Here is a 57,248-nt window from a genome sequence, read left to right as displayed (position 1 = left end):
GCCGATGATCACCATGGCCTCGCCGCGTACGGTCGAACTGGCCGACGGGTGGACGGTCGTCACCCGGGACGGGTCGGTCGCGGCGCACGTCGAGCATTCGATGGCGCTGCTGCCGGACGGCGTGTGGGTGCTCACCGCGTTCGACGGCGGCCGGGCCCGCCTGGGCGACCTGGTGACCGCCCGCCAGCCCGCAGCCACCAAGACCCCCTGACCCCCTCCCGGCCTCACCTCGCCCCGCTGATCATGAAGTTGATGCGCTGACACGCCGATGAGGCTGGCAACAACTTCATGATCGACGGATGTTCGGGGTAGGGCGGGACTGGCACGACGGTGGCATGCTTGCCGGCATGGACGGGCGCGACGGGATGCGAGCCGCGGACTCGGACCGTGCGGCGGTGGCCGACCGGTTGCGGGTCGCCCTCGACGAGGGCCGACTGGATCTGCGCGAGTACGACGAGCGGTTGCAGCGGGCCTACGCGGCACGCACGTACGCCGACCTGGAGGTCCTGCTCACCGACCTGCCGCCGGTGACGCCGGCGCAGCGGTCGGGCCTGGCGCCGGCCTCCGGGCCGACGGTGAGCCTGCTGGGTGACCAACTCGGCCCGGCGTCCACCAGGGGTGTCACGGCCCGCTGGTTGGCCGAGGTGTGGTTCCCGTACCTGCGGGTGATCGCCATCGTGGTGACCATCTGGGTGGTGACGTCGCTGCTCAGCCAGGAGTTGCTCTACTTCTGGCCGGCCTGGGTGGCGGGGCCGTGGGGCGCGGTGCTGGTGGTGCGTACGGTCTCCGGCGTGGCCGCGAAAGAGCCTCAGCGCCAGGCCATCAAGCGCCAACGCCGCAGAGAGCGCAAGCAGGCCAAACGCGCCATCAAACCAGACGAAGCCCCACCAACCCCCTAACCCCACCCCACTCCAACCCAGTTGATCATGAAGTTATTGCCACGAATGCCGGCGTGTCGTGACAGCAACTTCATGATCAACTGGGTTGGGGGCGGGGCCCTCTGGGTTGCCGCGCCGGGGGTGGGTGGTCGGTTTGGCGGGGGAGTGCAGGCCGGCGTACACTTTCAGATCGGCGCACAGCGTCCACTCCGGCATGCCCACCCTGCGCTTCGGTGGGAGCTGGAGCCGCGGCTGGCGCGGTCTTCTGATTCTGGTCAGATTTCCGTGTAAGACGTTGTGGGTCGCCCGGAGCAATCGACGTCAGGACAGCGGAGGACATGCCGAAAAAAGACGGAGCCATCGAGATCGAGGGTCGGGTCATCGAGCCCCTGCCGAACGCCATGTTCCGGGTGGAGCTCGCGAACGGCCACAAGGTGTTGGCTCACATCAGTGGCAAGATGCGGCAGCACTACATCCGTATCCTGCCGGAGGACCGAGTCGTCGTCGAACTCTCGCCGTACGACCTGACCCGCGGGCGCATCGTCTACCGCTACAAGTAGTCCTGACGGCGACCGGGAAGTCCCGTGTCCGTCTTCGACGTCCGGTCTCGCGCATGGCGCGTTGCCGGGCCAGATGGGAAGTAAGGCAACCGTGAAGGTCAAGCCGAGCGTCAAGAGGATCTGCAACAAGTGCCGGGTAATCCGCCGGCACGGCCGAGTCATGGTCATCTGCACCGACCCGCGCCACAAGCAGCGCCAGGGCTGACTCAGCCCGTCCGGCCGGAACACGGCCGGGTGGCGTTGGTCCGGGTAGATCCTCAGCGACACACACATCACACATGCTCGTCCCAGCCGCGAGCGGTACGCGAGACGTACTTCTGCGCGGCTGACCCCCGGTCGGAGGCCGGGGCCCGCTTGGGCAGCGACCGATCCCGGTCGCCGGCGCTGACAGCGTCGGAAAGACGGGACGGCCGGTAGCGGGGTGGGACGGGTCCACACCTCCGCCACACATCACGAGGAGTACGCCCGCACATGGCACGTCTAGTCGGCGTGGATCTCCCCCGCGAGAAGCGGATGGAGATCGCGCTCACCTACATCTTCGGGGTCGGTCGTACCCGTGCCCTGGAGACGCTCGCCGCCACCGGCATCTCGCCGGACAAGCGCGCTCGGGACCTCACGGACGAGGAGCTCGTACAGCTCCGCGACCACATCGAGGGCAACTACAAGGTTGAAGGCGACCTGCGCCGCGAGGTCGCCGCTGACATCCGCCGCAAGGTCGAGATCGGCTGCTACGCCGGCATCCGGCACCGCCGGGGCCTGCCCGTGCGTGGCCAGCGGACCAAGACCAATGCACGGACCCGCAAGGGCCCGAAGCGGACCGTCGCCGGCAAGAAGAAGCCCGGCAAGAAGTAGATTTTGACCGGAATTCGGGTCGATGTCGGGTCTAGGAAGACCGGACCTCGCGGCCCAGTCCGGACAGTCAACTAGGAGCGCACAGACTTATGCCACCGAAGGCTCGTGCCGGAGCCGCTGTCAAGAAGGTCCGGCGCAAGGAACGCAAGAACGTCGCCCACGGGCAGGCGCACATCAAGAGCACGTTCAACAACACCATCGTGTCCATCACGGACCCGACCGGTGCGGTCATCTCCTGGGCCTCCGCTGGCCAGGTGGGCTTCAAGGGCTCCCGCAAGTCGACTCCGTTCGCCGCGCAGCTGGCCGCCGAGGCCGCCGCGCGTCGCGCCATGGAGCACGGCATGCGCAAGGTCGACGTGTTCGTCAAGGGCCCCGGCTCCGGCCGGGAGACCGCCATCCGTTCGCTGCAGGCCGTGGGCCTCGAGGTCGGGCAGATCGCCGACGTCACCCCGCAGCCGCACAACGGGTGCCGTCCGCCGAAGCGTCGCCGGGTCTGAGAGGTAGAGAGAGATGGCTCGTTACACCGGTGCTGACTGCCGCCGTTGCCGGCGGGAGAAGATGAAGCTGTTCCTCAAGGGCAGCAAGTGCGATGGCCCGAAGTGCCCGTTCGAGTCCCGGCCGTTCCCGCCCGGGCAGCACGGCCGCGGCCGTACCAAGGAGACGGAGTACCTGCTCCAGCTCCGCGAGAAGCAGAAGGCCCGCCGCGTCTACGGCGTGCTGGAGAAGCAGTTCCGTGGCTACTACGAGGAAGCCGTCGGCAAGCAGGCCAAGACCGGTGAGGTCCTCCTGCAGATCCTCGAGTCGCGGCTGGACAACGTCGTTTACCGGGCCGGCTACGCCCACTCGCGGGACATGGCCCGCCAGCTGGTCAAGCACGGTCACTTCACGGTGAACGGCAAGAAGGTCGACATCCCGTCGTACCGCGTCAAGGAGCACGACATCATCGAGGTTCGGGGCAAGAGCAAGGAGCTCACCCCGTTCATCGTCGCGCAGGCTCAGGCCGGCTCGAAGACGGTTCCGGCGTGGCTTGAGGCCATCCCGAGCCAGATGAAGGTGCTCGTGCACTCCCTCCCGGCCCGGCAGGTCATTGACACGCAGGTCCAGGAGCAGCTGATCGTCGAGCTCTACTCCAAGTAGTCCGAGCTCGTTCGGTGGTCCGCCCTTCGGGGCGGGCCACCGGAACAGTTTGTGTCGTGGGCGTCAAATAGCGGGCGTCCCGGAAGAGAAGAGAAAAGATGCTCATCAGCCAGCGACCCTCCCTCTCCGAGGAGTCGATCAACGAGACCCGGTCGCGGTTCGCCATCGAGCCGCTCGAGCCGGGCTTCGGCTACACCCTGGGCAACTCGCTGCGGCGCACGCTGCTGTCGTCGATCCCGGGTGCGGCGGTCACCTCGATCAAGATCGACGGCGTGCTGCACGAGTTCACCACGATCCCCGGTGTCAAGGAGGACGTGGTCGAGCTCGTCATGAACATCAAGGAGCTGTGCGTCAGCTCCGAGCACGACGAGCCGGTCAGCATGTACCTGCGCAAGCAGGGCCCGGGCGACGTGACGGCGGGCGACATCCAGCCCCCGGCCGGCGTCTCGGTGCACAACCCGGACCTCAAGCTCGCGACCCTGAACGGCAAGGGCCGGCTCGACATGGAGCTGACCGTCGAGCGGGGCCGGGGCTACGTGACGGCTGCCCAGAACAAGCAGTCCGGCGCCGAGATCGGCCGCATCCCGGTGGACTCGATCTACTCGCCGGTGCTGAAGGTGACCTACCGCGTCGAGGCGACCCGCGTCGAGCAGCGCACCGACTTCGACCGGCTCATCATCGACGTCGAGACCAAGCCGTCGATGGGTCCGCGTACCGCGCTGGCCTCCGCCGGTTCGACGCTGGTGGAGCTGTTCGGGCTGGCCCGTGAGCTGGACGAGACGGCCGAGGGCATCGACATCGGGCCGTCCCCGCAGGACGCCCAGCTGGCGGCGGACCTCGCTCTGCCGATCGAGGAGCTGGACCTGACCGTCCGCTCCTACAACTGCCTCAAGCGCGAGGGCATCAACTCCGTTGGTGAGCTCATCGGGCGTACCGAGGCCGACCTCCTCGACATCCGCAACTTCGGTCAGAAGTCGATCGACGAGGTCAAGATGAAGCTCGCCGGGATGGGTCTCGGGCTGAAGGACTCGGCTCCGAACTTCGACCCGGCGCATGTCGTGGACACCTTCGGCGAGGCCGACTACGACACCGACGACTACCGCGAGACCGAGCAGCTCTAGTCCGCGCTGCCGCCACAACTGAGGAGCACCAAAAATGCCCACGCCCACCAAGGGCCCCCGCCTCGGCGGCAGCCCCTCGCACGAGCGGCTGATGCTCGCCAACCTGGCCACCGCGCTGTTCCAGCACGGCAAGATCCAGACCACCGAGACGAAGGCCCGGCGGCTGCGTCCGCTGGCCGAGCAGCTCATCACCAAGGCCAAGCGCGGCGACCTCGCCTCGCGGCGTCGGGTGCTGGGTGTCGTCAAGGACAAGGACGTGGTCTACGCCCTGTTCGACCAGATCGCGCCCCGGTACTCCAACCGCCCCGGCGGTTACACCCGGATCGTGAAGACCGGTCCGCGCAAGGGTGACAACGCGTCGATGGCCATCATCGAGCTGGTGGAGGAGCTTCAGGTCGCCGAGCCGAAGGCGAACAAGAAGACCGCCGCCCGCAAGGCCGCGCAGCAGGACAAGGTCGAGGCGCTCGCCCCGGCCGAGGAGGCTCCGAAGTCGACCGACGTCGACCAGGACTCCGAGGCGCCGGTGTCGGTCTCCGGTGACACCGCCGAGGCGCGCGCTGACAGCGACCTCGCCACCGAGGAGAAGAAGGCCTGACCTCGGGCATCAGTGCGGGCCCGGCACCCCTTTCGGGGTGTCGGGCCCGACCCGTAACAGGAGGTACGAGGTGGACGAGCGGATTCGGCTGCGGCTGGACGTCTCGTACGACGGCGCGGGTTTCTCCGGCTGGGCGCCCCAGCCGACGCGGCGGACCGTCGCCGGGGTGCTCGTCGAGACCCTGGATCTGGTCCTGGGAGCGGGCACCGCGACCGGTCTGACCGTCGCGGGTCGGACCGATGCCGGGGTGCACGCCTCCGGTCAGGTCTGCCACCTGGACCTGCCCGTCGAGGTGTGGCGGGAGCACGAGGGGCGGCTGCTGCGCCGGCTGGCGCGGCTGCTCCCCACCGACGTGCGGGTACGGGCGATGACCGAGGTGCCCGCCGACTTCGACGCCCGCTTCTCGGCCACCTTCCGACGCTACGAGTACCGGGTGACCGACGCCCCGTACGGCGCGGAGCCGCTGCGCCGGCACGAGGTGTTGGCCTGGCCGCGCGCGCTGGACCTGGCCGCCCTGAACACCGCGGCCGAGGGTCTGGTGGGCGAGCACGACTTCGCCGCGTACTGCCGGCGCAAGGAGAACGCGACGACGCTGCGCGAGGTGACCCGACTGGACTGGCGGCGTGACCCGGACGGCGTCCTGGTCGCCACCGTGCAGGCCGACGCGTTCTGCCAGGCGATGGTGCGCAGCCTCGTGGGGGCGATGCTCGCGGCCGGCGACGGTCGCCGGCCGGTGCGGTGGCCGGGCAGTCTGCTCCACCGGCAGGAGCGTTCCAGCGAGGTGACGGTGGCTCCGGCGCACGGGTTGACGCTGGTGGCGGTCGGCTATCCGGACGACCCGGCCGAGTACGCCCGCCGCGCCGACCTGACGCGCCGCCTGCGCGTGCCAGTCGAGGGCTGACGCCTGTCGCGTCCGACGGATGCCGCCGCCGACCGAATCGGCCGACGACCCGCTGCGGGCCGCCATCACCCCGGCGCCGCCCACGCCGCGTCGTTCGATCGGAGACCGACGGCGGCGGGGACGCATCACGGTCCGGGCCGCAGAGCGGGTACGACGACGGGTGTGCCACCTTCTCGGCGGCACACCCGTCGGACGCGTCGGGGGCCGGGTCAGTCGCCGGGCGACTCGCCGTCCTCGCTGCCGCTCTGGCTGCCGCTGCCCCCAGTGGGTGCTGCCGTCGGCTGCTCGGCCGTGCCGGTGTCGGCTCGCCGTTGCAGGACGCCCCGGCTGAGGTGCACCTCGATCATGTCGAACAGGACGTCCCGGATCTTGGTGTCGCCGGACTTGACCGCGGTGCCGTCGGCGCGGACCACCAGCGCGTACGCCAGGTAGTGGCCCCGCACCTGCCAGCCGACCCGTGCTGGGGCGCTGGTCAGCACGTCGGTGTCGTCGCCGGCGGTGAGACCACGGAACCGACCCTGCCGGTCATCGAGGAGCTGCCGGATACGGTCCCGGGCCCGCTCGGCGCTGACCTTGTCGGTGAGGTTGAACAGCCCGGTGGTGACCAGGTGGTCGCCGCCGGGGGCCCGCAACGTCGCCCGGACGACCTGGTTGCAGCCGAGCAGGACCAGCAGATCCGCTACCTCGTCGGTGGCCGCGACGGCACAACTGCCGCTGGACTGGGTCTTGAGCACCTGGTAGGCGGCTTGACCGTCGGCTAGCTTCAGTTCCTTGCCGGGAAAGAGTTCCTTCGCGGTGAGCGGCGCCTGGTCGGTGAGCCGCGAGTTCAGATCCTGCCGCTGGGCGGGAGCGGAGGCGGCGGCGTTCGGCTGGTACGTCGGGGTGGGCTGAGGGTCCGGGGTGCGATCCACCAGGAGAGCGGCGGCGCCCAGACCGCAGAGCGCGAGCAGGACGAGGACGGCCGCGCCGCCGACCAGCACCTGCCAGAGCCGCCCACCGCCGCGCTGCGCGGGCGGCTCCACCGGCTGGGCCGAGGTGTAGACCTGGCTGCGGGGGGCCGCGACCGGTGCGCTGATGCGGGCGACCGGCGGTGGTTGGGTCGACGGCAGCACCAACTGGTTGGGTCGGGGCAGCGACGGCGCGGGGAACCGCGACGGTGAGGGGCCGGCCGGCGGAGGCGTACCTGCGCCGAGCACGTCCAGGTCGGACCCGGGCTCGGGGTCCTCGAATGCGTCCTCTTCGGACTCGTACCGATACACCATGTCGCCCAGAGTAGGAGCGATTGTCCCTTTAGGGGGTAATTTTGGGCAAATGTAGATGTGGGCGGTGTCGTGACCCGGCTGAGCCGGTGCGAGAATTGCCGGCGTGACCGGCGACCACTACTTCACCGCGCAGCCCGCCAGCGACGCACCGGCGCGCGAGGTCGAATTCTCCATCACCAACCGCGACTACCGGCTCGTCTCGGCCGGCGGTGTCTTCTCCGCCAGCCGTCTCGACCCCGGCACCGCCGTACTCCTGCGCAAGGCCGACCTGCCCGCCGCCGACACCACCGGTGACCTGCTCGACCTCGGCTGCGGGTTCGGCCCCATCGCGTGCGTCCTGGCCGACGTGGCCCCGGCGAGCACCGTCTGGGCGGTCGACGTCAACGCCCGCGCCCGCGACCTCACCACCGCCAACGCGGCGAGAATCGGTGCCGGCGACCGGGTCCGGGCGAGCGCGCCGGACGACGTACCGGCGGACCTGACGTTCGCCGAGCTTTGGTCCAACCCGCCCATCCGCATCGGAAAGGACGAGCTGCACGAGCTGCTGCTGCGCTGGCTGCCCCGACTCGCCCCGGACGGCGTGGCGTGGCTGGTCGTCGCCCGGCACCTCGGCGGCGACTCTCTCCAGCGCTGGCTTACCGACCAGGGCTGGCAGGTCGAGCGGCACGCCAGCCAGAAGGGCTTCCGGGTGCTGCGGGTCACCCGGTAATCGGATACCTGCCGGTCATCGCCCGGTGCTCCATAGCCTCATACCGCCAACCAGGCATATAAACCTTCTGTGCCGCACCACCTTGCATCCGAAACCAGGTTGATACCGTCCGCATGTCCCGAGCTCATCAGGACCTGGGTGCCTTCCGGCGAGTACCTTGGGCGCACAGCCCTGCTGGCTGCCGAGGTCTGCGTCGCTGAGCGGGTGCCCGGACTGCACATGGTCCATTTAGCCGCAGACATGTTCGGCTCCGCGGCGGTAGCGGCCACGCTGCTGGCGCAGCCGCCCGCTGTGGTTGCACGGATGGTGGAGTGTCCGTCGTCCTCGGTCGCCACCGGTCTCAATCTGGCCGCGGCGATCGCCCGTGCTGACACCCTGCGTCTGCCGGTGCGCATGCCCGCCAATACTTTCGTGGGGAACAACAGAACCCTGCCGATCGACCGTCGGGGACAAATTGTCGTCCGGGGCGCCGCCGACTTCGTCCTGGTGCTGCCGGCCCGTCATCTCGTCGTCGAGCGCGCGACAGCCCACGGTGCGGAAGTGACCATCGCCAGCCCTGCGACGGCTCGCCCGACCTGGTCGGCGGGTGATCTGTTCGAGGCGGGCCTTTCTCTGCTGACCTTCGAGGCCGGCACCGACAGGATGGACGTTCGGACGGCACCGGGCATCAAGGCCCCAGTCGATAGACCCGGCCACGCCAACAGTGGAGTAGCCGGGCTACTGCGCGAACTCGACGAAGTGCCCGCCGGGGCGTCCGTTCTGTTGCGGGTCGCCACGAGCGGCGATGCGGCCGGCTCCGTGTCTCTGGAAATCCGGCCGGCTGGCGGGAACACTCCCGCGCTGGACAAGCGACGCACACCGGCCCTGGCCGGCGGCCGTCGGTCGGCCGGTGCCGTCGAGGCATCAGGCGTTCCGGGTGGGCGGCATTCACTGCGCGAGGTGTACCGCCGTGTCGAGGATGCCCGTTCCGCAGCGGCCAGTGCGGCCGGATGGCTGAGACAGTGGGCCGTTCAGGCCGGCCACCCACAACTCGAGATCTCCGCTGCGCGATTCCAGGAGACCCACAGGATTTTTCCGGTAGAGCCCTCGCGAGAGCGACCTGCCTACTTCGCCGGGCTCACGATGCATGACCTCGAGGCGGCTCGGGACGCTGTCCTCAGCGCAGCGCGGAGTGTTCAGAAGCACCTGCGCGAAGAGGCTGGCGCCCTTGCGGGTTCGCTCGAGGACCTCCAGCAGTACACGTCCGGAAGGATTGCGCGCAGTGCGTCCGCCAGGAGCGAGCTGAAGGCGCTGGCATACCGCTATCTGAAAGCGAAGCGGAACCAGACGATCGAAGCGGTCCTGGGGTATTACGAGGCCACCGATCGATCGCGGCGCGGTTCGCAGACCCGAGCTGAGGTCAGTGCGCTGAACACGAGCCTCGGGCCGCAGAGCGCGGCCAGCGCGCTGAAGCAGGCTGTGGGGGCCGTCCGATCAGCCCTGGACGCGCGGCGCGGCCGGCTGGCAGCAATCGCTGGCAGCTTGGAGCCGCACATCACGCAGATTGCGGACGGTAGGGGGGCCGAGCGTGAATGGCTGCGAGTCGCGCTCCCGCTTGCCAGCGAAGTGATCGGCCAGGTGAACCGAATGTTGCCCTACGGCCCGGCCAACAACAGCGTAATCATCGATCGATACCAGAATCGCCTCTGCCAGTTGGTTGTCGAGGGAATTAGGAACCCGGTATATCGAAAAGATCCAAATTCGATTGGTGTGTTCGGAGTGCGACCATGGCGAGGCATTCGGGGGTCGGTCGCGGCGATGGCTTGGCTGGCCGCCTTTTTTCGCACCGGATTCTGTGACGAATACGCAGCATTAACATGCGCCACTTTATGGGACAGGCCGGATTGTCTGGGTGTGCCGATCACTTGTGTCATGGCCAACGACGACACCGGGCGAATACACGTGTTTACTTTGCTCGGACCGCTGGGTCATCCGAGCAGTGTGGTGGTCGATCCCTGGCCGCTCGTGCCCGCCGCGGTGACGTTGGACCGCTACATGATCCGCCTAGACGCGGTGGTTGCGGCCCACACCCTGGTACCTGATGGGTCCAACATGCGCGCGCTCGGCCGGGCGCAGATCCGGCTCGACCGGCTGCCGGCGTCCCCTCCCGTGGTGCAAGAGGTCCCCCTGTGGAGGCGCGCATCCAGCGTCGTGGGCGTCGACCATCCGGGTATCTGGCATACGCTCCATCCTTACCGTACAGATGGCGATCGGATTGGCTCCACAACGACGCTTCTGCCCTCGTCGGTCGACTCGGGCGAGCACTCGAAGGGCGCCGACTCGGCGTTGGCCCCGCGACACCCAGAGCGGATCGGCCGGCTGGCTGTCCCCATCGCCGGGCCGGAGCTCGCCGGTGCGGAGGTCGACGCCGGCGAGCTGATTGCACCCCCGACATGGTCGCTGCGGTTGACGCAGGAGGTCACCGAGCACGTCAACGTGTACGAAATCTCGCGGGGCGGGAGGGGTGCACCGCAGAGGTTCTTGGATCAACTGGTTGCAGCCGCCGATGGGGGGCATCCAGTGGTCCTGCTCGGCACTCCAGCGCGCCACGAAGGGGTGGATGCCGACGGTGTCAATTTGTTGAACGACCTGCTCGAACAATTCGCGCAACGCGGCCAACTGCCGGTTGTGGTGAGCCGCGAAATCATGGTCGCCGCCTTGCTTCCGGTCGCAAGGAGGTACGGTGCCGCCATTCTTTACCCGGACTCGGAGAGGCCCGGCCACAGTGTCGCACGACTTGACAACCGTTGGAAGGTTGCTGCCCCCCGGCAGGACCGGACGGTCGTCACCTCCAGCGACAGTTGGGATCGGATCACCGCCGCTGTGCTGAGTGCCGCGCGCCAACTGGCCCGACCCACCGACGCGGTTTCCCGTATCGACGATGCTCTCGGTGAAATGATCTGGGCGAGCAGCCTGCAGACCAGCCGCGAGGCCCTTTACCGGCTACAGCGACGCTGGTCACCGCAGAAGATCAAGCGAAACTTGCCCCGAGTTGAGCAGATGATCCAACGGGTGCCGCACTCGCAATCATTGAAGATTATTGCGCCAGTGGTGGAATTTGCTGAGGCGGGCCATTCGGACCTCGTGTTCGACTACGCTGCCGTCGAGGAGGCGGACCGCCCCGCGATCCTGCTGGCAACAGTAGCCCGGTTGGAACAGTTTGCCCGGGAGTCCCCAGTGCTGCTGAACGGCGGCCTCACCACCGCCAACTTGGCATCAATGGTCGGTGCGGTCGGGGGTAGCTCGGACACCGTGGCCGTGACACGGTCCCTCCTTGAGGTGATGGACGACATCAAGAATGGCGGGTTGGGGAAGGCCCGAAGCTTTGTCGATGAGAACGCCGGCAGGCTTGACGGTGGGCAGAAGGTGCAGTTGGTCAATGCTATTGGCGAACTGGAGGCCGCGATGCCCGAGCGCGTTTCGCAACTTCAGATCCTGGCCGCAAGCGTTTTCGACTGCGCGCCGAAGCGGCCGGCCCGGTGAGGTTGTGGTGGAAACGAAGGGTTCCGTTGCGGGCCAAGGGTCTGCGGTTCTGCCGGGGACGACCATTTAGTCACGAGCGTCACCCCACCGGTAGGTGGTAATTGGATACCCCCGGGCACGGGTTTCGGGCAGTATCCCGGCGTGGGATACGTGGACGTGGCAGCGGTCGGGCACAGCCTGCCGGACGGTCGGGAACTCTTCGCCGACGTGTCGTTCCGGGTCGGTGAGGGCGCCAAGGTCGCCCTGGTCGGGCCGAACGGCGCGGGCAAGACGACGCTGCTGAGGATGGTCGCCGGTGACCTGCCGATACGCACGGGCGGCGTCGCGCGCGCCGGCGGGCTGGGCGTGATGCGGCAGTTCATCGGCATGATCGGCGACGAGACGACGCTGCACGACCTCGCCCTGTCGCTGGCCCCGCCGGCGCTGCGCGACGCCGGCCGCCGGCTCGGCGAGACCGAGGCGGCCATGCGGGCGGCCGAGGCCCACGGCAAGGTCAGCAACGCCGCGGGCAAGGCGCAGTTGGCGTACGCCGAAGCGCTGGGCGCCTGGGGCGAGGCCGGCGGGTACGACGCCGAGGTGCTGTTCGACACCGTCGCGACCATCGTGCTCGACCAGCCCTGGGACGCCGTACGGGATCGGCCGGTGCGGACGCTCTCGGGCGGGCAGCAGAAACGGTTCGCCCTGGAGTTGCTGCTGCGCGGCCCGGACGAGGTGCTGCTGCTCGACGAGCCGGACAACTTCCTCGACGTGCCCGGCAAACGGTGGCTGGAGGCGCGGCTGCGCGAGTCGACGAAATCGGTGCTCTACGTCTCACACGACCGCGAGTTGCTGGCCCAGACCGCCGACCGGGTGGTGGCCGTCGAGGGCGGCAGCGCCTGGGTGCACCCCGGTGGCTTCGCCAGTTGGTACGAGGCGCGGGTCGCCCGGCACGCCCGCCTCGACGAGCTGCGCCGACGTTGGGACGAGGAGCACCAGAAGCTGCGCGAGCTGATGCTGATGTACAAGCAGAAAGCCGCGTACAACGACGGGTTGGCCTCGCGTTACCAGGCCGCGCAGACCCGGCTGCGTAAGTTCGAGGAGGCCGGGCCGCCGCCCGTACCCCCGAAGGACCAGGACATCCGGATGCGGCTGACCGGCGGGCGGACCGGCAAGCGCGCGGTCGTCTGCGACCAGCTGGAGCTGGACGGCCTGACGTTCCCCTTCGACCTGGAGATCTGGTACGGCGACCGGGTGGCAGTCCTCGGCGCCAACGGCACCGGCAAGTCGCACTTCCTGCGGCTGCTGGCGCGCGGCGGCACCGACCCCGACCCGGCGAACGGGCCGGTCGACGGCGCGGGTGCGCTGGCGCCGGTGGCGCACGACGGTGTGGCCCGGCTCGGCGCCCGGGTCCGCCCCGGGCACTTCTCCCAGACCCACGACCGACCGGAGCTGATGGGCAAGACGCTCGTCGAGATCCTGTGGCGGGGTGACGAGCACCGCCAGGGCATGGACCGGCACGCGGCGATGGGGGTGCTCAGCCGGTACGAGTTGGCCGGGCAGGGCGACCAGCGCTTCGGCACCCTCTCCGGTGGGCAGCAGGCCCGGTTCCTGGTGCTCCTGCTGGAGCTGTCCGGGGCGACCCTGCTGCTGCTCGACGAGCCCACCGACAACCTCGACCTGGCCAGCGCGGAAGCCCTCGAAGCGGGCCTGAACGCCTTCGAGGGGACGGTGATCGCGGTCACCCACGACCGGTGGTTCACCCGCTCCTTCGACCGGTTCGTGCTGTTCCGGGGCGACAGCGAGGTGGTGGAGACCCCGGAACCGGTCTGGGACGTCGGCTGATCGGTCGTCGGGCGGGAGCGCGTTCGGCCGGCATAGGGTGGATCTCGTGACTGAGATGACCTATCGCCGGCTGGGCGACTCCGGGCTCGTGGTGTCCGTCGTCGGCATCGGCTGCAACAACTTCGGCCGCAAGCTCGACCTCGACGGCACCCGCGCGGTGGTGGACGCGGCCCTGGACGCCGGGATCAACCTGTTCGACACCGCCGACATCTACGGTGAGCCGCAGGGCGGCTCGGAGGAGCTGCTCGGGCAGGCGCTCAAGGGACGTCGGGACGACGTCGTGGTGGCCACCAAGTTCGGTATGGACATGAACGGCCTCAACGGGCCGGACTACGGCGCGCGGGGTGCGCGGCGCTACATCGCCCGCGCGGTCGAGGCGTCGCTGCGCCGGCTCGGCACCGATCACATCGACCTGTACCAGATGCACGAGCCGGACCCGGGTACGCCGATCGACGAGACCCTCGCCGCCCTGGACGACATGGTCCGTGACGGCAAGGTGCGCTACCTCGGCAACTCCAACTTCGCCGGCTGGCAGATCGCCGACGCGGACTGGGTCGCCTCGTCCAACGGCCGGGCCCGCTTCATCAGCGCCCAGAACCACTACAGCCTGCTGGAACGCTCGGTGGAGGCCGAGGTGATCCCGGCCTGCGAGCGGTTCGGCCTCGGCATGTTGCCGTTCTTCCCGCTCGCCAACGGTCTGCTCACCGGCAAGTACAAGCGCAGCGAGCAGCCGCCTGCGGGCAGTCGCCTCTCCGGCGGTGGTCGGTACGCCGACCGACTCGCCGCCGCGGACTGGGACACCATCGAGGCCATCGAGGCGTACGCGAACGAGCGGGGCCTGACCATGCTCCAGGTGGCGATCGGTGGGCTGGCCGCCCAGCCGGCGGTGACCTCGGTGATCGCCGGTGCCACCACCGCCGAGCAGGTGCTCGCCAACGCCACCGCCGGCACCTGGGAACCGACCGACGAGGACCTGACGGCCCTGCGCGACATCCTCTGAGCTTGTCGTGGGGCTATCTCGCCAACGGTGTCAGAGGGCAGCCCGCAGCTACTTGATCTGATCTATGCGCTACATCCGATTGGAGGCCTTCCACAGGCTCGCCATGGATAGGGGCCGGTCATTTTACGGCATGTGAGTCCTGGTCGAGCCGGCGGCCGTCCGAGTAGGTCGCCTGGATGGCGACGCCGACGGCTCCGTCGCCCGCCACGACCAGCTTGATCTTGTCGGCCCGTGCGGTGGCAGGGGCCGCGGCTAGCCGTGCCACGGCCAGTCCGACCAGGACGGCGGCGACCGCCGTGCGGATACGCGTCGTGGACGTCACCTCCCTCATGAGCGATGCCCCTCCCCGACACCGGAGCGTCGGGGAGGGGCATCGATCGGATCAGAGCTGGCGACCGGGTGCCAGCCGGGTGGCGTCGCCACCGAGCCGCCCGGTGCCCTTGACCGGCTCGCCGTCATTGGCCTTGACGCCGGCCTTGCTGGCCGTACCGCCGAGCCGCACGATCATGGCGTCGGCGTCCCGGGTGAGGGTGTCCCGGATCTCGGCCTCGGCCACCAGGGTGGCGTCGGTGGCGAGGTCCCGGAACTGGGTCAGCTGCTTGATCGTTTTGTTGTCGTTGCCGGTCGCCTCGGCCTGGCGGGCCGCGTCGAGCTTGGCCGTCAACTGCTTGTGCGCCTTGGCCGACAACCGTCCCGTCGCCTTGAACCGGTCCAGCAGGAACTGCATGTCCCGGAACGAGGTGGTGACGAAGAACCGGACGTTCGAGGTCGTCTTGTTGCCGGCCTTGTCGGTCGCGGTGACGGTCAGCTCGTGCAGGCCGAGCGGCAGCTCGTACATGGCCTGCAGGGTGCCGCTGGCGTACGCCTTGCCGTCGAGCTGGCCGGCCACGGACGCGATGCCCGAGGTCGGGTCGACGGCCTGCCAGGACACCCGGACGTCCTGGCTGTCGCCGTAGAGCTGGCCGTCGGCGATACCGGCGACCAGCAGCGTCGGCTTGGTGCCGTCGATCTTCAGGATCGCCGACTTGAGCGTCTCGACGTTGCCCGCCTTGTCGGTCGAGCGGTACAGCAGCTCGTGCTGCCCGTCACCGGTCACCGCGACCGGCTCCGAGTACGGCGTCCACGCGCCACCGTCCAGCGACCACTCGACCGTCTTCACACCGGAACCGGCGTCGGTCGAGGTCAGCACCACCGGGATCGTCCCGTTGTGCCAGCCCGCGTCGTTCGCCGGAGCGAACGTCGCCGTGGTGACCGGTGCGGTGGCGTCGATCTTGACCGAGACGGTCTTCGTCGACTCCACGTTGCCGGCCTTGTCGGTCGAGCGGAACCGTAGCTCGTGCTCGCCGTCACCGCTGATCGCCACCGGAGCGGTGTAGTCGGTCCACGTGGTGGCCCCGTCCAGCTGGTACTGCGTACCGGCCGGTCCGCTACCGCCGGCCTCGTCGGCGGCGGTCAGGGTGACCGTCACCGGCCCGGTGTACCACCCGTCGGTGGGGGTACCGGACACCGCGCCGTCGTCACCGGAGCGGTCTCGTCGACCGCCCTGGTGCTCAGCTGGAAGTAGTCGAACGCGGCCGTCTTCGACGCCGTCTGGCTGGCGCCGAGGGTGAACAGACCGACCTTCGGGGTGGCACCCACCGCGCTGTTGGTCAGCGCCGCCAACGCGGTCCAGGTCGTCCCGTCGGCCGAGTACGACGCGGTGAAGGTGTCACCGGTGCGGGCCAGACGCAGGTACCACACCGCCGAGGTGAGGCTGGTCGCCTCCGGCTGGGGGCTCTGCACCGTCCCGCCGATCTCGCTGCGGAACTCGATCCGCCGCGTCACCGCCTGGCCGGCCTGGTTGTCCGCGATGAAGTCGAACTTCAGGTAGTTGTCGTCGTCCGTCTGCACGAGCAGACCGGCCTGCTGGTACTGCTCGTTCAGCAGGCTGCCGTCGACCTTCGTCTCCAGGGTCCAGTCGCCCGAGGGCGCGGTCTGGAGGATGAAGTTCTTCGGCCCGGTGTTGTCGGTGCCGTAGATGTCACCATTGGGCACGTCGATCCGCAGCGCGCCATCGGTCACCCGGTAGCCGCTCGGGTCCTCCCGCAGGATCGCGTCCCACCGGCACTTGTCCAGCGTGGTGCCGGTGAACTCGTCCGACGGGTCGACCGGGCCGGCCGGAGCGTCCGGCGTGACCACGAACGAGTCGAACGCGGCGTCCACGACGGGCGCCTCGGTGCCTCCGTTGAGCGCGAAGACCCCGATCCGCGGGTTGGTGATGCCGGCGAGCGCGGCCGAACGGCCGACCGGGGTGAACGTCTGCCCGTCGCCGGAGAACGCGGCGGTCAGGTTCGTCCCGTCGCTGGTGATCCGCAGGTACACGGTGTCACCCGCCGGTGCGTCGGCAGCGTCGTTGCGCGGCGTCGCGGCCGTCTCGGAGATGAACTCCACCCGACGGCTGCCGTTGTACAGCAGGTCCACCTTGGCGTAGTTGTCGTCGTCGCCGTACACCAGCAGGCCGGCCTGCTGGTAGTTGGCCGTCACTCCAAGCGTGACCTTGGTGGTCATCTCCCAGGCACCGGTCGGTGCCGCCTGGAGCACCAGGTTGGTGGCGTCGTTGCGGGCGCCGTAGAGGTCACCCACGCCAGTGGGCAGCTTCAGCGCGCCGCCACCGAGGGAGTAGAGCTGGTTCTCCCGGACCACGCTGGTCCACCGGCCCTTGTCCAACGTGTTGCCGTTGAAGTCGTCCGAACGCGCCCCGAGGCAGGACGTGTCCGGAGCGTTCACCCGCACCGGCACCGTGGCGTACGACTTGGCACCCATGCTGTCGGTCACCGTGAGGGTGGCCGTGAAGGCACCGACGCTGGTGTACGTGTGACTGGCGTCCAGGGTGGACGCCGTACCCCCGTCACCGAAGTCCCAGGCGTACGTCAGTGGGGTGTCGCCCTCGGCGTCGGTTGCCGTGCCATCGAAGGCGACGGCGACCGGTGCCGTGCCGGTGGCCGGGGTCGCGGTGGCGGTGACCACCGGCGGCCCGTTCTCGGTGACGCCGCGACCGACGAAGTCCATCCAGTTGACGTTGAACAGCGAGCCCGTTCCGCCGCTCGGGTCACGGGCGACGAAGTAGAGCGAGCCGCTCGCGGCACCGGTCACCGGCGCGCTCACGTCCGTGTACGTCTGCCATGCCCCGGTCGCCGGAACGGTGGCCGTGGCCACGACCGGTCCGTCGACCGCACCGGCGTGGACCTCGATCCGACCGCCGGCGGCGGCCGAGGCGGCCCGGAACCGGATCTCGGTGATGTTCGTCAGGTCCGCCGGGACGATCGACCACCAGTCGCCGTCCTCGATGAACGCGATGCTCTGGCCGCCACCGGCGGTGTCGGCTCCGGCCTCGCGCTGCACGCCGGCGTCTCCGCCGCCGGTGCTGCCCGGAACCCGTCCGGTGGCCGCGAAGTACTCGGCCTGCTTCTGCTTGGGCTGCAGGATCTCGATCTGCCGGCCGGTCAGCGCGCCGGACCCGCCGGCCCCACCCTTGTCGGTGTACGTGGCCTCGAAGACCGCGAACACGTTCGCCTCGGCGCCGTGCCCGGAGGCGAGCGACGTCTGGACCGTGCCGGTGCAGCCGGTGTGCTGCTCCAGCGGGTGGGCGTGCTCGTCGTGACCGAGCAGCACCTGGAGGTTCACCCGGGAACAGTCGATCTGCCCGTCCTCGGGGTCGGTCACCTTGACCGTGTAGCGGACCTGGTCACCCCAGTTGAAGAAACCACCGTCCGGTGGGAACTCGATCTTCACCGTCGGCGCGGTGTTGCCCACGGTGACCGGCACGTTGGCGACCGCGGTGCGACCCTTCGGGTTGGTCACGGTGAGCTGGGCGGTGTAGTTGCCCGCCGTCGCGTACGTGTGCGTCGGGTTGGCCTCGGTGGAGGTCTGCCCGTCGCCGAACGCCCAGGCGTAGGTGAGCGTGCCACCGTCCGGGTCCCGGGAACCGGCACTGGAGAACGTCACCGTCAACGGCGCCGGACCCGAGGTCGGATTGGCGGACGCCGCCGCGATCGGCGCGCGGTCACCGGCGATGTAGTCGATCCGGTAGACCCCGGAGTTGTCGTTGTTACCGCCGAAGCCGCTACCCCACTCGATCAGGTAGAGCGCGCCGTCCGGACCGAACTCGAAGTCCATCGGCCGGATCATCGACATACCGGGGAGCAGCTGGTTGATGTCCACCAACGACTTGCCGTCGGGGGTCATCTGCATCGTGTACATCTTGTTCTGGTTCCACTCGCCGAGCAGCGCCTTGCCGTCGTAGTAGGCCGGCCACTTGCGGATGGAGTTGAGGTTGGCGTCGTACCGGTAGGCCGGGCCGCCCATCGGGGCGCCACCACCACCGATCTCCGGGTACCGGGCGTCACCGGCGTAGCCATAGTCGACGGTGGCCGGAACGACCGGCGGGAGGTTGGTCAGGCCCGTGTTGTTGGGCGAGTTGTTCACCGGCGCGGCGCAGTCGAACTTCGGACCGCTCGGACCGGACGGGAACGTGTAGTCGTTGTACGCCTCGTTCGTGCCCGTGCAGTACGGCCAGCCGTAGTTGCCGGGGGTCACGACGTTCCACTCGACCAGACCCCGCGGGCCCCGGTCCGGGTTGTTCGCGTTGGCGTCCGGCCCGTAGTCACCGACGTACAGGGTGTCGGTCTTCGGGTCGGTGCCGATCCGGAACGGATTCCGGAAGCCCATCGCGTAGATCTCGGGACGGGTCTTCTCGGTGCCCGGCGCGAAGAGGTTGCCGGACGGAACCGTGTACGTCCCGTCGTCCTCCGGGTGGATCCGGAGCACCTTGCCGCGCAGGTCGTTCGTGTTGGCGGAGGTGCGCTGCGAGTCGTAGTCCTGGCGACCCGCCCGCTCGTCCAGCGGCGCGTACGCGTTGGACTCGAACGGGTTGGTGTTGTCACCGGTGGCTAGGTACAGGTTGTCGGCGCTGTCGAAGGTCATGCTGCCGCCAGCGTGGCAGCAGGTGTTGCGCTGGGTGTCGACCCGCAGCACCTGCTTCTCGCTCGCCAGGTCGATGGTGTCGCCGGTCACGGTGAACCGGGACAGCAGGTTGCGCGTGACGTTGTCGTTCGGGGCGTAGTACAGGTACACCCACTTGTTGGTGGCGAAGTCCGGGTCGAGCCGGATGCCGATCAGGCCGTCCTCGTTGTCGGTGAAGACGTCCAGGTCGACGGCGGTGACGGTGTTGCCGGTGTCCGGCTTGATGATCTGCACCCGGCCGTCGCGCTCGATGTAGAAGACCCGACCGTCGGGGGCGATGTCCAGCTCCATCGGGTTGCTGGTGTTGCTGTCCAGCGTGACCTTCTCGAAGCTGGCGGTCTTCGACGCGCCGCAGTCGGCGTCGACCACGCCGGCCGCCGTCTGGATGCCGCCGAGCAGGTGCTTGAGGAACTCGGGCTCGGCGTACGACTCACGGGTGTGCCCGCCGCCGGTGTACCAGGAGCGTCCACCGTCGAAGTCCTGGCACCACGCCGTCGGGTGGTCGGCGCCCATCGCGCCGGCGCCCGGGGTGTAGCTCTTCTCGTCCAGGCTGGCCAGCACGTGCACGTCCGGCCGCGGGTTGGTCTGGAAGTTGTACCACTCGTCGAACCGGGACCAGCGGTCCGGCAGTTCGGCGGTGGACGGGTGAGCGTGATCCTCCACCTTGACCGTGGCCTGCTGGTTCTGCGGGTGGTTGGCGAAGTACGCGCCGACCAGGTCGCCGTACCAGGCCCAGCTGTACTCGGTGTCCGAGGCGGCGTGGACGCCGACGTAACCGCCGCCGGCCTTCACGTACCGCTCGAAGGCCGCCTGCTGGTCGGCGTTCAGGACGTCACCGGTGGTGGAGAGCCAGATCACTGCCTTGTACTTGGCGAGGTTGGCGTCGCTGAACGTGGCGCCGTCCTCGGTGGTGTCCACCGTGAAGCCGTTTGTCGCGCCGAGCTGCTGGATGGCGGCGATGCCGGTGGGGATGGAGTCGTGCCGGAAGGCGGCGGTCTTCGAGAAGACCAGGACGGAGTAGGAGTCGGCCGCTGCGGCCGGAGCCGCCTGCGCCGGAGACCCGATGAGGGCCGTCGACGCCAGAGCGAGGGACAGCAGGGTAGCGGTGAGTGGTACACGGGCACGACGAGAACGGGACACGCCGCCTCCAATGTCGCGGTGGACAAGACTCGCGGGGCCGGCTCGCCGAAGACCGTCCCAGATGGAGCCGGTGGAGACGCCGTGCCAGGGCGTTCACGCCGGCATTTTGTCGAATCGCTGAACAAATTAGTTCTGTTGCATCGATGTCCGGCAAGATGCCGGCGGGTAACGGTTCTGCAACGGCGAGCGACATTCCGAACAGGACCGGAGAAAGCACCCCGATCGATCTCTCGCGCGAGGGTGGTCGGCTCTCTCTTGGCAGAGGGGGCGGATCTGTCGTACGGTGACACGCAAGTAACCCACGGGAGCCCGGTGTACCGGGCTGAGAGGGGGGCTGACAGCCCCCGACCGTCGAACCTGATCCGGGTAATGCCGGCGCAGGGAGGAGTATTGCCGTGCCGTCCCTTGGGCGACTGCATCTGATCACCGACACCCGACCCGGGCGCGATCCACTCACCGTGGTCCGGGCCGCCCTCGCGGCGGCCCGCGCCGACCTCGTCGTGCAGGTCCGGGTGGAGGACTCCGCCACCGACCGCGAGGCGTACGACCTGGCCGCCCGGGTCTTGGCGCTGTGCACGCCGTACGGAGCGACCTGCCTGGTCAACGACCGGCTGCACGTGGCGCTCGCGGTGGGTGCCGCCGGTGGACACGTGGGTGCCGACGACCTCCCGGTCGTCGCGGCCCGGCACGTGCTCGGCCCCACCGGCGTGCTGGGTGCCACCGCCCGCGAGCCAAGGACCGCGGTCGAGGCGGTCGCCGCCGGGGCCAACTACCTGGGCGTCGGTCCGTGCCACGCCACCAGCACCAAGGCCGGTCTGCCGGACCCCATCGGGTCCGTCGGGGTACGCGACGTCGCCGACGCCGTCGACGTGCCGGTCATCGCGATCGGCGGGGTGACCGCCGACCGGGTGCCGGCGCTACGGGCCGCCGGGGCGTACGGGGTGGCCGTGGTCGGCGCGATCTGCTCGGCCGCCGATCCCGCGCGGGCGACCGCCGAACTGCTGCGGGCGCTGGCGTGACGCCTACCGAGGTGGCGGTGGTGGGCGGGGGCCCGATCGGGCTGGCCATCGCGTGGCGCTGTGCCACCCGGGGCCTGCGCGTCGAGGTACACGACCCGGCGCCCGGATCGGGGGCCTCGGCCGTCGCCGCCGGGATGCTCTCTCCGGTCGCCGAGGCGTACTTCGGTGAGCGTCGGCTGACCGAGCTGCTGGTGGCCTCCGCCGCCCGCTGGCCCGCGTTCGCCGCCGAGCTGACCGAGGCCAGCGGCACCGAGATCGGCTACCGGACCGAGGGCACGCTGATGGTCGGGCTGACCGGCGACGACCTTGCCGAGGCGCGCCGGCTCTGGGCGTACCAACAGGGTCTTGGTCTGCCGGTGACCCCGCTGCGCCCCACCGAGCTGCGCGACCACGAGCCGGCGCTCGCCCCGCAGGTGCGCGGCGGCGCGCTCGCACCCACCGACCACCAGGTCGATCCCCGGCTGCTGGTGCCGGCGCTGCGCACGGCCGCGCGGCGGGCCGGCGCGGTGTTCGTGCCGCGACCGGTCCGGCGGCTGTCCGACGTGGACGCCCAGGTCACCGTGCTCGCGGCCGGCTGCGGCGCCGCAGCCCTCACCGGCCTGCCCGTGCGGCCGGTGAAGGGCCAGATCCTCCGGCTGCGTGCGCCCGGCGGCGTCGCGCCGGGCTTCCGGCACGTGATCCGGGGGTACGCCGACGGCGAGCACGTCTACCTGGTGCCCCGCACCGACGGTGAGGTGGTGCTCGGGGCGACGGTCGAGGAGCGATCGGACACCACCGTCACCGCCGGCGCGGTGCAGCGGCTGCTACGCGCCGGCGTCGACCTGCTACCCGAACTGGCCGAGTACGACCTGGTGGAGGCCGTCGCCGGTCTGCGGCCCGGCACCCCGGACAACGCGCCGATCCTCGGGCCGCTGCCCGGCCGGCCGGACGTGCTGGCCGCCACCGGACACCACCGGCACGGCATCGTGCTCATCCCGGTCACCGCCGAGACGATCACCGATCTCGTGCTCACCGGAGTGCCCGACCCGCTGCTCACCGGCTTCGGCGCCGACCGGTTCACCGGCCCGACCAGCAGTTTCGAGGAGGAGTGATGGAGTTGACGGTGAACGGGACCGGGCGCAGCGTCCCCGGCGGCGCGTCGGTGGCCGACCTGGTCAGTGACGTCGTCCCGCACCAGCGTGGTGTCGCGGTCGCGGTCAACGGCGAGGTGGTGCCCCGGGCCGGCTGGCCGGCCACGGTGCTGCGCGACGGCGACCGCGTCGAAGTGCTCACCGCCGCGCAGGGCGGGTGAGTGGCGTGCCGTTCGAACTGGGTGGGGCGACGTTCGGCTCGCGGCTGATCCTCGGCACCGGTGGCGCCGCGAACCTGCACGTGCTGGAACAGGCGATCCGGGCGTCCGGCACGGAGCTGGTCACGCTGGCGCTGCGCCGGGTGGACACCGCGCCCGGCACCGGGGGTGGGCTGCTGGATCTGTTGGACCGGTGCGGGGTACGGCTGCTGCCGAACACCGCCGGCTGCCACACCGCGACCGAGGCGGTGAAGGTGGCCCGGCTGGCGCGCGACGCGTTCGACACCGACTGGGTGAAGTTGGAGGTCATCGGCGACGAACGGACGCTGCTGCCCGACGGGGTGGAACTGCTCCGCGCCGCCGAGGAACTGGTCGCCGACGGCTTCACGGTGCTGCCGTACACCAGTGACGACCCGGTGCTCGCCCGCCGCCTCGCCGACGTGGGCTGCGCCGCCGTGATGCCCGCCGGCGCGCCGATCGGCTCGGGCCTCGGCATCGGCAACCCGCACCACATCCGACTGATCCGGCAGAGCGTGGACGTGCCGGTGATCCTCGACGCCGGCATCGGCACCGCGTCCGACGCGGCGCTGGCCATGGAGCTGGGCTGCGACGCCGTCCTGCTGGCCAGTGCGGTCACCCGGGCCGCCGACCCGGTGGCGATGGCCACGGCGATGCGGTACGCCGTCGAGGCGGGTCGACTGGCCGCCGGTGCGGGGCGCATCGCCCGCCGCTTCCACGCCCTCCCGTCCACTCCCGACGAGGGAAGACCAGACCTGTGACGGCCCCGGTGCCGTCGGGGGTCGTCCTGCTCACCGATCGTCTGGTCGCCAGGGGCAGGCTGGAACGGGTCGTGGCGGGGGCGGTCGCCGGGGGAGTGCGCTGGGTCGTGCTCCGGGAGAAGGACCTGCCGCGCGTCGAGCGCGCCGCCCTCGCCGTCGAGCTGCGCGCGACCCTCGCCGACGTCGGCGGGACCCTCCTCGTGGCCGGCTCCGACCCGCTGGGCGGCGACGCCGTCCACCTGCCGTCCGCCGGCCCGTACCCGCCGCCGGCCCTGCCGCTGGTCGGCCGCTCCTGCCACAGCGTGGCCGAGCTGAGCCGCCTCACCACCGAGCACTACGCCACCGTCTCCCCGATCTGGCCGACAAAATCCAAGCCCGGCTACGGCCCACCCCTGGAAGTCGCGGGGCTGCGCGCGCTCGTCGCGGCCAGCTCGGTGCCCGTCCTGGCCCTCGGGGGAGTGGAGACACCGGAACAGGTAACCGCCTGCATCGAGGCAGGAGCCGCAGGAGTAGCGGTGCTGGGCGCACTGATGCGAGCAGACGATCCGGCTGCGACAGCACACCTGCTAACCAGCGCCTTTCAAAAGGCGGTCACTCAGAAGCTTGTAAAAAGCCGGCACGGTCGGCCGCAGCCCCCAACCGCAACCAACGAGGAAAGATGACCCCGAAAACCACGCTCACCATCGCCGGCTCAGACTCCGGCGGCGGCGCGGGAATCCAGGCCGACCTCAAGGTCTTCGCGGCGCTCGGCGCGTACGGCACGAGTGTCCTCACGGCGGTCACCGCGCAGAACACCCGAGGTGTCGACGCCGTCCTGCCACTGCCGCCGCGCACGGTCGCGGAGCAGTTGGACAGCGTGCTCGCCGACTTCACCGTGGGCGCGGTCAAGACGGGAATGCTCGGCACACCCGCGGTCGCCGACGTGGTGGCCCAGGCCGCCCGGGACGGCCGGCTGCCCCAGCTCGTCGTCGATCCGGTGCTGGTCGCCACGAGCGGCCACCGGCTGGGCGTGGTGGGTGCGGTGGAGCGGCTGCTCCCGTACGCCCGGGTGGCGACGCCGAACTGCGCGGAGGCGGCGGCCATCACCGGACGCGGAGTGGACGACGTGCCCGCGATGGTCGTGGCCGCCGAGGCCCTGGCCGCCGGCGGCCCGGAGTACGTGGTGGTCACCGGCGGTGACGTGGGCGGGGGCGAGGCGGTCGACGTGCTGTGCGGCGGCGGTGTCACCACCCTGCTGCGCGCGCCCCGGGTGGACACCCGTAACACCCACGGCACCGGGTGCTCGTTCTCGGCGGCCATCGCCGTGCGGCTCGCGCTGGGCGATCCGGTGCCGGCAGCGGTGGGGGCCGCCAAGGAGTACGTGCTCCGTGCGCTGACCGGCGGGCGGGGTTGGGAGTTGGGCGCGGGGCGCGGACCGCTGGATCACTTCGGCTGGTCCGCCTGATCACCAGGGAGGTTGTCATGCAGGCACGAGGCAAGGTGTACGTCGAGGGTTCGCGGCCGGATGTGCGGGTGCCGTTCGCGGAGGTGACGCTGACCGGCGACCATCCGCCGGTGCGGCTCTACGACACGTCGGGCCCGGGATCGGAGCCGTCGGTGGGGTTGCCGGCATTGCGCGGCCCGTGGATCGCCGAGCGGGGTGACGTGGCGCCGGTGCGAGGCGCGGGTACACCGTTGGCCGGGGCGGACGGTCGCCGACCCACCCAGCTCGCGTACGCGCGGGCCGGTGTGGTGACGCCGGAGATGGAGTTCGTGGCGATCCGGGAGAACGTCGACCCGGAGCTGGTGCGGACCGAGATCGCGGCCGGTCGGGCGGTACTGCCGCTCAACGTGAACCACCCGGAGTGCGAGCCGGCGATCATCGGGAAGGCGTTCCTGGTCAAGGTGAACGCCAACATCGGCACCTCGGCGGTCAGCTCGTCGGTGGCCGAGGAGGTGGAGAAGCTGACCTGGGCCACCCGTTGGGGTGCCGACACGGTGATGGACCTGTCCACCGGCAAGCGGATCCACGAGACCCGCGAGGCGATCGTGCGCAACTCGCCGGTGCCGATCGGGACGGTGCCGATCTACCAGGCGTTGGAGAAGGTCGGCGGTGACCCGGTCAAGCTGAGCTGGGAGGTGGTCCGGGAGACCGTCATCGAGCAGGCCGAGCAGGGCGTCGACTACATGACGGTGCACGCGGGAGTGCTGCTGCCGTACGTGCCGTTGGCCGTGGACCGGGTGACCGGGATCGTCTCGCGGGGCGGCTCGATCATGGCGGCATGGTGTCTGGCGCACCACGAGGAGAACTTCCTCTACACCAACTTCGCCGAGCTGTGCGCGATCCTCGCGCGCTACGACGTGACGTTCTCGCTCGGCGACGGGCTGCGGCCCGGCTCCATCGCGGACGCCAACGACGAGGCGCAGTTCGCCGAGCTGCGCACCCTCGGCGAGCTGACGACGGTCGCCTGGGAGCACGACGTCCAGGTGATGATCGAGGGCCCCGGTCACGTGCCCATGCACAAGATCAAGGAAAACGTGGACCTCCAGCAGGAGTGGTGCCACGAGGCCCCGTTCTACACGCTCGGGCCGCTGACCACCGACATCGCGCCCGCGTACGACCACATCACCTCCGCGATCGGCGCGGCGATGATCGGCATGTTCGGCACCGCGATGCTCTGCTACGTCACCCCGAAGGAGCACCTCGGCCTGCCGGACCGGGACGACGTGAAGGCGGGCGTGATCGCGTACAAGATCGCCGCCCACGCGGCGGACCTGGCCAAGGGGCACCCGGGCGCGCAGGCGTGGGACGACGCGCTGTCGAAGGCGCGGTTCGAGTTCCGCTGGGAGGACCAGTTCAACCTCTCCCTGGACCCGGAGACGGCGCGCTCGTACCACGACGCGACCCTGCCCGCCGAGCCGGCGAAGACGGCGCACTTCTGCTCGATGTGCGGCCCGAAGTTCTGCTCCATGAAGATCACCCAGGAGCTGAAGGAGTACGCGGCCCGTGGCATGAAGGACAAGTCGGAAGAGTTCGTCTCCGGCGGCGGGAAGGTCTACCTGCCGCTGGCCTGATCCGACCAGGGCCTCCGGTCGGGCGGCGTACCCCGCCCGACCGGCCCGCGGCGGGCGGCTCTGATCGACTCGGTTCCGGAGGACGTCGGGGCGTCCGAGACCTCTGGAAGGCCCGGATACACGGAGCCCGGGTCGATCAGAGCCGGGTATTCAGTCGCGGTGGTGTCGGCCGGTGGAGCGCAGTGAGCGACGGCCGCTCTCCTGCTCGGGCTCGTTGTCGGTGACCGGCTTGCTGAGGCCGGCGACCCAGTCCACGAACTCCTCGTCCTGCGCGGGCAGCGGCTCTGCCGCGTCGGGTGCGGGCCGGCTCTCCTCGTCGGCCCGCACCCGGTTACGCCGGAACAGGCCGCCGAGCCGTCCCCGCCGCGAGGACTGGCGGACGTCGTCGGTGGACGTCCGCTCGGCGTCGTCCCCCGGCTCCGCACTGCCGGCGGTGGTGGATGTGCTGCCCTGTTCCGGTACGACCGGAGCGGCGGACGGCGGCACGACAGAACCCGCCAGGGCGGGCGTCTCCCTGGTCCCGGCGAGCCGGTCGGTCGTGCCGCGGGCCGCTGCGGGCGTGCTGCTGGCCGACCCAGTCGTGCTGGCGGGCGGGGCGAACGACCCGCTCTGGTCCGGCGTGTCGGTGCTCTGGTCCGGTGTTCTGGTACGACGAGTGGTGTTGAAGGCGTCCCACGTGGGGGCGCGGCTCAGATCGGGCAGGGGTGCCCGGTGCCGGAAGCGGGGTGTCCGGTCGGTCGACTCCCCGGCATCGACGGGCGCGTCCGCGGCGGACGGTTCAAGATCAGCCGGTGCCGCGGTCCACGAGGAAGTGGCCGTCCAGGCCGGCGGGGCCGGCGTCCACCGGTCGGCCCCCATGTCGCCGGCCGCGACCCCGCCGAACAGCGAAGCGCCGGTGCCACCCTCGGTCGCGGCTCGTTCGGTGCGGCCCGTTCCGGATGCCGTGACCGGCGCGGAATCGTCGGCCGGAACGGGGACGTCCTGCGGCTCGGCGGCCTCGGCGCGCCGGCCCACTTCACCACTTCCGGCGGCCTGGGCCTGCGGGTCGGTCCCGCCGGGCGGTGCCGCTTCGTCGGGCTCGGTGCGCGCAGCCTTCTTCTCGGGGCGGGACGAGTCCTGTTCGGCCGGCTGGGCGGTATCGGCGCTGGTGACGTCGGTGCCCTTGCCGACGCGGGTCGCCCGTCGGGCGCGTCCGCCGGCCGGTCCGGTCGTCCCGCCGGTGGCCGCCGTGCCGTCGGTGGTCGCGTCGGGTGTTGCTGCCGTGCCGTCGGTGGCCGTGTCGGGTGCTGCCGCCGTGCCGTCGGTGGTCGCGTCCGCTGAGGTGGCGGTCGGGGCGGACTTCGCCTTGCGTGAACGGCGAGGCTTGGGCGCGGACGCCGCAACCGTGCCGTCGCTGCTCGCACTCGGCGTGCCAGCGCTGCTCGCACTCGGCGTGCCGGTCCCGTCCACTTCCGCCTCGCCCGCCCTGCCGGCGCTCGGTGTGCCGGCCCCGTCCACTTCCGCCTCGCCGGTGCTGCCCGCGCTGGTCACGACCGGGGTGACGGTCGCGCCCGTGACCGGGGTGGAGGTGGTGTCCGCGGCCGGACTGCCCCTGTCGCCGGAGGCCGAAGTGTCGGTGCTGCCCGGGGCCGGGGCGTCGGTGCTACCGGTGGCGAGCGGGGCTGCGGGAGCGCTGGTCGTCGTGGGGTCGCTGCCCGGCTCGTCCCGGCTGGCCGTGTCGCCGCCGGACGGCCGGTCGCTGCCCGCGCCGGGCGTCGGGCTGACCGCTGCCGTTGCGCGCGTGGCGGACGCCGGTCCGATACGGGTCGGGTCGACGGCACCCATCGTCGTGTCCGCGTCGCGGCTCGACGGCTGCCGCCCGGCAATGAACTCGCCCGTCGGGTCGGTCAACCACGAGGTGCGGGTCGGTGTGCGGTCGTGCCGCCCGCTCGTGGCGAACGCGTCCTGGGTCGTGGCGAACGCGTCCTGGGTCGTGGCGTCCACCGTGGGCACATCGGCGTCGGGCCGCTCACCAGGGGCGACGGATCGGAGAGTCGCTCCCGGGCGCGTCGCGTCGGCGGGGACCGGGCCGTACTGGCCGCTCGCCGTTGTCGACGGCCAGTCCCAGTGGGCGGGGACGGTGCGTACGGTGGCGGTGTCGTCGCCGGAGCGCGGAGCTGGACCGGTCCCGACGAGCCGCCCGCCGGCGCGCCCGGTGTCGGTGTTGTCCTCGACCGGATCCGTCGACGTCGTCGGCTCGCCACCCGGCAGCGTCGGGCCTGCGGGCAGCGGTTGCAGGATGTCGGTCGGCGCGATCGCCTCGGAGTCGGCGGCGCGGACGCCGACGGGCCAGCGCAGCAGGGCGGCGGCCGCGGCGCCGAGGGCGCCGGCGAGGACCGCGATCAGCGCGCCGTAGTAGGGGGTCGTCTGGTAGCGGTCGACGGCGTCGCCAGGGCCGGCGGTCAGGTACGCGAAGGCCACCAGCACGGGACCGGCCACCCCGGTCGCCGCGCTGATCAGCGGGACCTGGCCGCGCCACCGGGCCAGTCCGGCGGTCGCCGCGCCCGCGAGCAGCGCCACCATCGGCAGCAGGAGCAGCGCCAGGCGCTGCGCGGCGGCATCGTCCAGCCAGTTCGGTTCGAGTACGCCGAGGCGGACCGTGGGCAGCGGACCGGTCGTGCCGAGCGACGGCAGGACGGAGACCAACGCCAGCAGCCAGATCGTCCCCGCCACGGCCGCCATGTTCCAGCCCAGTTCCGGCCGGAGCAGTACGGCGATGGCCGCCCCCGCCCCGATGACCGCCCCGAGGATGGCGCAGATGCCGACCGCCCAGACCGGGTCCACCGAGATCAACTCGGCGGCCCGGGCGGGCTGCATGCAGAGCGGGGCGACGGCGGTCGCGCCGAGCGCCGCAGCGCCGCCGATGGCCAGGTGCCGGCCGGTGTTGGCCGGCGGGGTGTCCCGGCGGTACAGACGCCCGGTCAGGACGGCGCCGGCGACGGCGGCGTTCGCGGCGAACCAGCCCACCCAGACGAGCTGGGCCGGCCACTGGTTGACGGTCGAGCCGGTGAAGGCGCCGGTGAGCCGGACGATGCCGAAGCCGTACGCGACGCCGAGTTGGCCGGCTCCGGCCAGCACGCTCACCCCGAGCGCCGTGAGCAGCAGTCTGCCCCAGGTCCGATAGGCCATGTCCGGCACGTTACGCACCTGGTACACCCGATCGCCACCGGCGCGCCGCGCGGCGCGCCGGGGCACGCCCGGCGGGTCTACTTGAGTTCGACCAGTCGGGCCAGGTATGTCGTGTCCCCGACATTGGTGAGCATGTGCACCGCTCCGGGGTCGCGGTAGACGACCCCACCGGTGGGCTCGTCGGCGTCGATCCGGGTGCCGTCGATGGTCTGCACGACGTTCTTCGCGCCCTGGATCGCCACCACCAGGTAGGGGTGGTCGTGCCGGTGCAGGGGCTGGCGCTCGCCCGGTTCGAGCCGGATGTGCCAGACCCGGACCCGGTCGTTCTCGTACACGATCTCCTGGCCCACGGGCCCGAGTTCGGTGCCGTCAATCACGTCGGTCATCGTCCACTGTCCAGTTGGGGAAGCACCTCGGCGGCGATCAGCTCGAGGTGGTCGAGGTCGTCGAGGTCGGTGAGGCGCAGGTGCACCCGGCCGGTGCCGATCTCGGCGAACTCGCCGATCCGCTGCACCAGCTGCGCCGGCGAGCCGACCACCGGGTCCTCCGGTGGCAGTGCGCTCTTCTCGTGCAGCGGCGCGGCCCGGCGGGTGGCCTCCGCGTCGGTACGTCCGACGGCCACCACGATCCCGGCGGAGAGCACCAGCGGGGCCCGTCCCGTCCCCGCCCGACCCACGCGGTCGCACGCCTCCCGCACGCGGTCGTACGCCCCGGCGGTCTCGGCCACGGACTTGAACGGCATGTTGAACTCGTCGGCGTACCGGGCGGCCAGCTCGGGGGTCCGCTTGGGGCCGCGTCCACCCACGATGATCGGCGGGCCGGGCACTTGCGCCGGCTTGGGCAGCGCGGGCGCGTCCACCAGCCGGTAGTGGTCACCGATGAAGCTGTACGTCTCGCCCACCGGGGTGGACCACAGCCCGGTGATCACCTCAAGCTGCTCGGCCAGCCGGTCGAAGCGCTCGCCGACGGCCGGGAACGGGATGCCGTACGACGTGTGTTCGCGCTGGTACCAGCCGGCGCCGATACCGAGGTCGACCCGGCCGCCGCTCATCTGGTCGACCTGCGCGACGAGTACGGCGAGGGGGCCGGGCAGGCGGAAGGTCGCCGACGTCACCAGGGTGCCCAGCCGGATCCGTTCGGTCTCCCGGGCCAGCGCGGCGAGGGTCAGCCAGGCGTCCGTCGGGCCGGGCAGGCCGGGGTCGTCGCCCATCGACTGGTAGTGGTCGGCGCGGAGGAAACCCTCGAAGCCACCGGCCTCGGCCAGTCGGGCGAACCGGAGCTGGGTGTCGTAGTCGGCACCCCGGTGCGGCTCGGTGAACACCGACACCCGCATGGTCATCGTCCCTCCACGCCGGCAGTGGCCGGCTCGTCGCGTTCCATCAAGAGCTCGTGCAGGTCGGCGCTGACCCGGGCGACGTCGGCGAGGTGGGCGTTGCGGCCCAGGGTGCGCGGGCGGGGGATGGCCACCTCGACCACCTTGCGGATACGGCCGGGGCGGGGGCTCAGCACGACCACCCGGTCGGCGAGCAGCACCGCCTCGTCGATCGAGTGGGTGACGAAGACGATGGTGGGCTTGTTCTCCATGTGCACGCGCTGGAGTTCACCGGAGAGTTCCTCGCGGGTGAGCGCGTCGAGCGCGGAGAACGGCTCGTCCATCAGCATCACGCGGGGTTCGCCGATGAGCGACCGGCACAGCGACACCCGCTGCTGCATGCCGCCGGAGAGCTCGTGCGGCAGCCGCTTCTCGAAGCCGGCCAGCCCGGCCACGTCGAGCAGTTCCCGGGCCCGCTCGCGGTGCTTGGCGCGGCTCCAGCCGAAGATCTCCACCGGCAGCAGGACGTTGTCCAGCACGCTGCGCCACGGCAGCAGCGCCGGCTTCTGGAACAGCATGGCGATGTCGCGGCGAGGGCGGGTGATCGGCGTACCGGCCACGGTGATCTCGCCGGAGGTCAACGGGAGTAGCCCGGCGATCAACCGCAGCAGGGTGGACTTGCCGCAGCCGGAGCGCCCCAGGACGGCGACGAACTCGCCCTCGGCGACGTCGAGGTCGATGCCGCGCAGGGCCTCGACCTGGCCGGACCGGCCTTCGAAGGTACGCGACACCCCGGACAGTCGGATCATCTGCGGCGGACCTCCGCTGAGTGGACGGTCAGGAATTCGACAAAGGCTAGCCGCCCTGTTGACATGTCGCACCGTCCGGGGTGGCCGTCAGGTTGTATCCGTTCCGTAACCAGATACGCCTGGCGTCGCAACTGTGGGTTTCTCGTACGCTGTGCGCGCGAAGAGTCCCCTCACGAAGGCGGTGCCCGGCTTGCCCCTCCCGCCGGTACCGTCGCGACAACCCCCTCCGGTGCCAGCGGCCCCGGTCGGAAAGGACATGGTGCTACTGATGAGAAGGCTGACCCGTACGGTCGCTACGGCCGCGCTGGCCACCGCCCTCGCCCTCGTCTCCGCCTGCAGCAGCGGGTCGGACTCGTCCGACGACGCCAAGGGCGGCAAGGGCGGAGCGTTGGAGAAGGTGACCTATCTCACCTCCTTCGGTAACTTCGGCCGTGACTCCTACGCCTGGGTGGCGAAGGAGAAGGGCTTCTTCAAGGAGGCCGGTTTCGACGTCGAGATCAAGGCCGGTCAGGGTACTGGCGGCGTGATCCAGACGGTCGTCGGCGGCCAGGCGGACTTCGGGCCGATCGACCTCACCGGCGGTCTGCTCCAGCTCGGCAACGGCCAGGCGAAGGACTTCACGGCGGTGGCCGCGATCCAGCAGCGCACGATGGCGGGCATCGCCACCGTCGAGGGCAAGAACATCAACTCGCCCAAGGACCTGGAGGGCAAGAAGCTGGCCGACACCCCCGGCTCCGTGGTGCGTAACCTGTTCCCGACGTACGCCCGGCTCGCCGGCGTGGACGCCAGCAAGGTGACCTGGGTCAACGGTGAGGCGCAGGCGCTGATCGGCACGCTGGCCTCCGGTTCGGTGGACGGCATCGGCCAGTTCGTCGTCGGTCAGCCGACGATCGAGGCGGTGGCCAAGAAGAAGGCCGTCATGCTGCCGTACAGCAACGTGATGCAGGACCTCTACGGCAACGTGCTGATCACCTCCACCAAGATCGCCAAGGAGAAGCCCGAGATGGTGAAGCGGTTCACCGCTGCGCTGCTCAAGGGCCTGGAGTACAGCCTGGCGAACTCCAAGGAGGCCGGCGAGATCCTGAAGAAGAACGTCGACGCCGCCAACCCGGTGGCCGCCGCCGCCGAGCTGGACCTGATGGCCGCGTACGTCCGTTCCGGCAACTCCGGCACCGCGATCGGCACGCTGGACAGCGGCCGGGTGGCGAAGAGCATCGCGATCCTGCAGGGCGCGGGCGCGCTCAAGCAGAACATCACCCCCGAGCAGATCATCGACTTCAGCCTCGCGCCGAAGGCCTGATCGTCCGGTCGTCACCAGGGGGTACGTCCCGCCGGTCCCCGGTGGGCGTACCCCCGTCGCTCGTCGGCCCCCGGGTCGGCGGTTCACGAGGAGGACAAGATGACCGACGTCCGCTCAGCCGAGCCGGCGGTGACGGTGCCCCCACCCCCGGGCGCCGGACTCCAGGCACGTCGGGCGGGTCGGGGCGCCGGCCTGCGCGCGGGGACCGGGGCGTCGCTGCTGCCCGCGGCCGGTCTCGTGGTCGCTCTGGCGGCCTGGTGGCTGATCGCCCGGCTGGAGCTGGTCCACCCGGCCGCCCTGCCGCCGCCGGGGGACGTGCTCACCGCGTTCGTCGACAAGCCGGCCAAGATGTTGGAGCACACCTGGGCCACCCTGCTGGAGATCCTGGTCGGCTTCGTCCTGTCGGCTGGCGCCGGTGTCCTGATCGGATTGTCCCTGGCCAGTTCCCGCACGGTCGAGCGGATGTTCACTCCGCTGCTGGTCGCGGTGAACGCCGTGCCGAAGATCACCCTGGGCCCACTGCTGGTGGTGGCCCTGGGCTGGGGCCAGAAGCCGATCCTGACCATGGTGTTCCTGCTCTGCTTCTTTCCCATCGTGCTGTCCACGGCGACGGGGTTGACCACCACGCCGGCCGACCTGGCCGAGCTGGTCCGGTCGTGGAACGCCTCCCGCTGGCAGGCGTTCCGCAAGGTGCGGTTCCCGGCCGCGCTGCCGCAGATCTTCGTCGGGCTCAAGGTGGCCATGCCGCTGGCGGCCATCGGCGCGGTGATCGGTGAGTTCCAGGCCGGAGAGAGCGGACTGGGCTACGTGATCACCCAGTACGCGGGCGTCGGCGACACCGCCACCGCCTGGGCGGCGATCATGCTGGTGGCGCTGGTCAGCATCCTGCTCTACACCGCCCTCGTGCTCGTCGAGCGGATCGCGCTGCCGTGGGTACGAGAGACCACCAGCAGCCGCTGACCGTAGAAATGGCCTGCGGGAGCCTCCCGGCGGTCTGGTGGTGGTCACACATCGAGCCGGTGCCCGGGGTTCCAGCCTCGACCGTCCCGGTCGGCACCGGCAAGGTCCGCCCTGAGTCGTCCTTTGCGGAAGAGGGGACGACCCAGGGCGGGTGGGAGACCAGGCGGGCGCGAAAGGCAGTCGGAAGACCACGACGCGCTGCGTGCCGCGGTTGTCGGAAGACCGCGGCACCAGGCACGGTAGGGCCAACCCCCAACGCCGAGCACGACGAGCCGCTACCCCGCCAACCGCCAGCGCCCGTTGCGCGCGACAAGAGTGGTGAGCGCCTGCGGCATGAGGCCCGAGTGGTTGTCGGGCGTCATGCGGATCGGGCCGGAGAGGCCGTCGATCTGGGACGTCTCCAACACGTCGCGGATGCCGTCCCGGTCGACCTTCCCCGCCGGGCCGCCGGCCCGCCGTTCGGCGTCGACGATCAACTGGATCGCGTCGGCGGCGAAGGAGGAGGAACCGTTGTAGCCGCCGTAGCGGGCCGTGTAGTCCTGGAACCACTGCCGCCGGGCCGCCTTGGCCGGCGTGGTGGCGATCACGTCGTCGATCACCATGGTCTGGGTGAAGATCATCGTGGCCTTCTCGGTGGCTCGGGCTGCCGCGCCGAGGAAGAGGTCCCCGGCCGCGCCCGCGTCGAAGAACAGCGACCCGCGGAACGCGGCCTGCTGAGCGCTGGTCGCGGCCAGCGCGGCCTGCTCCGGCGGAGTCCAGACGACCAGCGCGTCGGGCTTGAGCTTGGCGAGCTTGCCGACCTGCTGACTGACCTCGGTGTCGGTGGTCTTCACCGACTCCTCGCCGGCCACCTTGATGGTGGCCTTGCCCAACTCGCGACGCAGCGCGAGCACGCCCTCGCGGCCGTAGTCGTCGTTGCTGGCGAGCAGGGCCACCTTCCGGACGTTCTTGCGGCGCAGTTCGGTGGTGAGCGCGGAGGCACTGTCGGCTGCGTTCGGGCCCAGCTTGAACACGTAGCGCCGGTCGGCGACCGGGCTCGAGATCGCCCCGGAAGCGGCGAGCGCAATGGTGGGAATCCGCTTTTCGTTGATGACGCCGACCGCGCCGACCGCGCATTCGTTACAACCGCCCATGACGATCGCGCTGACCCGGGAATCGCTGCTGAAGTCGGCGATGTTGCGCAGTGACTCGGCGGCGTCGGAACGGTTGTCCTTCACCTTCAGGTCGATCTTCCGGCCGTTCAGTGCTCCGGAGGAGTTCAACTGGTCCCTCTTGAGTTCCAGCGCGCGCTGGTATGCCCGGCCCATTGGCGCGGCGGCACCGGAGAGTTCGAGGTCGGCGGCGATCACGATCGGACTCGTGTCCTGCTCCGCCCCGCCGAACTGGCAGCCGGTGAGCGTGGTGGCCACTAAGGCCGATGCGAGCGCCGCGATGGTCGCGGAGCGGATGGGGCTCAACTCAGTCCTCCAGGTGCGGGCGCGGGCGCAGCCCGGTCACCGCCGCTAATCCGTCCTCAGTGGAGCACGGGATCTCGTCTGCCGTACGGTGTGTGTGCGCGAAGCCTGCAAAACCTTGCCAATGGCCGGCGCTGTGGTCAAGCGCGGACCCCGGTTGCATTTTCGGGACGGTCATCCCACATGCTGGGGTAACGCAATGTTTGCAAAACCTCACTCTGTATACACGCGTGACCACTCTGGAGTTACATGCCCTGTTCAGGGGCCTGCGGAAATGAAGGTATCAGTTGACCGGATCAAGGGTTCCGCGCCGTCCGACCGTTTCCTACCTCACTGCGGCTTCCCAAACACGATCTTCTCTGATGAAATCGCGGCCGTGCCGCGCGTGGTCCCCTCCGCTCCCGGCACGGCTCGGCGGGTCAGGCGGGGAAGAAACGACGGAGGCGATGTCGTGAGCACCGGACCGACGACCCTGCCCGCGCTCGGCGGCGATGCCGGGCGTACGCGCCGGCGCCTGCCGAGACTGCGGGACACCCGGATTCGGTCCAAGTTGGCGCTGATCCTGGTCGTTCCGGTGGCCGCGGTGATCGCGCTGGCCACCGTCCGACTCATCTCCGTGGGCGAGGGCGCCTACGACGCCACCCGGGCCCGGTCGCTCACCGCGCTCGCCATCGACGTCAGCGCGCTGACCCAGGATCTCCAGGCCGAGCGGATGGCAGCGGCGGCCTACCTGGCCGCTCCGCAGCAGCCGGCCGACGCGTACAACCTGCGGGTACGCCAGACGCAGCAGCGGGTGGACGAGTACCGCGCCGAGCGCGACCGGATCGGCGAGGCGCCGGCGGCGCTGCGCGACCGGCTGGCGGCGATCGACGACCACCTGGCCACCCTGGACGGCACCCGTCAGGAGGTGCTGGACCGCCGGCAGATGGCGGTCGCCGAGGCGGTGCTGCGCTACGGCGTGATCCTCACCGACCTGATCAGCTACGGCGACGGGCTGGCCCAGCTACCCGGCGACGAGAGCCTGTCGGACAGCCGCCGGGCGGTCGCCGCGTTCGCCCGCGCCAAGGCCTCCGTCGCCGAGGAGGAGGCGGTCGCCTTTACCGCGCTGACCGCCGGCGAGCTCGACCCGGAGCAGTTCTCCTCCTTCGTGGCCACGCTGACCAGCCAGCAGGAGGCACTTGTCGCCTTCTCGCTCGCCGCCGACCCCGTGCAGCGGGCTCTGGTCGACAGCACCGTCTCCGGTGACGCGGTCGGCCTCTCCGACCGGGTCGCCAGCGACATCACCCGCTCGGTCGGGCAGCGTCCGCTGGTGAGCACACAGGACGCCACCGCGGCCATCGGCGCCGTCAACGACCTGATGCGCTGGGCCGAGATCCAACTCCAGGACCGGCTGCTCGAGCAGGCCGACGAGGCGCGCTCGAACGTCATCCGGCAGGCCGTGGTCGAGTCGATCCTGGTGCTGCTCACCCTGATCATCGCCGTGTCGCTGGCCGTGGTGCTGGCCCGGTCGCTGAACCACTCGCTGCGCCGCCTGCGCGAGGGCGCGCTCTCGGTGGCCAACCACGACCTCCCCGACGCCGTGCAGCGACTGCAGAACATGGGCAGCGTCGGTGACGGCGGCGTGGACGAGATCGTCCGGCAGGTGCGGGACCCGATCCAGCTCAACAGCCGCGACGAGGTCGGCCAGGTGGCCTCGGCCTTCAACGTCGTCCACCGCGAGGCGGTGCGGGTCGCCGCCGAACAGGCCGCGCTGCGGACCAGCGTCTCGGCGATGTTCCTCAACCTGGCCCGCCGCAGTCAGACCCTGGTCGACCGGATGATCGGCGAGCTGGACGCGATCGAGCGCGGCGAGGAGGACCCGAAGCGGCTGGCCCAGCTCTTCGAGTTGGACCACCTCGCCACCCGAATGCGCCGCAACGACGAGAACCTGCTGGTCCTGGCCGGCGCCGACTCGGCCGTACCGCGCCGCGACGACGCGCTGGTCGTGGACGTGCTGCGCGCCGCGCAGTCCGAGGTGGAGCTCTACAACCGCATCGAGTTCGGCACCGTCGACACCGACATCTCGGTGGCCGCGCACGCGGTCAACGACGTGGTACGTCTCGTCGCCGAACTGCTCGACAACGCCACCCGGTTCTCGCCGCCGAACACCAGTGTCGTCGCCGACGGTCGCCGCATCCGCGACTACGTGCTGATCCAGATCGAGGACCGTGGGCTCGGCCTCACCGACGAGCAGCTCGACTCGCTCAACCGCCGGCTGGCCGCCCCGCCGAGCGTGGACGTCGCCGCGTTCCGGCTGATGGGTCTGGCCGTGGTGAGCCGGCTCGCCTCCCGCTACGGCATCCGGGTGGAGCTGCGCCGCAACGTCGAGGGCGGCACGGTCGCCCAGGTGACGCTGCCCGCCGCCACCGTGATCCTGCCCAGCAGCCGGGGTCGCGAGCAGGCGCTCACCCGTCCGCGGCAGCCGTTGGCGGTCGAGCAGACGCCGCTCACGCCGGTCGGCCACACCGAGCCGTACGCCGGCGCGACCGCCTCGGCGGCGACGCTGCCCGACCAGTGGCGGACCAACGCCCCGGCCCCCGCGCAGTGGCAGTCCCCGCTCCACGCGCGTGACACCGCCCCGGCCGTGCAGGCCGGCGGTTTCACCGGGGCACGCCCGACGGTGCCGCCCGCCGCCGCGCCGGCCGCTCCGGTGCCACCCGCGCGACCGGCCTACGGAAACGGCGTCGCCTCGGCGGGCAGCCCCACCGTGGCGTACCCGACGATCGACGGGCTGCCCCGGCGGGCCGCGACGGCCGACACCACGGACGGCCGGAGCGCGCCGGTGCTGCCGGTCGGGCCGGTCGCCGGGCCGGGCGCGGTCGCCCCGCCGGCACCCTCCGCCCCGCCGGCACCGCTCGCCCCGCCGGCACTGCCCGCGACGCCGCGCGTGCAGCCCGCCGCGCCGGTCAGCACGCGGCCGGAGTTCCCCGCCGAGGCGCCGATCTTCCGGGAGATGGAGGCGGTCTGGTTCCGGTCGCACGGCGACGCCGCCACCGCGATCTTCACCCGGCCGCAGTTCGACACGCCGCCCGCACCCGCCGACACCGGCTCGCGCGCGACCAACGGTGTTCCGTCGACCGCCGCGTCCGCGCCGGCCCGACCGTCGCTGCCCACCCGAACCCCGGGCAGTTCCGAGGGCACCGGAGCACAGAGCATGGGCAGCATGGACGGATTCGGCACCGCGAAGACCGGTGGTCGTGGCGCCTCGACACCGACACCACCACCGTCGTACACCCCGCCGCCGGCCGCCCCGACGGCGCCGGTTGCCGCCCCCGCGCCGACCGCGGCCCCGTCGGCCCCGGACCCGAACGCCTGGCGGACGGCCGCCGACGAGGGGTGGACGCTGGCCAGCCGGGCCGCCGAGCCGGCTGCCGCCGGCACCACCCGCTCGGGTCTGCCCAAGCGGGTGCCGCAGGCGCAGCTCGTGCCGGGCGGCATCGAACCCAAGGGTGGTCGGGACCGCAGCCGGCGGACCCCCGACGAAGTCCGCGGCCTGTTGTCGGCCTACCACCGCGGCGTGCAGCGCGGTCGGACGGCCGGTACGGAACTGAACAGCACCTCGACCAAGGAGAGCCGATGAACAGGCCAGCTGCCATGCAGGACATGGGTTGGCTGCTCACCAACTTCGCCGACAGCGTGGCGGGTATCGCCCACGTGGTGGCGGTGTCCGCCGACGGGTTGCTGCTTGCTTCCTCCCGGGACCTGCCGGGGGACCGGGCGGACCAGCTCGCCGCGATCACCTCCGGAGTGGTGAGCCTGACCGAGGGCGCGGCACGGATGTTCAGCGCGGGCGGGGTGTTGCAGACCGTCATCGAGATGGACAGCGGTTACCTCTTCCTCATGTCGATCAGCGACGGTTCGTCGATGGCCGTGCTGGCCGCGCGGAGCTGCGACGTGGGCCAGGTGGGCTACGAGATGGCTCTGCTGGTGGAGCGGGTAGGCGCCGCGCTGGTGCCGCTGCGACGGGACGCGGTGCGTTCTTAGCGCCGCGAGCCGGCGTGCGGACCGCGCGCCGGAACAGGGAGGGGAGACGGTGTGCGCCGGCTCCGCGGGGGACGAGGAGGTGATCGGGGATGGACCAACGACGCGCTGACCCGCGCGGCGCTCTGGTACGCCCGTACGCGGTCACCCGTGGTCGTACCGAGCCCCGGCAGGACATCGCTCTGGAGGCGGTCCTCACCTCCTCTCCCACCCAGGTTGCCGAGTCCCGTTTCGCGGGGCACGACAAACACCGCATCGCCACGGTCTGCGAGGGCCGTGCACAGTCGCTGGCGGAGATCGCCGCGTACACCCGGATGCCGCTGGGCGTCGCCCGGGTACTGGTCGCCGACATGGTGGCCGAGAGCCTGCTGACGTTACACACTGCTGCTCCCGCCGAGGGGTTCGAGGAGCGGATGGAACTGCTTGGAAGGGTGCTAAGTGGACTTCGCAGGCTATGACCCCGCTGGGGGGCGGCCGAGCCGGGGAATCGTCTCCGCGAAGATCGTCGTCGCGGGCGGTTTCGGCGTCGGCAAGACGACCCTGGTCGGCGCGATCTCCGAGATCACGCCGCTGACGACCGAGGCGGTGATGACCGCGGCCGGCGTCGGTATCGACGATCCGTCCAAGGTGCCCGGCAAGGAGACCACCACGGTCGCCATGGACTTCGGCCGTATCACCATGGCCCAGGACCTGATCCTGTACCTGTTCGGTACGCCGGGTCAGACCCGTTTCTGGTTCATGTGGGACGAGATCATCCGAGGCGCCGTGGGTGCCGCCGTCCTGGTGGACACGCGCCGGATCACCGACGCGTTCGCCCCGCTGGACTACTTCGAGAACCGCAATCTGCCGTACGTGGTGGCGCTGAACAACTTCGACGGCGCTCAACAGTACGAGCTGGAGGAGGTCCGCGAGGCGCTGGCCATCTCGCCGCAGGTGCCGCTGGTGATGACCGACGCCCGGCACCGGGATTCGGTCAAGCAGGTCCTGGTGACGGTGGTCGAGCACGCCATGCTCCGGCTCCAGGCCGAGCACGGTCGGGGCTTCCCCACGCCGGTCGGCTGACCCGCCTGGCCACGGTCGGCTGACCCGCCTGGTCACGGTCGGCTGACCCGCCGCCTGGTCACGGTCGGCGGCGACAGCCGGCCGTGGCGCGTTCAGTCGACGCTGAGCCGGTAGCCGCGCTTCACCACGGTCTGCACCACCCGGGGCGCGCGCAGGCCGGCCCGCAGCCGGGCGACGGCCATCTCCACGGCGTGCTCGTCCGCGCCCCGGGGCAGCGTCCGTAGCAGCGCCGTGCGGGACAGCACCCGGCCCGGGGACTGCGCCAGCGCCCGCAGCACCGCCATCGGGGCGGGAGCCAGAGGCCGCAGCTCGCCGTCGATCACCGCGGCGTGTCCGCGCAACGTGAGCAGATGGCCCCCGGCCTTGAACGTCACGGTCCGGCGGGGCAGCTCGTCGACGATGGTGCGTACCAGGGCGCCCAGCCGGGCCCGACCGGGCGCGCTCACCGGCACCCCGTGCCGGAGCAACGGCTCGGCGGTCACCGCACCTACGCAGCTCGCCAGCACGTCGTTGCGGAACGCGGACACCACCGCGTCGGTACGGTCGCCAGCGGCCCGCAGCAGCGCCTCGACTGCCGGCGCGGACGTGAACGTCACCGCGTCCACCAGCCGGCCGGCGATCAGGTCGACCAGCCGGTGCAGCGGTGCCGGGTCCGTCGGAGGTGCCCACCGGTAGACCGGCACCTCGATCACCGTGGCGCCGGCCGCCTCCAGCGCGAGGGTGCACTCGGGCTGCCGCTCGCCGTGCAGCTGCATGGCGATCACCTGCCCGGCCACGCCCCGCCGGCGCAGGTGGTCGACCACCTCGTCGCAGCTCTCCGACGCCGGTGACCACTGGTCGTGCAGCCCGGCCGCACGGATCGCGCCGCGCGCCTTGGGACCCCGGGCGACGACGTACGAGCTGGCGAGCACCGAACGCAGCGGCTCGGCCAGGCCCCACCCCTCGGCCGCCTCCAGCCACCCGCGCATCCCGATGCCCGTGTTGGCCATCAGGATGTCGGGTGGCTGGTCGAGACAGGCCCGGGTCGCCTCGCGCAGTTCGGTGTCGTCGGACAGCGGCACGATCCGCAGCGCCGGGGCGAGCACCACGCGTGCGCCCCGGCGTTCGAGCAGCGCGGCCAACTCGTCGCGCCGCCGGTCGGCGGTCACCCCGATGGTGAAGCCGGCCAGTTCTTCCCGCATCATTCCTCCCGTCGCAACCGCACCTCGACGATCCCGTCGTGGCAGCGCGTGTCGTGCCGGGCCACGGCCACCCCGGGCAGGTCGAGGCATTCGCCGGTGCGCAGGTCGTACACCTGCTTGTGCAGCGGCGAGGCGACCGTCGGCACGCCGCCGCGGCTGCCCACGATGCCCCGGGACAGCACGTACGCGCCGGAGACCGGGTCGCGGTTGTCGATCGCGAACAGCCCGTCCACGGTGTGGAAGAGGGCGACCTGCACGCCGTCGACGAGGGCGGCGACACCCCGCTCCGGTTCCAGCCGGTCGAGGGGGCAGACCGCGATCCAGGCGAGTGTGGTCATCGTGGGGCTCATCGCCGTACCTCCGGAAGGCCGAGCGTGACGGGACGACGGCCGGGACCGTCGGGTGGGGTACCGCCGCGTGCCGGCACCGGCTGGCCGCGTTCCACGGCGAAGCTGATCGACGGATCGGGCACGTCGGGGGCGTTGACGAAGGAGGTGTAGCGGCGCAACCGCTCGGGGTCGTCCAGCACGTCGCGCCACTCGTCGGAGTACGACGCCACGTGCCGGGACATGGCCTCGTCCAGGTCGGCGCAGATGCCCAGCGAGTCGTCCACGATCACGGCGCGCAGGTGGTCCAGGCCGCCGTCCATGGCCTCGATCCAGCCGGCCGTGCGTTGCAGCCGGTCGGCGGTGCGGATGTAGTAGATGAGGAACCGGTCGATGAGCGTGACCAGCTCCTCGGTGGACAGGTCGGTGGCGAACAAGTCGGCGTGCCGGGGCCGGAACCCGCCATTGCCGCCGACGTAGAGGTTCCAGCCCGTCTCGGTGGCGATGATGCCGAAGTCCTTGCTGCGCGCCTCGGCGCACTCCCGGGCGCAGCCGGAGACCGCCGACTTGAGCTTGTGCGGCGCGCGCAGCCCGCGGTAGCGCAGCTCCAGCGCCACGGCCAGCCCCACCGAATCCTGTACGCCGTACCGGCACCAGGTCTCGCCGACGCAGGACTTCACCGTGCGCAGCGCCTTGCCGTAGGCGTGGCCGGACTCGAAACCGGCGTCCACCAGCCGTCGCCAGATCCGCGGTAGCTGCTCCACCCGGGCGCCGAACAGGTCGATCCGCTGGCCACCGGTGATCTTCGTGTAGAGCTGGAAGTCCCGGGCGACCTCGCCGATCACGATCAGCTTCTCCGGGGTGATCTCGCCGCCCGGGATGCGGGGCACCACCGAGTAACTGCCGTCGCGTTGCAGGTTGGCCAGGAAGTGGTCGTTGGTGTCCTGGAGGGACGCCTGCTCTCCGTCGAGCACGTGCCCGCTGCCCAGGGAGGCCAGGATCGAGGCCACCACGGGTTTGCAGATGTCGCAGCCGCGTCCCCGACCGTGCTCGGCGACCAGCCGGGAGAACGTGCGGATGCCGCGTACGCGCACGATCTCGAACAGCTCCCGGCGGCTCACGTCGAAGTGCTCGCACAGCGCGGTGGACTGTGCCACCCCGGCCGCGTCCAGGAGCTGCTTCAGCATCGGCACGCAGGACCCGCAGCTCGTGCCCGCCCTGGTGCACGCCTTCAACGACGGCACGTCCGCACAACCACTCGCGATGGCGGCGTCCACGTCGCCCCGGGTCACCGCGTTGCAGGAGCAGACCTGCGCGGTGGCGGGCAGCGCCCCGGCGTCCGCGCCGCCGCCGTCGGGGGCGAGCAGGGCCAGCGGCGGTGCCGGCAGCGGGCCACCCACGCTGGCCCGCAGCGTCGGGTAGGCGCTGGCGTCGCCCACCAGCACCCCACCGAGCAGGGTGTGCGCGTCGTCGGAGAGGACCAGCTTCGCGTACACCCGGGTGGCCGGGTCGGTGAACGTGACGTCCAGGCAGCCCTCGGTGGTGCCGTGCGCGTCACCGAACGACGCCACGTCCACCCCGAGCAGCTTCAGCTTGGTGGCGGTGTCCGCGCCCGGGAAGGTCGCCGCGCCGCCGACCAGCCGGTCGGCCACCACCTCGGCCGTCGCGTACCCCGGGGCCACCAGGCCGTGACAGGTGCCGTCGACCGCCGCGCACTCGCCGACGGCCCAGACGTGCTCGTCGGCGCTGCGGCAGGTCTCGTCGACCAGCACGCCGCCGCGCGGACCCAACGGCAGGCCGGCGGCTCGCGCCAGCTCGTCGCGGGGCCGGATGCCGGCGGCCACCACGACCAGTTCGGCGTCGACCACCCGGCCGTCGGACAGCTCCAGGGCGGCGACCGCGCCGTCGGCCCCGGCGCGGATCGCCGTGGTGGCGACCCCGAGGTGGGTACGCACACCCAGCTCCTCGACGTAGCGGCGCAGCATCGCGCCGCCGGCCTGGTCCACCTGCACCGGCATCAGCCGGGGCGCGAACTCGACCACGTCGGTGCTCAGGCCCAGCAGGCGCAGGGCGTTCGCCGCCTCCAACCCGAGCAGCCCACCGCCGATCACCGCGCCGACCCGCCGACCCCGCGCGTACTCCCGGATCGCCGCCAGGTCGTCCAACGTCCGGTAGACGAAGACCCCGGGCAGGTCGGCCCCGGGGACCGGCGGTACGAACGGGTACGACCCGGTGGCCAGCACCAGCGCGTCGTAGCCGTACTCGCCCTCGGCGGTGGTCACCACCCGCCGGCCACGGTCGATGGCGGTGACCGGTTCACCGAGGCGCAGCCGCACCCCGTCGTGCGGGGTGTGCACGTTCAGCTCGTCCTCGCTCACCCCGTCGAAGTACGCCGAGAGCCGCACCCGGTCGTACGCCGGACGCCCCTCCTCGGCCAGCACCGTCACCCGCCAGTGGCCCTGCGGATCACGGGCGCGCAGCGCGTCGACGAAGCGCTGTCCCACCATGCCGTTACCGACGACGACCAGGTCTGCGCCGTTCATCACGTCACCTCCACCGATTCCGCTTCGGACAGCCAGTCGACGATGCCGCCGACCGCATCGCGGCATCCGCCGCATCCCGTGCCGGCCCGGGTGCCCGCCACCACCGCGTCGACCGTCCGCGCGCCCGAGCGCCAGCAGCGCACCAACGCGCCCTTGGTCACGGTGTTGCACTGGCAGACGACGGCCGCGTCCGGCATCAGCGCCGGTGACGCGCTCGGCGCCGCGACGGCCCCGCCGAGCGCCCGACCCAGCAGCAGGGCCCGCCGGTCGGCCGGCACCGGGTGACCCCGGTCGAAGAGTTGGATCACCGTGCCGATCGCCGGGTTGTCGCCGAGCAGGATCGCGCCGATCAACCGCTCGTCACGGATGCGCAGCCGGGCGTACGTGCCCCGGGTCGGGTCGGTGAACGTCAACTCCTCGCCCGGTCCGCCGTTCGCCGCGTCGCCCATCGCGGCCAGGTCGATCCCGGCCGCCTTGAGCCGGGTCACCACCGGGCGGGGCCGGTAACGGGCGAGCGGGTCCGTGCCGGTCAGCACGTCGGCGAGCACCCGGGCCTGGGCCCAGGCGGGCGCGACCAGCCCGGTGAGCGTTCCGTCGTGCTCGGCGCAGTCGCCGACCGCCGAGACGGACCGGTCGCTGGTGCGCAGCCGGTCGTCCACCACCACGCCGCGTCGCACGGTGAGCCCGGCGGCCTGCGCGAGGGCGGTGTCCGGGCGTACCCCGCAGGAGAGCACCAGCAGGTCGGCGTGCAGTGACCGGCCGTCGGCCAGGTCGAGACGGACGCCGGTGTCGTCCGCCACCACCCCGGTCGCCGGTACCCCGAGCTGGATGGTGACGCCGAGACTGGCGAGCGTGCCGGCCAGCACCGTGCCGGCCGCGGGATCGAGCTGCCGCTCCATCAGGTGGTTGGTCGGGTGCACCACGGTGGTGGCCAGTCCGCGCGTGGCCAGGCCCCGGGCGGCCTCCAGCCCGAGCAGGCCGCCGCCGAGCACGATCGCGGCGCGTGCGCCCCGGGCCACGGCCAGGATGCGGCGGCAGTCGTCCAGGGTCCGGAAGGGGACGACCCGCTGCGGCAGGTCGGCCGGGTCGAGGCCGGGCAGGGGCGGCACCACCGCCCGCGCGCCGGTGGCCAGCACCAGGTGGTCGTAGGCGATCCGTTCGCCGTCGGCCGTGCGGACCTCGCGGGCCGTCCGGTCCAGCGCGGTCACCGGCACGCCGGAGCGCAGGTCGATGCCGTGCCCCGCGGCCTCGGTCAGCTCCACGTCCGGCTCGCCGATACGGCCCGCCAGCAGCGTGGACAGCATGATCCGGTTGTACGCGCGGTGCGGTTCCGCCCCGAGGACGGTGACCTTGCGGTCACCCTCGCGGGCGTGCAGCTCGGCCGCGAGCCGGGCACCGGCCATGCCGTTGCCGACGATCACCACCCGGGCGGTCATGCCTTCTCCACCCGGACCGCGCAGATCTTGAACTCGGGCATCCCGGAGATCGGGTCCACCGCGTCGTTGGTCACCGAGTTGGCCCGCCCGGCGCCGGGCCAGTGGAACGGCGCGAAGACCGTGTCCGGCCGGATGCCCGAGCTGAGCCGGGCCGGGGCATTCAGCTCGCCCCGGCGGGACGTGACCCGCACCGGGTCGCCGTCGTCGATGCCCAACCGGGCGGCCAGGTCGGGATGCAGCTCGACGAACGCCTCGGCTGCGGCCCGACGCAGCGCCGGCACGCGCCGGGTCTGCGTGCCGGACTGGTACTGGGCCAGCACCCGGCCGGTGGTGAAGTGCAGCGGGTACGTGGCGCACACCTCCTCGGCGGCCGGCCGGTGGTCGACGGGGTGGAACCGGGCCCGGCCGTCCGGGGTGGCGAACGCGTCGGCGAAGAGTCGTGGCGTGTCCGGCCCGTCCTCGCTCGGGCAGGGCCAGTGGACGCCGTCGGCGGCGTCGATGCGGTCCCAGGTGATCCCGGCGTAGTCGGCGATGCCGCCCGCGGAGGCGCGGCGCAGCTCGCCGAAGACGGTGGCCGGGTCGGTCGGGAAACGCGCCGCCGCCGTCTCGGCGTCGCCCAACCTGGTCGCCAGGTCGGCGAGGATGGACAGGTCGGTGCGGACGCCCGGTGGTGGCGGACGCAGCGCGCGTCGCCGCAGCACCCGGCCCTCCAGATTGGTCATCGTGCCGTCCTCCTCGGCCCACTGCGCGGTGGGCAGCACCACGTCGGCCAGCGCTGCTGTCTCGGAGAGCAGAAGGTCGGCCACGACCAGCAGGTCGAGGTCGCGCAGCCGACCCTCGATCCGGGCGGCCCGGGGAGCGGAGACCACCGGGTTCGAGCCGAACACCAGCAGTGCCCGGGGACCGTTGGTGGTGCCGAGCGAATCGAGCAGCTGGTACGCCGGCACACCGGGACCGGGTAGCTCGTCGGCCGGTACGCCCCAGACGCCGGCGACGTGCTCCCGGGCCACCGGGTCGTCGATCTTGCGATAGCCGGGGAGCTGGTCGGCCTTCTGCCCGTGCTCCCGCCCGCCCTGACCGTTGCCCTGGCCGGTGAGGCAGCCGTACCCGGAGCCGGGGCGGCCGGGCAGGCCCAGCGCGAGGGCCAGGTTGACGTACGCGGTGACGGTGTCGACGCCCTTGGCGTGCTGCTCCGCCCCGCGCGCGGTCAGGATGATCACCCGACCGCCGGTGCCCAACGCGCGGGCGGTCGCCTCGAGGTCGGCCACCGGCACGCCGGAGAGCTGTTCCGCGCGGGCCGGCCACCAGGCGGCGACGCTGCGGCGGACCGCGTCGAAGCCGGTGGTGCGCTCGGCCACGTACGCCTGGTCGACCCAGCCCTCGGTGAGCGCGATGTGCAGCAGCGCGTTGGCCACCGCGAGGTCGGTGCCGGGCAGCGGTTGCAGGTGCAGGTCGGCCTGGCGCGCGGTGGCGGTGACGCGGGGGTCGACCACGATGAGCTGCCCGCCGCCCTGGCGCTGCTCGGTGAGCCAGCGCACCAGCGGTGGCATGGTCTCCGCCGGGTTGGCGCCGACCAGCAGCAGCGTGTCGGCCTGGCCCAGGTCGGCCAGTGGGAACGGCAGTCCCTGGTCGACACCGAAGGCCCGCATCCCGGCGGCGGCCGCCGAGGACATGCAGAACCGTCCGTTGTAGTCGATGTTGCGGGTGCGCAGCGCGACCCGGGCGAACTTCCCCAGCGCGTACGCCTTCTCGTTGGTCAGCCCGCCGCCGCCGAAGACCGCGACCGCGTCCCGGCCGGAGCTGTCCTGGATCGCGCGTACGCCCGCGGCGACCCGGTCGAGCGCGGTGTCCCAGGTCGACGGGCGCAGCTCGCCGCTGGCCGGGTCGCGCACCAGCGGAGTGGTCAGCCGTTCCGGGTGGTCGAGTAGTTCGGCGGCGGTCCAGCCCTTCTGGCACAGCCCGCCCCGGTTGGTGGGGAACTGACGGGGGAGCACGCTCACCCCGGTGTCGTCCTCGCGCAGCGTCATCCCGCACTGGAGGGCGCAGTACGGGCAGTGCGTCGCCACCTCCCGGGGCGTCCGCCCCGATCCAGTTGCCGGCCATGCACCGTCTGTCATGTCGGCAAAGCGTGCCGCCGGGCAGTTTCCAGTCCGGGTCCCTTCTGTTTCGGTCCTGTCAAGTGGGCCTCACACCGCACCGGGGCAGCGGGCGTGACGGGTAGGTGACGGCGGTGACCGACAGTCACCCCTCCAGGTCGGCGCGGTTCGGTGGGCGGGACAGCGACAGCCAGCCCAGAAACCGGGCGTGAAGTGCCCGCAGGTCAGGACGAACGCCCAGGGCGTACAGGTCGTCAACCGCGTCTTGCATATTCGCTCCCAGGTAGAACGCCAGGGCGATCGAATGGCCGTAGAACTCGGTCGCGAGGTGAAGCTGTGCAGGCGGGCACGGCCAGGGAGCGGCACAGTTGCGGCAGAGCCACGCCGGGCGCATCGGATGGTGCGGGCGAGGTTGGCGGGTCATCGGACACGCACCGGACCGCGCTTGACGGGAGTGCGGGTGGTCGAGCGACGGGCCGCCGGGGCGGACGTGTCCGGCCAGATCAGGCCCACGGGCATCACGAACAGGGACCGGCGCGCGACCGCGTCGCCATTCGGGGCCAGCTCGTAAGCGTCGATCCACAGCCACCCGTCGTACGTCGGCCAGTCGAGCACGCGAATCACGCGGACGAAGATCGGGCGCAGGAACTGCACACTCGCGGCACGCGTCAGGTGCAGCACGTCACCCGCGTGCGGCTTCCGCGGTGTGGGCTTCGGCGTGGGTCTCCGATGCGGCGGCTTGTCCGGCACGGCGCTCTCCCCTGGTCGTCACTCTGGAAAGGGGCCGCCCCGCGATGCCCACCCATGGAGATCTTGGACAGTTTCCGTTACGTGAGAACGGAAACTGTCCAAGATCTGGATGGGTCAGGGGCGGCCCCGATACGAACGCGTCCGCCGGGTTGTGGTCCCTACCGGCCGCGCCGCCTGATCCCACCTTGCGGGCAGTGATGGGACAAGAACAGCCCGTAGCGATATGGTCGCGAGACATTCCGCGCATCCGATGGAGGAAGTCGTGAACGATGCGCTACGCGCCGCGCTAGCAGAGACGGGGCATTCGATTGAGTCCCTGGCAGGGCTGGTCGGGGTCGATCGGAAGACGGTCGCGCGCTGGCTGAACCACGACCATATTCCCCACCCTCGACACCGGGAGGCGGCGGCGAGTGCGCTCCGACGGCCCATAGGGGACATCTGGCCGGACACTTCAAGACGCCGCGAGCCAATTTGGTTCCGACCATGGCAAGAGATTGAGCGCGAGGCGATCTCGCTGCGGTCGTTTCAGTCGACCGTCCTCCCCGGCCTCCTCCAGACCGAGGCATATGCCCGCGCCGTGCTCGCCGGAGCCGACGTCATCGCCCGCAGCGACGTCGAGCGACACTTGGCCTCACGGCTCGCCCGGCAAAGCGTCCTGACCCGTGAAGACCCGCCACACTTCACCGCCGTTGTCGACGAAGCCGTGTTGCGGCGGCCGGTCGGTGGACGCGCCACCATGCGTGAGCAGGTACGGGCCCTCGTCACCGCGTGCGGGGCCCCGCACGTCCGCGTGCACATCGTTCCCTCCACGGTTGGCGCGTACGCTGGCCTGAACGGTCCCTTCGTGATCGCCGTAGGGTCCGAGCATCGGATTGCGGGCTACCTCGACAATCAGCTTCAGGGGCAGGTTGTTACCAGCGCAGAGGACATAGCGGCGATGCTGGCCGCGTGGGAGAACGTGCGCGGTGAGGCGTTGTCCCACTGGCAATCCGTCGATCTACTTACGGAGATGGCGAAGACATGGAACTGACCGGCGCGCAGTGGCGTAAGAGCACCCGCAGCAGCGGCAATGGCGGCGACTGCGTCGAGGTTGCGGACAACCTGCCTGGCATCGTCGGTGTGCGGGACTCGAAGGACCCGGCAGGGCCGGCATTGGTGTTCGGGCCCGCGGCTTGGCGGACCTTCGTCGGTATGGCGAAGGCTCACGACCCGGCCTGAACAGCCTGACGCAGCAAGCCCCCGGCTCCTGAGACCCACTGAGGGCGCCGGGGCTTTTGCGTGTCCGGGGTCGGCGGCGTTGGCCAATCGGCGCTTATAATATGGGAAAGTTGTCTCAAAATTCGGGAGTAGCGTCATGGGCGTGGCGGACGTTTTCGACGCGGTGGCCGGCACCTACGACGAGGCGCGACGGCGGCTGGTGGCCTGCTTCGACGCCTTCTACGGCACGGCTGTCGAGGTGGCTACGCCACCGCTGCGTGCCGCGCTGTCGGCCGGGCGTACCCCTGAGGTGCTGGACCTGGGTGCGGGGACCGGGCTGCTCTCGCTCCTGCTGGCCGCGGCGGTGCCCGGGGTCCGATTGACCCTTGTGGACGCCGCGCCGGCGATGCTCGCCCGCGCCACCGACGAGCTGTCAGCCCGGTCGGTGCCGCACCGGACGGTCCAGGCCGACCTGTCCGACGAGTTGCCGTCCGGCCGGTACGACGCCGTGGTGAGTGCGCTGGCGATCCACCACCTGGACGACGCCGGCAAGCGGGCGCTCTACCGGCGGGCCGCCGCCGCCCTGACGCCCGGTGGGGTGTTCGTCAACGCCGAGCAGGTCGCCGGCCCGACTCCCGCGCTCGACCGGCGCTACGACGAGGTGTGGATGGCGCGGATCACCGAGTTGGGGTCGTCGCCGGAGGAGATCGCCGCGTCCCGGGAACGGATGCGCTACGACCGTCCGGCGACCGTCGCCGACCAGTGCCGATGGCTCGACGAGGCCGGCCTGGTCGACGTCGACTGCTACTTCAAGGAGTGGCGTTTCGCGGTGTTCGGCGGACGTGCCCGCTGACGATATGCACGTTTCGACACCCGGCAGCGAGCCGACCACCGCGTGGATGACTGACAGTCATACTGCTGGGTAGTCTCAGCGGCATGACTGCCAAGGTGACGCTCTCGTTCACGGACGAGACGATCGAGGAGGCGCGGCGGTTCGCCAAGCGCGAGGGGCTGTCGCTCTCCGCGTGGATGGACCAGGCCGCCCGCGAGAAGGCGCTGCGCGAGGTCTTCACCGCGCACGCCGCCGCCGTGGGCCGCGCCGGCCTGGACCTGGAGTCCGCCGCCCTCGCCGACGCCCGCGAGGTGGGCATGGTCAACGACTTGTTCTCCGACGGACGGCCGCGTGCTGCGTAGGGGTGAGGTCTGGCGCATCGAGGGCGCCCGGGAACGCCTCGGCCTGGTGATCAGCTCGGATGTCTACAACTCCACCGACGTGCCCATCGTGATAGTGGTCGAGGTGGTCGAGGAGTCGCTGCTGCGAGACTCGCCGCTCGCCGTGTCGATGGGCCGGTACGTGGTGATGCCCGACCGGATCTCCTCGCCCATGAAGAAGTGGTTCACCAGTTGCGTGGATGTCGCGGACACCGACACGATGCTCCGGGTCGGCCGCGCCCTGCGCATCCTCCAGCAGCTCTGACTGCCGCGACAGCGGCTCTGACCCCGCAGCCGGGCGGCGCGCTCACGACCGGCCCCGGCCGGTGGTGCGGTAGCCGTTTCCGGCCCGACCCACAATCCGGCCCTGCGGGGTAACCGGGCGTTCCTAGCGTTCCTCCTCGTCACACCGACGAGGAGGAGTCGCCGTGAGCACGCTCACCAGCACAGTCACCGCCGAGCCACCTGCCGTCACCGGCCGCCGGCAGCCGCTGCACGACTGGCGGCCCGAAGACCCCGACTTCTGGCGTACGACGGGTGCGCCGATCGCCCGCCGCAACCTCTGGGTGTCGATCTTCGCCGAGCACGTCGGCTTCTCCGTGTGGAGCCTCTGGTCGGTGACCGTGCTCTTCCTCGGCCCCGCGTACGGCATCGACCCGGCCGGGAAGTTCCTGCTCACCGCCGTACCGGCCGCGCTGGGCGCGGTGCTGCGGCTGCCGTACACCCTGGCGGTGGCCCGCTTCGGCGGGCGACGCTGGACGATGATCAGCGCTCTCCTGCTGCTGATCCCGACGGTGCCGATGACGATTCTGCTGGAACCCGGGGTGTCCTACGCCACCCTCATGGTGCTCGCCTGCCTCACCGGCGTCGGCGGCGGCAACTTCGCCTCCTCGATGGCGAACATCAACCTGTTCTACCCTCAGCACCTCAAGGGCCGCGCCCTCGGGCTCAACGCCGGCGGCGGTAACCTGGGCGTACCGGCGGTGCAGCTCGTCGGGCTGGCGGTGCTGGCCACCGCCGGCGCCGCGTACCCCCGGTTGGTGCCTGGTCTACCTGCCGCTGATCGTGCTGGCCGCGCTGGCGGCGGCCCGCTGGCTGGACACCGTGCCCGGAGCGCGCAACGAGCCGGGAGCGCTGCGCGAGGCCGCCCGGGACCCGCACACCTGGATCATGTCGCTGCTCTACATCGGGACCTTCGGGTCGTTCATCGGGTTCGGCTTCGCCTTCGGTCAGGTTCTCCAACTCCAGTTCGCCGACCGGTTCCCCACCCCTGTCGACGCCGCCTGGCTGACCTTCCTCGGGCCGCTGATCGGTTCGCTGATCCGGCCGCTGGGCGGGCACTTCGCCGACCGGCTCGGCGGGGCCCGGGTGAGCTTCTGGAACTTCGTGGCGATGGCCCTCGGCGCCGGCACGGTGCTGTACGCGGCCCGCGAGCGCTCGTTCGGGCTCTACCTGGCCGGCTTCCTGGCCCTCTTCGTCTTCTCCGGGGTCGGCAACGGCTCCACGTACAAGATGATCCCGGCGATCTTCCGGGCCCGGGCGGCGGACGCGGTGGCCGACGGCACACGCGACCCGGAGGACGCCGCGCGGTGGGCGCGACGGATGACCAGCGCGTTGATCGGGATCGCCGGCGCGATCGGCGCTTCCGGCGGGGTGCTGGTCAACATCGCCTTCCGCCAGTCGTTCCTCAGCTCCGGCAACGCGGACGCCGCCTACCTGGCGTTCATCGGCTGGTACGCGCTGTGCATCGCGGTGACCTGGGTGGCGTACCGTCGCCCGGGGTCGTTCAATCGGCTCGCCGGTGTGTGAGCTGGGTCATGCCAGCGCGCCGGAGCGCGGCGGCCGACCCCCGTTTTGACCTGCCGATGGGGCGCCGGGTATCGTTGCCTGCTGTTGTACGACATCCAGAGGCGTGCCCTATCAGGTACGCTTGGTCGTTCGTGCGCGCTGGTCCGGCCTGCTAGATCTGGTCACCTCGGCGCGCGACCCCAGACCGACGACGAGACAAGGTAGACCTGTGCGTACGTACAGCCCGAAGCCGGGTGAGATCGAGCGTCAGTGGCACGTCATCGACGCCTCTGATGTCGTGCTGGGCCGCCTGGCCACCCACGCCGCCACGTTGCTGCGTGGTAAGCACAAGCCGACTTTCGCGCCGCACGTCGACACGGGCGACTTCGTCGTCATCGTGAACGCGGGCAAGGTCGCGCTGACCGGCAACAAGCGCCAGACCAAGGTCGCTTACCGCCACTCGGGTTACCCGGGTGGTCTCAAGCAGGTCGGCTACGACGAGCTGCTGACCAAGCGCCCCGAGCGGGCCATCGAGCTGGCTGTGAAGGGGATGCTCCCGCACAACAAGCTCGGCCGTCAGCTGATCAAGAAGCTGAAGGTCTACGCCGGTGCCGAGCACCCGCACCTCGCGCAGCAGCCGGTGCCGTTCGAGATCAAGCAGATCGCGCAGTGAGCGCGGGCGAAGGAAGCAGCATGACCGACATCACCACCGAGACCGAGGTTGCCCCCGAGGCCACCGAGGCGCCGGCGCCCGTCGCCCGCGCGCCGCGTGGTGACCGCCCGATCCAGACCGTGGGTCGGCGCAAGGAGGCTATCGTCCGGGTCCGTATCGTTCCGGGCACCGGCAAGATCACCTGCAACGGCCGCGACCTCGAGGCCTACTTCCCGAGCAAGGTGCACCAGCAGCTCATCAAGGACCCGCTGGTCACCGCCGAGAAGCCCGAGGCGTTCGACGTCATCGCCAACCTGCGTGGCGGCGGCACCACCGGCCAGGCCGGTGCGCTGCGGCTGGCCATCGCCCGCGCGCTGATCGTCAACGAGCCGGACGACCGCCCGGCCCTCAAGAAGGCCGGCTTCCTCACCCGGGACGCCCGGGTCAAGGAGAGCAAGAAGTACGGCCTCAAGAAGGCCCGTAAGGCTCCTCAGTACTCGAAGCGCTGATCTTTCCCAGCGCGTTGTACTTCTGACGGACGGCCGGTCCGCCTCCCTGAACCGGGGAGGTGGGCCGGCCGTTCCGCTTTCTCCTCATCGGCAGTTGCTCATCGGAGGTTGGCGGGTATGGGTCGGATGTTCGGCACGGACGGCGTACGCGGGCGGGCGAACGCGGATCTCACTCCCGAGTTGGCGCTCGCACTCGCGGTGGCCGCCGCGCACACACTCGCCGAGACGGACCGCAGTCACCCGCCACTCGCCGTCGTCGGCCGGGACACCCGGGCCAGCGGCGAGATGCTGGAGGCCGCCGTGGTGGCCGGGCTGACCAGCGCCGGCGCCAACGTGGTGCGGGTCGGGGTGCTGCCCACCCCGGCGGTGGCGTTCCTCACCGCGGAGGCGAAGGCCGATCTGGGCGTGGTGCTCTCCGCGTCACACAACCCGATGCCGGACAACGGCATCAAGCTCTTCGCCGCCGGTGGTCACAAGCTGCCCGACGAGATCGAGATGAAGATCGAGGCTGCGGTGGAGGCGAACGCCACCACCGCCTGGGACCGCCCGATCGGCGCCGGCGTCGGCCGGGTGCACGACCTTCTCGACGGCGCGGACCACTACGTGCAGCACCTGGTCGGCGCACTGCCGCACCGGCTGGACGGGATCAAGGTCGTCGTCGACTGCGCCAACGGCGCGGCGAGTGAGGTGGCTCCGGTCGCCTACCGGGAGGCTGGTGCCGAGGTCGTCGCGATCCACGCCGAGCCCGACGGCCTGAACATCAACGACGACTGCGGCTCCAACCACATCGAGGCCCTGCGTGAGGCCGTGGTGCAGCACGGCGCCCACCTGGGCATCGCCCACGACGGCGACGCCGACCGGATCGTGGCGGTCAGCGCCGACGGCGACGAGGTCGACGGCGACCAGGTCATGGCGATCCTCGCGCTGGCCATGCGGGAGGCCGGCACCCTCACCCAGGACACCCTGGTGGCGACCGTGATGAGCAACCTCGGTCTGCGCCTGGCCATGTCCGCGCAGGGCATCCGGCTGGTCGAGACCAAGGTCGGTGACCGGTACGTGCTGGAGGAGCTGCGCGCCTCCGGTCTGGCGCTCGGCGGCGAGCAGAGCGGCCACATCGTCATGCCCGCCCACGCCACCACCGGCGACGGGGTGCTCACCGGTCTGCACCTGATGGCCCGGATGGCCGCCACGGGCCAGTCGCTCGCCGAGTTGGCCACGGTGGTCACCAAGCTGCCGCAGGTGCTGATCAACGTGCCGGTCGGCGACCGGACCGTCGGGGCCAACGCGCCGGCCGTCCGCGCCGAGGTCGAGCGCGCCCTGGCGGAGCTGGGGGAGACCGGGCGGGTGCTGCTGCGCCCGTCGGGCACCGAGCCTCTGGTCCGGGTGATGGTCGAGGCCGCCACCGAGGCGACCGCCCGCGAGGTTGCCGAGCGGATCGCCGCCCTGGTGCGTACGGCCAGCCCCGCCGCGTCGTAGCCGACCGCACGCCGGCCGGGCTCTCCGGCCGGCGCTCCGGCAGCCCGCGTCAGCGGGTCAGGGCGCGCAGCCGGGTGACCGCCTCGGTCAGCACCTCCGGACGCTTGCAGAACGCGAACCGGACCAGTCGCCGGCCGGCCTCGACGTCGTCGTAGAACACCTGGGTGGGCACCGCCACGACGCCGCAACGCTCGGGCAGCGACCGGCAGAACTCCATCCCGTCGGTGCCGCCGAGGGCGGTGACGTCGGCGGTGACGAAGTACGTGCCCTCCGGAGTCAGCACGTCGAATCCCGCGTCGACGAGGCCGCCCATGAGCTGGTCGCGGCGCTGCTGGAGTCCGTCGCGGAAACCCGTGTAGTAGTCGTCGGGCAGGGCCAGCGCCACGGCGACCGCCGGTTGCAGCGGCGCGGCGTTGACATAGGTGAGGAACTGCTTCACCCGTAGCACCGCCGAGACCAACGCCGCCGGGCCGCTCGCCCAGCCGATCTTCCAGCCCGTACAGGAGAACGTCTTGCCGGCCGACGAGATGCGCAGCGTCCGCTCCCGCATCCCGGGCAGCGTCGCCAGCGGCACATGTGGGCTGGACGCGTCCGTGAACACCAGGTGTTCGTACACCTCGTCGGTGACCGCGTACGCGCCGTATTCCTGGCACAGCTCGGCCACCAGCGCCAGCTCGGCCGGCGTGAACACCTTGCCGGTCGGGTTGTGCGGCGAGTTGAGCAGCACCAGTCGGGTGCGCGGCCCGAACGCCGCCCGCAGCGCCGCCGGGTCGAAGGCGTACCGGCCGTCCGCGCCGGGACGCAGCGTGACCGGTCGCCGGACCGCGCCGGCCAGCGCGATCGAGGCGGCGTACGAGTCGTAGTACGGCTCGAAGCAGACCACCTCGTCGCCCGCCTCGCAGAGGGCGAGGATGCTGGCCGCCACCGCCTCGGTCGCGCCCGCCGTGATCACGATCTCGCTGTCCGGGTCGTACACCAGGTCGTGGAACCGGCGTTGATGCGCCGCGACGGCCGCGCGCAGGGCGGGGATGCCCGGACCGGGCGGGTACTGGTTCTGCCCGCCGCGCAGCGCCTCGGCGGCGGCGGCCAGCATCTCCGGCGGGCCGTCCGTGTCCGGGAAGCCCTGGCCGAGGTTGACCGCCCCGGTCCGCACGGCGAGGGCGGACATCTCGGCGAAGATCGTCGTGCCGAACGGCCGCATCCGGGCCACCAGCGGGTCGACATCGGTGCTCGTCGTCACCTGCGCCAGCCTACGGCCATGCGCCGGCCCGACCCAGCCTTAGAGACTGTCGGGTAACTGGGTGGGGGCGGAACGTCACGCCGAGACACGTCGATGGAAGGTCCTCGACAAATAGATC

General features: G+C 71.2%; 52 protein-coding genes, 1 pseudogene and 1 riboswitch (1 of these 54 running past the window's edge). Of the genes and pseudogenes, 36 read left to right on the top strand and 17 right to left on the bottom strand.

The window, feature by feature from the left end:
• The 10 genes from map to truA all read left to right on the top strand — a co-directional run.
• Positions 1-211 carry the final stretch of a type I methionyl aminopeptidase gene (gene map / locus ACLQ24_RS05105; RefSeq protein ID WP_425889222.1) on the top strand. 641 nt of this gene lie to the left of the window's left edge, so only the last 211 of its 852 coding nucleotides appear in the window; its start codon lies beyond the left edge, outside the window; the stop codon is at positions 209-211.
• Positions 212-347: 136 nt separating this feature from the next.
• A complete protein-coding gene (locus ACLQ24_RS05100; RefSeq protein ID WP_425889236.1) occupies positions 348-899 on the top strand; it encodes a DUF1707 SHOCT-like domain-containing protein in 552 nt (183 codons plus the stop codon).
• Positions 900-1,216: 317 nt separating this feature from the next.
• Positions 1,217-1,438, top strand: a complete 222-nt coding sequence (gene infA / locus ACLQ24_RS05095) for a translation initiation factor IF-1 (protein WP_007073013.1) — start codon at positions 1,217-1,219, stop codon at positions 1,436-1,438.
• A 91-nt stretch (positions 1,439-1,529) separates the two neighbouring features.
• A complete protein-coding gene (gene rpmJ, locus ACLQ24_RS05090) occupies positions 1,530-1,643 on the top strand; it encodes a 50S ribosomal protein L36 (RefSeq protein ID WP_012184307.1) in 114 nt (37 codons plus the stop codon).
• A 266-nt stretch (positions 1,644-1,909) separates the two neighbouring features.
• Positions 1,910-2,290, top strand: coding sequence for a 30S ribosomal protein S13 (gene rpsM / locus ACLQ24_RS05085; RefSeq protein WP_007465236.1), 381 nt, complete (start codon positions 1,910-1,912; stop codon positions 2,288-2,290).
• A gap of 89 nt (positions 2,291-2,379) precedes the next feature.
• Positions 2,380-2,787 (top strand): 30S ribosomal protein S11, encoded by a 408-nt coding sequence (rpsK, locus tag ACLQ24_RS05080; RefSeq protein WP_030329919.1) that lies wholly within the window; start codon positions 2,380-2,382, stop codon positions 2,785-2,787.
• A gap of 13 nt (positions 2,788-2,800) precedes the next feature.
• Positions 2,801-3,427 (top strand): 30S ribosomal protein S4, encoded by a 627-nt coding sequence (rpsD, locus tag ACLQ24_RS05075; protein WP_030489600.1) that lies wholly within the window; start codon positions 2,801-2,803, stop codon positions 3,425-3,427.
• A gap of 98 nt (positions 3,428-3,525) precedes the next feature.
• Positions 3,526-4,548: a DNA-directed RNA polymerase subunit alpha gene (locus tag ACLQ24_RS05070; RefSeq protein WP_007465227.1), complete on the top strand. Its 1,023-nt coding sequence runs from the start codon at positions 3,526-3,528 to the stop codon at positions 4,546-4,548.
• 34 nt (positions 4,549-4,582) lie between these two features.
• Entirely contained in the window at positions 4,583-5,143 is a 561-nt protein-coding gene (rplQ, locus tag ACLQ24_RS05065; RefSeq protein WP_425889221.1) for a 50S ribosomal protein L17, read from the top strand.
• 70 nt (positions 5,144-5,213) lie between these two features.
• Entirely contained in the window at positions 5,214-6,044 is an 831-nt protein-coding gene (gene truA, locus ACLQ24_RS05060) for a tRNA pseudouridine(38-40) synthase TruA (protein WP_425889220.1), read from the top strand.
• A 209-nt stretch (positions 6,045-6,253) separates the two neighbouring features.
• Here truA and ACLQ24_RS05055 read toward each other — a convergent pair whose 3' ends face one another.
• Positions 6,254-7,306, bottom strand: a complete 1,053-nt coding sequence (locus tag ACLQ24_RS05055; protein ID WP_425889219.1) for a hypothetical protein — start codon at positions 7,304-7,306, stop codon at positions 6,254-6,256.
• 103 nt (positions 7,307-7,409) lie between these two features.
• On the opposite strand from ACLQ24_RS05055, the gene ACLQ24_RS05050 reads away from it, so the two are divergent.
• From ACLQ24_RS05050 to ACLQ24_RS05035, 4 genes are all read left to right on the top strand, one after another.
• On the top strand, positions 7,410-8,015 hold the full coding sequence (locus ACLQ24_RS05050; RefSeq protein ID WP_425889218.1) for a class I SAM-dependent methyltransferase: 606 nt from the start codon (positions 7,410-7,412) through the stop codon (positions 8,013-8,015).
• A gap of 138 nt (positions 8,016-8,153) precedes the next feature.
• Complete coding sequence (locus tag ACLQ24_RS05045) at positions 8,154-11,537, top strand: hypothetical protein (protein WP_425889217.1); 3,384 nt, start codon at positions 8,154-8,156, stop codon at positions 11,535-11,537.
• A gap of 141 nt (positions 11,538-11,678) precedes the next feature.
• Positions 11,679-13,358 carry an ABC-F family ATP-binding cassette domain-containing protein gene (locus ACLQ24_RS05040; protein WP_425889216.1) on the top strand — a complete coding sequence of 560 codons (1,680 nt, stop codon included), beginning with the start codon at positions 11,679-11,681 and terminating at the stop codon, positions 13,356-13,358.
• A gap of 37 nt (positions 13,359-13,395) precedes the next feature.
• Positions 13,396-14,358 carry an aldo/keto reductase gene (locus ACLQ24_RS05035; RefSeq protein ID WP_425889215.1) on the top strand — a complete coding sequence of 321 codons (963 nt, stop codon included), beginning with the start codon at positions 13,396-13,398 and terminating at the stop codon, positions 14,356-14,358.
• Positions 14,359-14,476: 118 nt separating this feature from the next.
• Here the strand turns inward: ACLQ24_RS05035 and ACLQ24_RS05030 are convergent, their stop codons facing one another.
• From ACLQ24_RS05030 to ACLQ24_RS05020, 3 genes are read right to left on the bottom strand one after another with little or no spacing between them, the layout of a single operon-like run.
• Complete coding sequence (locus tag ACLQ24_RS05030) at positions 14,477-14,689, bottom strand: hypothetical protein (protein WP_425889214.1); 213 nt, start codon at positions 14,687-14,689, stop codon at positions 14,477-14,479.
• A 51-nt stretch (positions 14,690-14,740) separates the two neighbouring features.
• The gene (locus ACLQ24_RS05025) at positions 14,741-15,826 is read right to left on the bottom strand and encodes an OmpL47-type beta-barrel domain-containing protein (protein WP_425889213.1); all 1,086 of its coding nucleotides are present in this window, start codon (positions 15,824-15,826) and stop codon (positions 14,741-14,743) included.
• Positions 15,823-20,499: a ThuA domain-containing protein gene (locus tag ACLQ24_RS05020; RefSeq protein ID WP_425889212.1), complete on the bottom strand. Its 4,677-nt coding sequence runs from the start codon at positions 20,497-20,499 to the stop codon at positions 15,823-15,825. Before ACLQ24_RS05020 ends, ACLQ24_RS05025 begins: the two co-directional genes overlap by 4 nt.
• Positions 20,500-20,790: 291 nt before the next feature.
• Positions 20,791-20,900, top strand: a riboswitch (TPP riboswitch).
• Between ACLQ24_RS05020 and thiE the strand changes: the two genes are divergently transcribed.
• The 7 genes from thiE (at position 20,895) to thiC (ending at position 26,639) form a co-directional block, all read left to right on the top strand.
• On the top strand, positions 20,895-21,518 hold the full coding sequence (gene thiE / locus ACLQ24_RS05015) for a thiamine phosphate synthase (protein WP_425889211.1): 624 nt from the start codon (positions 20,895-20,897) through the stop codon (positions 21,516-21,518). Its footprint overlaps the riboswitch before it by 6 nt.
• Positions 21,515-22,609: a glycine oxidase ThiO gene (gene thiO, locus ACLQ24_RS05010; RefSeq protein ID WP_425889210.1), complete on the top strand. Its 1,095-nt coding sequence runs from the start codon at positions 21,515-21,517 to the stop codon at positions 22,607-22,609. The genes thiE and thiO overlap by 4 nt, the downstream gene beginning before the upstream one ends.
• A complete protein-coding gene (thiS, locus tag ACLQ24_RS05005; RefSeq protein ID WP_425889209.1) occupies positions 22,609-22,809 on the top strand; it encodes a sulfur carrier protein ThiS in 201 nt (66 codons plus the stop codon). The genes thiO and thiS overlap by 1 nt, the downstream gene beginning before the upstream one ends.
• Positions 22,806-23,585, top strand: a complete 780-nt coding sequence (locus tag ACLQ24_RS05000) for a thiazole synthase (protein ID WP_425889208.1) — start codon at positions 22,806-22,808, stop codon at positions 23,583-23,585. The genes thiS and ACLQ24_RS05000 overlap by 4 nt, the downstream gene beginning before the upstream one ends.
• Positions 23,582-24,247: a thiamine phosphate synthase gene (locus ACLQ24_RS04995; RefSeq protein ID WP_425889207.1), complete on the top strand. Its 666-nt coding sequence runs from the start codon at positions 23,582-23,584 to the stop codon at positions 24,245-24,247. Before ACLQ24_RS05000 ends, ACLQ24_RS04995 begins: the two co-directional genes overlap by 4 nt.
• Entirely contained in the window at positions 24,244-25,029 is a 786-nt protein-coding gene (gene thiD, locus ACLQ24_RS04990) for a bifunctional hydroxymethylpyrimidine kinase/phosphomethylpyrimidine kinase (RefSeq protein ID WP_425889206.1), read from the top strand. The genes ACLQ24_RS04995 and thiD overlap by 4 nt, the downstream gene beginning before the upstream one ends.
• A 17-nt stretch (positions 25,030-25,046) precedes the next feature.
• Entirely contained in the window at positions 25,047-26,639 is a 1,593-nt protein-coding gene (thiC, locus tag ACLQ24_RS04985) for a phosphomethylpyrimidine synthase ThiC (RefSeq protein WP_425889205.1), read from the top strand.
• Between the two features lie 150 nt (positions 26,640-26,789).
• Here the strand turns inward: thiC and ACLQ24_RS04980 are convergent, their stop codons facing one another.
• The 4 genes from ACLQ24_RS04980 to ACLQ24_RS04965 form a co-directional block, all read right to left on the bottom strand.
• Positions 26,790-29,807, bottom strand: coding sequence for a hypothetical protein (locus tag ACLQ24_RS04980; protein ID WP_425889204.1), 3,018 nt, complete (start codon positions 29,805-29,807; stop codon positions 26,790-26,792).
• A 77-nt stretch (positions 29,808-29,884) separates the two neighbouring features.
• Complete coding sequence (locus ACLQ24_RS04975) at positions 29,885-30,193, bottom strand: cupin (RefSeq protein ID WP_266246239.1); 309 nt, start codon at positions 30,191-30,193, stop codon at positions 29,885-29,887.
• A complete protein-coding gene (locus tag ACLQ24_RS04970; RefSeq protein WP_425889235.1) occupies positions 30,190-31,140 on the bottom strand; it encodes an LLM class F420-dependent oxidoreductase in 951 nt (316 codons plus the stop codon). The genes ACLQ24_RS04975 and ACLQ24_RS04970 overlap by 4 nt, the downstream gene beginning before the upstream one ends.
• A gap of 2 nt (positions 31,141-31,142) precedes the next feature.
• Positions 31,143-31,928: an ABC transporter ATP-binding protein gene (locus ACLQ24_RS04965; protein ID WP_425889203.1), complete on the bottom strand. Its 786-nt coding sequence runs from the start codon at positions 31,926-31,928 to the stop codon at positions 31,143-31,145.
• Positions 31,929-32,196: 268 nt separating this feature from the next.
• On the opposite strand from ACLQ24_RS04965, the gene ACLQ24_RS04960 reads away from it, so the two are divergent.
• Both ACLQ24_RS04960 and ACLQ24_RS04955 read left to right on the top strand, forming a co-directional pair.
• Entirely contained in the window at positions 32,197-33,228 is a 1,032-nt protein-coding gene (locus ACLQ24_RS04960; protein WP_425889202.1) for an ABC transporter substrate-binding protein, read from the top strand.
• 99 nt (positions 33,229-33,327) lie between these two features.
• Positions 33,328-34,188: an ABC transporter permease gene (locus ACLQ24_RS04955; protein WP_425889201.1), complete on the top strand. Its 861-nt coding sequence runs from the start codon at positions 33,328-33,330 to the stop codon at positions 34,186-34,188.
• 275 nt (positions 34,189-34,463) lie between these two features.
• Here ACLQ24_RS04955 and ACLQ24_RS04950 read toward each other — a convergent pair whose 3' ends face one another.
• Positions 34,464-35,645 carry an ABC transporter substrate-binding protein gene (locus ACLQ24_RS04950; protein ID WP_425889200.1) on the bottom strand — a complete coding sequence of 394 codons (1,182 nt, stop codon included), beginning with the start codon at positions 35,643-35,645 and terminating at the stop codon, positions 34,464-34,466.
• A gap of 448 nt (positions 35,646-36,093) precedes the next feature.
• On the opposite strand from ACLQ24_RS04950, the gene ACLQ24_RS04945 reads away from it, so the two are divergent.
• The 4 genes from ACLQ24_RS04945 to ACLQ24_RS04930 all read left to right on the top strand — a co-directional run bounded on the left by ACLQ24_RS04945 (position 36,094) and on the right by ACLQ24_RS04930 (position 40,724).
• On the top strand, positions 36,094-39,261 hold the full coding sequence (locus tag ACLQ24_RS04945) for a sensor histidine kinase (protein ID WP_425889199.1): 3,168 nt from the start codon (positions 36,094-36,096) through the stop codon (positions 39,259-39,261).
• Positions 39,258-39,665: a roadblock/LC7 domain-containing protein gene (locus tag ACLQ24_RS04940; protein ID WP_425889198.1), complete on the top strand. Its 408-nt coding sequence runs from the start codon at positions 39,258-39,260 to the stop codon at positions 39,663-39,665. The genes ACLQ24_RS04945 and ACLQ24_RS04940 overlap by 4 nt, the downstream gene beginning before the upstream one ends.
• A gap of 89 nt (positions 39,666-39,754) precedes the next feature.
• On the top strand, positions 39,755-40,120 hold the full coding sequence (locus tag ACLQ24_RS04935; protein WP_363756868.1) for a DUF742 domain-containing protein: 366 nt from the start codon (positions 39,755-39,757) through the stop codon (positions 40,118-40,120).
• On the top strand, positions 40,101-40,724 hold the full coding sequence (locus ACLQ24_RS04930; RefSeq protein ID WP_425889197.1) for a GTP-binding protein: 624 nt from the start codon (positions 40,101-40,103) through the stop codon (positions 40,722-40,724). Before ACLQ24_RS04935 ends, ACLQ24_RS04930 begins: the two co-directional genes overlap by 20 nt.
• 92 nt (positions 40,725-40,816) lie before the next feature.
• Here ACLQ24_RS04930 and ACLQ24_RS04925 read toward each other — a convergent pair whose 3' ends face one another.
• The 7 genes from ACLQ24_RS04925 to ACLQ24_RS04895 all read right to left on the bottom strand — a co-directional run bounded on the left by ACLQ24_RS04925 (position 40,817) and on the right by ACLQ24_RS04895 (position 48,987).
• Complete coding sequence (locus tag ACLQ24_RS04925) at positions 40,817-41,905, bottom strand: uroporphyrinogen-III synthase (RefSeq protein ID WP_425889196.1); 1,089 nt, start codon at positions 41,903-41,905, stop codon at positions 40,817-40,819.
• Complete coding sequence (nirD, locus tag ACLQ24_RS04920) at positions 41,905-42,255, bottom strand: nitrite reductase small subunit NirD (RefSeq protein ID WP_425889195.1); 351 nt, start codon at positions 42,253-42,255, stop codon at positions 41,905-41,907. Before nirD ends, ACLQ24_RS04925 begins: the two co-directional genes overlap by 1 nt.
• Complete coding sequence (gene nirB / locus ACLQ24_RS04915; protein ID WP_425889194.1) at positions 42,252-44,774, bottom strand: nitrite reductase large subunit NirB; 2,523 nt, start codon at positions 44,772-44,774, stop codon at positions 42,252-42,254. Before nirB ends, nirD begins: the two co-directional genes overlap by 4 nt.
• Positions 44,774-46,210, bottom strand: a complete 1,437-nt coding sequence (locus ACLQ24_RS04910; protein WP_425889193.1) for an FAD-dependent oxidoreductase — start codon at positions 46,208-46,210, stop codon at positions 44,774-44,776. Before ACLQ24_RS04910 ends, nirB begins: the two co-directional genes overlap by 1 nt.
• Positions 46,207-48,327, bottom strand: coding sequence for a molybdopterin oxidoreductase family protein (locus tag ACLQ24_RS04905; RefSeq protein ID WP_425889192.1), 2,121 nt, complete (start codon positions 48,325-48,327; stop codon positions 46,207-46,209). Before ACLQ24_RS04905 ends, ACLQ24_RS04910 begins: the two co-directional genes overlap by 4 nt.
• 124 nt (positions 48,328-48,451) lie before the next feature.
• A complete protein-coding gene (locus ACLQ24_RS04900; protein WP_425889191.1) occupies positions 48,452-48,577 on the bottom strand; it encodes a hypothetical protein in 126 nt (41 codons plus the stop codon).
• Positions 48,578-48,726: 149 nt separating this feature from the next.
• Positions 48,727-48,987: a hypothetical protein gene (locus tag ACLQ24_RS04895; protein WP_425889190.1), complete on the bottom strand. Its 261-nt coding sequence runs from the start codon at positions 48,985-48,987 to the stop codon at positions 48,727-48,729.
• Positions 48,988-49,318: 331 nt separating this feature from the next.
• On the opposite strand from ACLQ24_RS04895, the gene ACLQ24_RS04890 reads away from it, so the two are divergent.
• From ACLQ24_RS04890 to glmM, 9 genes and pseudogenes are all read left to right on the top strand, one after another.
• Positions 49,319-50,086: a helix-turn-helix domain-containing protein gene (locus ACLQ24_RS04890; protein WP_425889189.1), complete on the top strand. Its 768-nt coding sequence runs from the start codon at positions 49,319-49,321 to the stop codon at positions 50,084-50,086.
• Positions 50,077-50,274 carry a DUF397 domain-containing protein gene (locus ACLQ24_RS04885; RefSeq protein WP_425889188.1) on the top strand — a complete coding sequence of 66 codons (198 nt, stop codon included), beginning with the start codon at positions 50,077-50,079 and terminating at the stop codon, positions 50,272-50,274. Before ACLQ24_RS04890 ends, ACLQ24_RS04885 begins: the two co-directional genes overlap by 10 nt.
• 136 nt (positions 50,275-50,410) lie before the next feature.
• Positions 50,411-51,106 (top strand): class I SAM-dependent methyltransferase, encoded by a 696-nt coding sequence (locus tag ACLQ24_RS04880; protein WP_425889187.1) that lies wholly within the window; start codon positions 50,411-50,413, stop codon positions 51,104-51,106.
• Positions 51,107-51,189: 83 nt separating this feature from the next.
• Positions 51,190-51,447, top strand: a complete 258-nt coding sequence (locus ACLQ24_RS04875) for a DUF6364 family protein (RefSeq protein WP_425889186.1) — start codon at positions 51,190-51,192, stop codon at positions 51,445-51,447.
• Positions 51,437-51,730: a hypothetical protein gene (locus ACLQ24_RS04870; protein WP_053653868.1), complete on the top strand. Its 294-nt coding sequence runs from the start codon at positions 51,437-51,439 to the stop codon at positions 51,728-51,730. Before ACLQ24_RS04875 ends, ACLQ24_RS04870 begins: the two co-directional genes overlap by 11 nt.
• Positions 51,731-51,893: 163 nt before the next feature.
• Positions 51,894-53,274 (top strand): annotated as a pseudogene (locus tag ACLQ24_RS04865) (MFS transporter).
• 208 nt (positions 53,275-53,482) lie between these two features.
• Complete coding sequence (gene rplM / locus ACLQ24_RS04860; protein WP_007465158.1) at positions 53,483-53,926, top strand: 50S ribosomal protein L13; 444 nt, start codon at positions 53,483-53,485, stop codon at positions 53,924-53,926.
• 20 nt (positions 53,927-53,946) lie between these two features.
• Complete coding sequence (gene rpsI / locus ACLQ24_RS04855) at positions 53,947-54,414, top strand: 30S ribosomal protein S9 (protein WP_110563055.1); 468 nt, start codon at positions 53,947-53,949, stop codon at positions 54,412-54,414.
• A 117-nt stretch (positions 54,415-54,531) separates the two neighbouring features.
• Positions 54,532-55,890: a phosphoglucosamine mutase gene (gene glmM, locus ACLQ24_RS04850; RefSeq protein WP_425889185.1), complete on the top strand. Its 1,359-nt coding sequence runs from the start codon at positions 54,532-54,534 to the stop codon at positions 55,888-55,890.
• Between the two features lie 49 nt (positions 55,891-55,939).
• Here glmM and ACLQ24_RS04845 read toward each other — a convergent pair whose 3' ends face one another.
• A complete protein-coding gene (locus ACLQ24_RS04845; RefSeq protein WP_425889184.1) occupies positions 55,940-57,130 on the bottom strand; it encodes a pyridoxal phosphate-dependent aminotransferase in 1,191 nt (396 codons plus the stop codon).
• Between the last annotated feature and the right edge of the window lie 118 nt (positions 57,131-57,248).

Source organism: Micromonospora sp. DT4, assembly GCF_049841675.1.
GTDB lineage: Bacteria > Actinomycetota > Actinomycetes > Mycobacteriales > Micromonosporaceae > Micromonospora.
The sequence above is the reverse complement of the archived record's forward strand: the minus strand, read 5'-3'. Positions and strand labels throughout refer to the sequence as shown.

Excerpts from the sequence above, each read along its gene's own strand:
- ACLQ24_RS04970 (WP_425889235.1), bottom strand. The coding sequence starts at position 31,140 with ATGCGGGTGTCGGTGTTCACCGAGCCGCACCGGGGTGCCGACTACGAC.
- ACLQ24_RS04900 (WP_425889191.1), bottom strand. The coding sequence starts at position 48,577 with ATGCAAGACGCGGTTGACGACCTGTACGCCCTGGGCGTTCGTCCTGAC.
- ACLQ24_RS05100 (WP_425889236.1), top strand. The coding sequence starts at position 348 with ATGGACGGGCGCGACGGGATGCGAGCCGCGGACTCGGACCGTGCGGCG.
- rpsK (WP_030329919.1), top strand. The coding sequence starts at position 2,380 with ATGCCACCGAAGGCTCGTGCCGGAGCCGCTGTCAAGAAGGTCCGGCGC.
- ACLQ24_RS04975 (WP_266246239.1), bottom strand. The coding sequence starts at position 30,193 with ATGACCGACGTGATTGACGGCACCGAACTCGGGCCCGTGGGCCAGGAG.
- nirB (WP_425889194.1), bottom strand. The coding sequence starts at position 44,774 with ATGAACGGCGCAGACCTGGTCGTCGTCGGTAACGGCATGGTGGGACAG.
- thiC (WP_425889205.1), top strand. The coding sequence starts at position 25,047 with ATGCAGGCACGAGGCAAGGTGTACGTCGAGGGTTCGCGGCCGGATGTG.
- thiS (WP_425889209.1), top strand. The coding sequence starts at position 22,609 with ATGGAGTTGACGGTGAACGGGACCGGGCGCAGCGTCCCCGGCGGCGCG.
- ACLQ24_RS04910 (WP_425889193.1), bottom strand. The coding sequence starts at position 46,210 with ATGACCGCCCGGGTGGTGATCGTCGGCAACGGCATGGCCGGTGCCCGG.
- ACLQ24_RS05070 (WP_007465227.1), top strand. The coding sequence starts at position 3,526 with ATGCTCATCAGCCAGCGACCCTCCCTCTCCGAGGAGTCGATCAACGAG.
- ACLQ24_RS04965 (WP_425889203.1), bottom strand. The coding sequence starts at position 31,928 with ATGATCCGACTGTCCGGGGTGTCGCGTACCTTCGAAGGCCGGTCCGGC.
- ACLQ24_RS04935 (WP_363756868.1), top strand. The coding sequence starts at position 39,755 with ATGGACCAACGACGCGCTGACCCGCGCGGCGCTCTGGTACGCCCGTAC.
- thiD (WP_425889206.1), top strand. The coding sequence starts at position 24,244 with ATGACCCCGAAAACCACGCTCACCATCGCCGGCTCAGACTCCGGCGGC.
- ACLQ24_RS04960 (WP_425889202.1), top strand. The coding sequence starts at position 32,197 with ATGAGAAGGCTGACCCGTACGGTCGCTACGGCCGCGCTGGCCACCGCC.
- rpsM (WP_007465236.1), top strand. The coding sequence starts at position 1,910 with ATGGCACGTCTAGTCGGCGTGGATCTCCCCCGCGAGAAGCGGATGGAG.
- ACLQ24_RS04955 (WP_425889201.1), top strand. The coding sequence starts at position 33,328 with ATGACCGACGTCCGCTCAGCCGAGCCGGCGGTGACGGTGCCCCCACCC.
- ACLQ24_RS04880 (WP_425889187.1), top strand. The coding sequence starts at position 50,411 with ATGGGCGTGGCGGACGTTTTCGACGCGGTGGCCGGCACCTACGACGAG.
- ACLQ24_RS05030 (WP_425889214.1), bottom strand. The coding sequence starts at position 14,689 with ATGAGGGAGGTGACGTCCACGACGCGTATCCGCACGGCGGTCGCCGCC.
- glmM (WP_425889185.1), top strand. The coding sequence starts at position 54,532 with ATGGGTCGGATGTTCGGCACGGACGGCGTACGCGGGCGGGCGAACGCG.
- rpsD (WP_030489600.1), top strand. The coding sequence starts at position 2,801 with ATGGCTCGTTACACCGGTGCTGACTGCCGCCGTTGCCGGCGGGAGAAG.
- ACLQ24_RS05055 (WP_425889219.1), bottom strand. The coding sequence starts at position 7,306 with ATGGTGTATCGGTACGAGTCCGAAGAGGACGCATTCGAGGACCCCGAG.
- nirD (WP_425889195.1), bottom strand. The coding sequence starts at position 42,255 with ATGAGCCCCACGATGACCACACTCGCCTGGATCGCGGTCTGCCCCCTC.
- ACLQ24_RS04885 (WP_425889188.1), top strand. The coding sequence starts at position 50,077 with ATGGAACTGACCGGCGCGCAGTGGCGTAAGAGCACCCGCAGCAGCGGC.
- ACLQ24_RS04980 (WP_425889204.1), bottom strand. The coding sequence starts at position 29,807 with ATGGCCTATCGGACCTGGGGCAGACTGCTGCTCACGGCGCTCGGGGTG.
- infA (WP_007073013.1), top strand. The coding sequence starts at position 1,217 with ATGCCGAAAAAAGACGGAGCCATCGAGATCGAGGGTCGGGTCATCGAG.
- rplQ (WP_425889221.1), top strand. The coding sequence starts at position 4,583 with ATGCCCACGCCCACCAAGGGCCCCCGCCTCGGCGGCAGCCCCTCGCAC.
- ACLQ24_RS04905 (WP_425889192.1), bottom strand. The coding sequence starts at position 48,327 with ATGACAGACGGTGCATGGCCGGCAACTGGATCGGGGCGGACGCCCCGG.
- rpsI (WP_110563055.1), top strand. The coding sequence starts at position 53,947 with ATGACCGACATCACCACCGAGACCGAGGTTGCCCCCGAGGCCACCGAG.
- ACLQ24_RS04925 (WP_425889196.1), bottom strand. The coding sequence starts at position 41,905 with ATGCGGGAAGAACTGGCCGGCTTCACCATCGGGGTGACCGCCGACCGG.
- ACLQ24_RS04875 (WP_425889186.1), top strand. The coding sequence starts at position 51,190 with ATGACTGCCAAGGTGACGCTCTCGTTCACGGACGAGACGATCGAGGAG.
- ACLQ24_RS04940 (WP_425889198.1), top strand. The coding sequence starts at position 39,258 with ATGAACAGGCCAGCTGCCATGCAGGACATGGGTTGGCTGCTCACCAAC.